This window comes from Streptomyces sp. NPDC059957 (assembly GCF_042730015.1).
Classification (GTDB): Bacteria; Actinomycetota; Actinomycetes; order Streptomycetales; family Streptomycetaceae; genus Streptomyces.
Genome location: NZ_JBHWMB010000015.1, coordinates 75,523 through 130,761, shown reverse-complemented (window position 1 = coordinate 130,761; position 55,239 = coordinate 75,523). Strand labels below are relative to the sequence as shown.

At 71.7% G+C, this 55,239-nt stretch carries 55 protein-coding genes, 1 tRNA gene and 1 riboswitch (1 of these 57 only partly in view); of the genes, 24 read left to right on the top strand and 32 right to left on the bottom strand.

The features are described 5' to 3' along the window. Positions 1-205: the end of a Uma2 family endonuclease gene (locus tag ACFWBW_RS13255; protein WP_385371354.1), read on the top strand. Its footprint begins 293 nt before the window's first position; 205 of the gene's 498 nt are visible here — the last part of the coding sequence; its start codon lies off the left edge, out of view; the stop codon is at positions 203-205. A 115-nt stretch (positions 206-320) separates the two neighbouring features. Here the strand turns inward: ACFWBW_RS13255 and groL are convergent, their stop codons facing one another. The 4 genes from groL to thrC all read right to left on the bottom strand — a co-directional run bounded on the left by groL (position 321) and on the right by thrC (position 4,556). Next, positions 321-1,943, bottom strand: coding sequence for a chaperonin GroEL (gene groL / locus ACFWBW_RS13250; protein WP_385371351.1), 1,623 nt, complete (start codon positions 1,941-1,943; stop codon positions 321-323). Between the two features lie 373 nt (positions 1,944-2,316). Continuing rightward, positions 2,317-2,523, bottom strand: coding sequence for a cold-shock protein (locus ACFWBW_RS13245; RefSeq protein ID WP_008743607.1), 207 nt, complete (start codon positions 2,521-2,523; stop codon positions 2,317-2,319). 393 nt (positions 2,524-2,916) lie between these two features. Beyond that, entirely contained in the window at positions 2,917-3,195 is a 279-nt protein-coding gene (locus ACFWBW_RS13240; protein ID WP_266907411.1) for a MoaD/ThiS family protein, read from the bottom strand. 35 nt (positions 3,196-3,230) lie between these two features. After that, positions 3,231-4,556, bottom strand: coding sequence for a threonine synthase (gene thrC / locus ACFWBW_RS13235; RefSeq protein WP_385371347.1), 1,326 nt, complete (start codon positions 4,554-4,556; stop codon positions 3,231-3,233). Between the two features lie 17 nt (positions 4,557-4,573). Continuing rightward, positions 4,574-4,732: riboswitch (SAM riboswitch) on the bottom strand. A gap of 186 nt (positions 4,733-4,918) precedes the next feature. Between thrC and ACFWBW_RS13230 the strand changes: the two genes are divergently transcribed. From ACFWBW_RS13230 to ACFWBW_RS13220, 3 genes are read left to right on the top strand one after another with little or no spacing between them, the layout of a single operon-like run. Beyond that, the gene (locus tag ACFWBW_RS13230; protein WP_385371345.1) at positions 4,919-5,905 is read left to right on the top strand and encodes a glucosyl-3-phosphoglycerate synthase; all 987 of its coding nucleotides are present in this window, start codon (positions 4,919-4,921) and stop codon (positions 5,903-5,905) included. Between the two features lie 37 nt (positions 5,906-5,942). Continuing rightward, on the top strand, positions 5,943-7,094 hold the full coding sequence (locus tag ACFWBW_RS13225; RefSeq protein WP_385371342.1) for a hypothetical protein: 1,152 nt from the start codon (positions 5,943-5,945) through the stop codon (positions 7,092-7,094). Between the two features lie 36 nt (positions 7,095-7,130). Beyond that, positions 7,131-8,591 (top strand): trehalose-6-phosphate synthase, encoded by a 1,461-nt coding sequence (locus ACFWBW_RS13220; RefSeq protein ID WP_385371339.1) that lies wholly within the window; start codon positions 7,131-7,133, stop codon positions 8,589-8,591. Positions 8,592-9,212: 621 nt separating this feature from the next. On the opposite strand, the gene otsB is transcribed toward ACFWBW_RS13220, so the two are convergent. From otsB to ACFWBW_RS13205, 3 genes are all read right to left on the bottom strand, one after another. Beyond that, positions 9,213-10,061, bottom strand: a complete 849-nt coding sequence (gene otsB / locus ACFWBW_RS13215) for a trehalose-phosphatase (RefSeq protein ID WP_385371337.1) — start codon at positions 10,059-10,061, stop codon at positions 9,213-9,215. Between the two features lie 54 nt (positions 10,062-10,115). Beyond that, entirely contained in the window at positions 10,116-10,367 is a 252-nt protein-coding gene (locus ACFWBW_RS13210) for a DUF3263 domain-containing protein (RefSeq protein WP_243339532.1), read from the bottom strand. A gap of 81 nt (positions 10,368-10,448) precedes the next feature. Continuing rightward, on the bottom strand, positions 10,449-11,765 hold the full coding sequence (locus ACFWBW_RS13205) for an extracellular solute-binding protein (protein WP_385371334.1): 1,317 nt from the start codon (positions 11,763-11,765) through the stop codon (positions 10,449-10,451). Positions 11,766-12,078: 313 nt separating this feature from the next. Here ACFWBW_RS13205 and ACFWBW_RS13200 point away from each other — a divergent pair, with 313 nt between their 5' ends. The 3 genes from ACFWBW_RS13200 (at position 12,079) to ACFWBW_RS13190 (ending at position 15,152) form a co-directional block, all read left to right on the top strand. Beyond that, entirely contained in the window at positions 12,079-12,972 is an 894-nt protein-coding gene (locus ACFWBW_RS13200) for an ROK family protein (RefSeq protein WP_385371368.1), read from the top strand. Then, the gene (nagA, locus tag ACFWBW_RS13195; RefSeq protein WP_385371331.1) at positions 12,972-14,138 is read left to right on the top strand and encodes an N-acetylglucosamine-6-phosphate deacetylase; all 1,167 of its coding nucleotides are present in this window, start codon (positions 12,972-12,974) and stop codon (positions 14,136-14,138) included. Before ACFWBW_RS13200 ends, nagA begins: the two co-directional genes overlap by 1 nt. A gap of 93 nt (positions 14,139-14,231) precedes the next feature. Further along, positions 14,232-15,152 carry a 1-phosphofructokinase family hexose kinase gene (locus ACFWBW_RS13190; protein ID WP_385371328.1) on the top strand — a complete coding sequence of 307 codons (921 nt, stop codon included), beginning with the start codon at positions 14,232-14,234 and terminating at the stop codon, positions 15,150-15,152. Between the two features lie 15 nt (positions 15,153-15,167). Here ACFWBW_RS13190 and ACFWBW_RS13185 read toward each other — a convergent pair whose 3' ends face one another. Continuing rightward, positions 15,168-16,208: a CBM35 domain-containing protein gene (locus tag ACFWBW_RS13185; protein ID WP_385371325.1), complete on the bottom strand. Its 1,041-nt coding sequence runs from the start codon at positions 16,206-16,208 to the stop codon at positions 15,168-15,170. Between the two features lie 68 nt (positions 16,209-16,276). After that, positions 16,277-17,971: a diguanylate cyclase CdgB gene (gene cdgB / locus ACFWBW_RS13180; protein WP_385371322.1), complete on the bottom strand. Its 1,695-nt coding sequence runs from the start codon at positions 17,969-17,971 to the stop codon at positions 16,277-16,279. A gap of 344 nt (positions 17,972-18,315) precedes the next feature. Between cdgB and ACFWBW_RS13175 the strand changes: the two genes are divergently transcribed. Continuing rightward, entirely contained in the window at positions 18,316-18,918 is a 603-nt protein-coding gene (locus ACFWBW_RS13175; protein WP_385371319.1) for a flavin reductase family protein, read from the top strand. A 56-nt stretch (positions 18,919-18,974) separates the two neighbouring features. Here ACFWBW_RS13175 and arfB read toward each other — a convergent pair whose 3' ends face one another. Beyond that, a complete protein-coding gene (arfB, locus tag ACFWBW_RS13170) occupies positions 18,975-19,400 on the bottom strand; it encodes an alternative ribosome rescue aminoacyl-tRNA hydrolase ArfB (RefSeq protein WP_243339524.1) in 426 nt (141 codons plus the stop codon). Positions 19,401-19,625: 225 nt separating this feature from the next. On the opposite strand from arfB, the gene ACFWBW_RS13165 reads away from it, so the two are divergent. Continuing rightward, positions 19,626-20,201, top strand: a complete 576-nt coding sequence (locus ACFWBW_RS13165) for a TerD family protein (protein WP_243339523.1) — start codon at positions 19,626-19,628, stop codon at positions 20,199-20,201. A gap of 86 nt (positions 20,202-20,287) precedes the next feature. Continuing rightward, positions 20,288-20,806 carry a GNAT family N-acetyltransferase gene (locus tag ACFWBW_RS13160; protein ID WP_385371315.1) on the top strand — a complete coding sequence of 173 codons (519 nt, stop codon included), beginning with the start codon at positions 20,288-20,290 and terminating at the stop codon, positions 20,804-20,806. 10 nt (positions 20,807-20,816) lie between these two features. Here the strand turns inward: ACFWBW_RS13160 and ACFWBW_RS13155 are convergent, their stop codons facing one another. Together ACFWBW_RS13155 and ACFWBW_RS13150 are read right to left on the bottom strand one after the other, a co-directional pair. Then, positions 20,817-22,301: a M1 family metallopeptidase gene (locus ACFWBW_RS13155; protein ID WP_385371312.1), complete on the bottom strand. Its 1,485-nt coding sequence runs from the start codon at positions 22,299-22,301 to the stop codon at positions 20,817-20,819. Between the two features lie 36 nt (positions 22,302-22,337). Then, positions 22,338-22,895 (bottom strand): heme-binding protein, encoded by a 558-nt coding sequence (locus ACFWBW_RS13150; protein WP_385371310.1) that lies wholly within the window; start codon positions 22,893-22,895, stop codon positions 22,338-22,340. A gap of 457 nt (positions 22,896-23,352) precedes the next feature. Between ACFWBW_RS13150 and ACFWBW_RS13145 the strand changes: the two genes are divergently transcribed. The 3 genes from ACFWBW_RS13145 to ACFWBW_RS13135 all read left to right on the top strand — a co-directional run bounded on the left by ACFWBW_RS13145 (position 23,353) and on the right by ACFWBW_RS13135 (position 25,996). Then, entirely contained in the window at positions 23,353-24,570 is a 1,218-nt protein-coding gene (locus ACFWBW_RS13145) for a sensor histidine kinase (RefSeq protein WP_385371307.1), read from the top strand. Then, positions 24,567-25,190 (top strand): response regulator, encoded by a 624-nt coding sequence (locus tag ACFWBW_RS13140; RefSeq protein WP_383953186.1) that lies wholly within the window; start codon positions 24,567-24,569, stop codon positions 25,188-25,190. The genes ACFWBW_RS13145 and ACFWBW_RS13140 overlap by 4 nt, the downstream gene beginning before the upstream one ends. 161 nt (positions 25,191-25,351) lie before the next feature. Beyond that, complete coding sequence (locus ACFWBW_RS13135) at positions 25,352-25,996, top strand: nuclear transport factor 2 family protein (protein ID WP_385371304.1); 645 nt, start codon at positions 25,352-25,354, stop codon at positions 25,994-25,996. An 18-nt stretch (positions 25,997-26,014) separates the two neighbouring features. Here ACFWBW_RS13135 and ACFWBW_RS13130 read toward each other — a convergent pair whose 3' ends face one another. Together ACFWBW_RS13130 and ACFWBW_RS13125 are read right to left on the bottom strand one after the other, a co-directional pair. Continuing rightward, positions 26,015-26,647, bottom strand: a complete 633-nt coding sequence (locus ACFWBW_RS13130) for a response regulator (protein ID WP_385371301.1) — start codon at positions 26,645-26,647, stop codon at positions 26,015-26,017. Beyond that, positions 26,644-27,372, bottom strand: a complete 729-nt coding sequence (locus tag ACFWBW_RS13125; protein ID WP_385371298.1) for a sensor histidine kinase — start codon at positions 27,370-27,372, stop codon at positions 26,644-26,646. Before ACFWBW_RS13125 ends, ACFWBW_RS13130 begins: the two co-directional genes overlap by 4 nt. 303 nt (positions 27,373-27,675) lie before the next feature. On the opposite strand from ACFWBW_RS13125, the gene ACFWBW_RS13120 reads away from it, so the two are divergent. Beyond that, positions 27,676-28,179 carry a hypothetical protein gene (locus ACFWBW_RS13120; protein WP_385371296.1) on the top strand — a complete coding sequence of 168 codons (504 nt, stop codon included), beginning with the start codon at positions 27,676-27,678 and terminating at the stop codon, positions 28,177-28,179. Positions 28,180-28,408: 229 nt separating this feature from the next. On the opposite strand, the gene ACFWBW_RS13115 is transcribed toward ACFWBW_RS13120, so the two are convergent. Continuing rightward, positions 28,409-29,089: a pentapeptide repeat-containing protein gene (locus ACFWBW_RS13115; RefSeq protein WP_385371293.1), complete on the bottom strand. Its 681-nt coding sequence runs from the start codon at positions 29,087-29,089 to the stop codon at positions 28,409-28,411. Positions 29,090-29,213: 124 nt separating this feature from the next. Between ACFWBW_RS13115 and ACFWBW_RS13110 the strand changes: the two genes are divergently transcribed. After that, positions 29,214-30,206: a zinc-binding dehydrogenase gene (locus tag ACFWBW_RS13110; protein ID WP_385371365.1), complete on the top strand. Its 993-nt coding sequence runs from the start codon at positions 29,214-29,216 to the stop codon at positions 30,204-30,206. Between the two features lie 72 nt (positions 30,207-30,278). Here ACFWBW_RS13110 and ACFWBW_RS13105 read toward each other — a convergent pair whose 3' ends face one another. Both ACFWBW_RS13105 and ACFWBW_RS13100 read right to left on the bottom strand, forming a co-directional pair. After that, positions 30,279-30,752, bottom strand: a complete 474-nt coding sequence (locus ACFWBW_RS13105; protein WP_385371290.1) for a GNAT family N-acetyltransferase — start codon at positions 30,750-30,752, stop codon at positions 30,279-30,281. Between the two features lie 60 nt (positions 30,753-30,812). Continuing rightward, positions 30,813-31,760, bottom strand: a complete 948-nt coding sequence (locus ACFWBW_RS13100; RefSeq protein ID WP_385371287.1) for an aminoglycoside phosphotransferase family protein — start codon at positions 31,758-31,760, stop codon at positions 30,813-30,815. Between the two features lie 165 nt (positions 31,761-31,925). On the opposite strand from ACFWBW_RS13100, the gene ACFWBW_RS13095 reads away from it, so the two are divergent. Next, positions 31,926-32,366, top strand: coding sequence for a hypothetical protein (locus ACFWBW_RS13095; protein WP_385371285.1), 441 nt, complete (start codon positions 31,926-31,928; stop codon positions 32,364-32,366). A gap of 97 nt (positions 32,367-32,463) precedes the next feature. Here the strand turns inward: ACFWBW_RS13095 and ACFWBW_RS13090 are convergent, their stop codons facing one another. Then, positions 32,464-33,180 carry a DsbA family protein gene (locus tag ACFWBW_RS13090; protein WP_385371282.1) on the bottom strand — a complete coding sequence of 239 codons (717 nt, stop codon included), beginning with the start codon at positions 33,178-33,180 and terminating at the stop codon, positions 32,464-32,466. 186 nt (positions 33,181-33,366) lie between these two features. Between ACFWBW_RS13090 and ACFWBW_RS13085 the strand changes: the two genes are divergently transcribed. Further along, complete coding sequence (locus tag ACFWBW_RS13085) at positions 33,367-34,749, top strand: NAD(P)/FAD-dependent oxidoreductase (protein WP_385371279.1); 1,383 nt, start codon at positions 33,367-33,369, stop codon at positions 34,747-34,749. An 85-nt stretch (positions 34,750-34,834) separates the two neighbouring features. Here the strand turns inward: ACFWBW_RS13085 and ACFWBW_RS13080 are convergent. Then, a tRNA-Thr gene (locus ACFWBW_RS13080) sits at positions 34,835-34,912 on the bottom strand. A gap of 104 nt (positions 34,913-35,016) precedes the next feature. Beyond that, the gene (locus ACFWBW_RS13075) at positions 35,017-35,685 is read right to left on the bottom strand and encodes a hypothetical protein (protein WP_385371277.1); all 669 of its coding nucleotides are present in this window, start codon (positions 35,683-35,685) and stop codon (positions 35,017-35,019) included. Between the two features lie 189 nt (positions 35,686-35,874). On the opposite strand from ACFWBW_RS13075, the gene ACFWBW_RS13070 reads away from it, so the two are divergent. From ACFWBW_RS13070 to ACFWBW_RS13060, 3 genes are all read left to right on the top strand, one after another. After that, positions 35,875-36,963, top strand: coding sequence for an ABC transporter ATP-binding protein (locus ACFWBW_RS13070; protein ID WP_385371274.1), 1,089 nt, complete (start codon positions 35,875-35,877; stop codon positions 36,961-36,963). Between the two features lie 221 nt (positions 36,964-37,184). Next, a complete protein-coding gene (locus tag ACFWBW_RS13065; RefSeq protein WP_250744566.1) occupies positions 37,185-37,598 on the top strand; it encodes a hypothetical protein in 414 nt (137 codons plus the stop codon). A 49-nt stretch (positions 37,599-37,647) separates the two neighbouring features. Next, positions 37,648-38,427: an NDP-sugar synthase gene (locus ACFWBW_RS13060; RefSeq protein WP_385371271.1), complete on the top strand. Its 780-nt coding sequence runs from the start codon at positions 37,648-37,650 to the stop codon at positions 38,425-38,427. A gap of 162 nt (positions 38,428-38,589) precedes the next feature. Here the strand turns inward: ACFWBW_RS13060 and ACFWBW_RS13055 are convergent, their stop codons facing one another. The 6 genes from ACFWBW_RS13055 to ACFWBW_RS13030 all read right to left on the bottom strand — a co-directional run bounded on the left by ACFWBW_RS13055 (position 38,590) and on the right by ACFWBW_RS13030 (position 44,945). After that, positions 38,590-40,134, bottom strand: a complete 1,545-nt coding sequence (locus ACFWBW_RS13055) for a DoxX family membrane protein (protein WP_385371268.1) — start codon at positions 40,132-40,134, stop codon at positions 38,590-38,592. A gap of 200 nt (positions 40,135-40,334) precedes the next feature. Continuing rightward, entirely contained in the window at positions 40,335-41,306 is a 972-nt protein-coding gene (gene rlmB / locus ACFWBW_RS13050; protein ID WP_385371265.1) for a 23S rRNA (guanosine(2251)-2'-O)-methyltransferase RlmB, read from the bottom strand. Positions 41,307-41,414: 108 nt separating this feature from the next. Beyond that, positions 41,415-42,812, bottom strand: coding sequence for a cysteine--tRNA ligase (cysS, locus tag ACFWBW_RS13045; protein WP_385371263.1), 1,398 nt, complete (start codon positions 42,810-42,812; stop codon positions 41,415-41,417). A gap of 105 nt (positions 42,813-42,917) precedes the next feature. Next, positions 42,918-43,457 (bottom strand): 2-C-methyl-D-erythritol 2,4-cyclodiphosphate synthase, encoded by a 540-nt coding sequence (ispF, locus tag ACFWBW_RS13040; RefSeq protein ID WP_385371260.1) that lies wholly within the window; start codon positions 43,455-43,457, stop codon positions 42,918-42,920. Next, entirely contained in the window at positions 43,447-44,193 is a 747-nt protein-coding gene (gene ispD, locus ACFWBW_RS13035) for a 2-C-methyl-D-erythritol 4-phosphate cytidylyltransferase (RefSeq protein WP_385371257.1), read from the bottom strand. Before ispD ends, ispF begins: the two co-directional genes overlap by 11 nt. Positions 44,194-44,462: 269 nt before the next feature. After that, the gene (locus ACFWBW_RS13030; RefSeq protein ID WP_003953493.1) at positions 44,463-44,945 is read right to left on the bottom strand and encodes a CarD family transcriptional regulator; all 483 of its coding nucleotides are present in this window, start codon (positions 44,943-44,945) and stop codon (positions 44,463-44,465) included. A 612-nt stretch (positions 44,946-45,557) separates the two neighbouring features. On the opposite strand from ACFWBW_RS13030, the gene ACFWBW_RS13025 reads away from it, so the two are divergent. Next, complete coding sequence (locus ACFWBW_RS13025) at positions 45,558-46,220, top strand: DUF461 domain-containing protein (protein ID WP_385371254.1); 663 nt, start codon at positions 45,558-45,560, stop codon at positions 46,218-46,220. Between the two features lie 89 nt (positions 46,221-46,309). Here ACFWBW_RS13025 and ACFWBW_RS13020 read toward each other — a convergent pair whose 3' ends face one another. After that, complete coding sequence (locus ACFWBW_RS13020; protein WP_007265514.1) at positions 46,310-46,990, bottom strand: response regulator transcription factor; 681 nt, start codon at positions 46,988-46,990, stop codon at positions 46,310-46,312. Further along, a complete protein-coding gene (locus ACFWBW_RS13015; RefSeq protein WP_385371252.1) occupies positions 46,987-48,231 on the bottom strand; it encodes a sensor histidine kinase in 1,245 nt (414 codons plus the stop codon). Before ACFWBW_RS13015 ends, ACFWBW_RS13020 begins: the two co-directional genes overlap by 4 nt. Positions 48,232-48,453: 222 nt before the next feature. Here ACFWBW_RS13015 and phoU point away from each other — a divergent pair, with 222 nt between their 5' ends. The 3 genes from phoU to ACFWBW_RS13000 all read left to right on the top strand — a co-directional run bounded on the left by phoU (position 48,454) and on the right by ACFWBW_RS13000 (position 49,840). Beyond that, the gene (gene phoU / locus ACFWBW_RS13010; RefSeq protein WP_030858619.1) at positions 48,454-49,131 is read left to right on the top strand and encodes a phosphate signaling complex protein PhoU; all 678 of its coding nucleotides are present in this window, start codon (positions 48,454-48,456) and stop codon (positions 49,129-49,131) included. A gap of 127 nt (positions 49,132-49,258) precedes the next feature. After that, positions 49,259-49,411, top strand: coding sequence for a hypothetical protein (locus ACFWBW_RS13005; protein ID WP_243339483.1), 153 nt, complete (start codon positions 49,259-49,261; stop codon positions 49,409-49,411). 102 nt (positions 49,412-49,513) lie between these two features. After that, entirely contained in the window at positions 49,514-49,840 is a 327-nt protein-coding gene (locus ACFWBW_RS13000) for a hypothetical protein (protein WP_385371249.1), read from the top strand. 9 nt (positions 49,841-49,849) lie between these two features. On the opposite strand, the gene ACFWBW_RS12995 is transcribed toward ACFWBW_RS13000, so the two are convergent. From ACFWBW_RS12995 to ACFWBW_RS12980, 4 genes are all read right to left on the bottom strand, one after another. Then, positions 49,850-50,275: a hypothetical protein gene (locus ACFWBW_RS12995; RefSeq protein WP_385371246.1), complete on the bottom strand. Its 426-nt coding sequence runs from the start codon at positions 50,273-50,275 to the stop codon at positions 49,850-49,852. Next, entirely contained in the window at positions 50,272-50,460 is a 189-nt protein-coding gene (locus ACFWBW_RS12990; protein ID WP_385371244.1) for a hypothetical protein, read from the bottom strand. Before ACFWBW_RS12990 ends, ACFWBW_RS12995 begins: the two co-directional genes overlap by 4 nt. Before the next feature lie 151 nt (positions 50,461-50,611). Beyond that, positions 50,612-52,093: an FG-GAP-like repeat-containing protein gene (locus tag ACFWBW_RS12985; RefSeq protein ID WP_385371241.1), complete on the bottom strand. Its 1,482-nt coding sequence runs from the start codon at positions 52,091-52,093 to the stop codon at positions 50,612-50,614. Between the two features lie 97 nt (positions 52,094-52,190). Then, entirely contained in the window at positions 52,191-53,651 is a 1,461-nt protein-coding gene (locus tag ACFWBW_RS12980) for an FG-GAP-like repeat-containing protein (protein ID WP_385371238.1), read from the bottom strand. Between the last annotated feature and the right edge of the window lie 1,588 nt (positions 53,652-55,239).

Sequence of the window (55,239 nt, the reverse complement as noted above, 5' to 3'; positions counted from 1 at the left end):
CAAGGACGCCGACTGGAACGAGAAGCTGGACGTGTACGGCTCGCTCGTCCCCGTCTACCTGATCGTCGACATGCAGGACTCGGAGATCACCTGCTTCTGGGACCCCTCCCCGCACGGATATCGCTCCCGCAAGACGGTCTCGTTCGGCGAGCCCCTGCACGTCCCGGAACCGTTCGACTTCGACATCGACACCACCGGCTTCTAGGACCCCGCAAACGCCCGAGGGCGGCACCCCCTCCGTCAGGAGAGGGTGCCGCCCTCGGTACGTGATGCGTGGTGCGAACAGCCGATCTACCTTCGGGCCGGAGCCCGGGGGTGGATCAGAAGTCCATGTCGCCGCCCGGCATGCCGCCGCCGGCAGCGGCGCCGGCCTTCTCGGGCTTGTCGGCGATGACGGCCTCGGTGGTGAGGAAGAGAGCCGCGATGGACGCCGCGTTCTGCAGGGCAGAGCGGGTGACCTTCGCCGGGTCGATGATGCCGGCCGCGATCATGTCCACGTACTCGCCGGTCGCGGCGTTCAGGCCCCAACCGATCTGCAGGTTGCGGACCTTCTCCACGACGACGCCACCCTCGAGACCACCGTTGACGGCGATCTGCTTGAGCGGGGCCTCCAGCGCGAGCTTGACGGCGTTGGCGCCGGTCGCCTCGTCGCCGGTGAGCTCGAGCTTCTCGAAGACCGAGGAGGCCTGCAGCAGGGCCACGCCACCACCGGCGACGATGCCCTCTTCGACGGCCGCCTTCGCGTTGCGAACGGCGTCCTCGATGCGGTGCTTGCGCTCCTTGAGCTCGACCTCGGTCGCGGCGCCGGCCTTGATGACCGCGACACCGCCGGCGAGCTTCGCCAGGCGCTCCTGCAGCTTCTCGCGGTCGTAGTCCGAGTCGGAGTTCTCGATCTCGGCGCGGATCTGGTTGACGCGGCCCTGGACCTGGTCGCTGTCACCGGAGCCGTCGACGATGGTCGTCTCGTCCTTGGTGATGACGACCTTGCGGGCGCGGCCGAGCAGGTCGAGACCGGCGTTCTCGAGCTTGAGGCCGACCTCCTCGGAGATGACCGTGCCGCCCGTGAGGATGGCGATGTCGCCGAGCATGGCCTTGCGGCGGTCGCCGAAGCCCGGAGCCTTGACGGCGACGGACTTGAAGGTGCCGCGGATCTTGTTGACGACGAGGGTGGAGAGCGCCTCGCCCTCGACGTCCTCGGCGATGATCAGCAGCGGCTTGCCGGACTGCATGACCTTCTCCAGGAGCGGCAGCAGGTCCTTGACCGAGCCGATCTTGGAGTTGACGATCAGGATGTACGGGTCGTCGAGGGACGACTCCATGCGCTCCATGTCGGTGGCGAAGTACGCCGAGATGTAGCCCTTGTCGAAGCGCATGCCCTCGGTGAGCTCGAGCTCCAGGCCGAAGGTCTGCGACTCCTCGACCGTGATGACGCCTTCCTTGCCGACCTTGTCCATGGCCTCGGCGATGAGCTCGCCGATCTGGGTGTCGGCGGCGGAGATGGAGGCCGTGGAAGCGATCTGCTCCTTGGTCTCGACATCCTTGGCCTGCGCCAGCAGGGCGGCGGAGACGGCCTCGACGGCCTTCTCGATACCGCGCTTGAGGGCCATCGGGTTCGCACCGGCGGCCACGTTGCGCAGGCCCTCGCGGACGAGCGCCTGGGCGAGGACGGTGGCGGTGGTCGTACCGTCGCCGGCGACGTCGTCCGTCTTCTTGGCGACTTCCTTGACCAGCTCGGCGCCGATCTTCTCGTACGGGTCCTCGAGCTCGATCTCCTTGGCGATGGAGACACCATCGTTGGTGATCGTGGGGGCGCCCCACTTCTTCTCAAGGACGACGTTGCGACCCTTGGGGCCAAGGGTGACCTTGACGGCGTCGGCGAGCTGGTTCATGCCTCGCTCGAGACCGCGCCGGGCCTCCTCGTTGAACGCAATGATCTTGGCCATCTGAAGTGGTCCTCCCGGACAGCGGTGGATTGCTCCCGGACCGCGCCCGCGCCCGCGACGGACGGCCTGCGTGCCCGGCGGTTTCTTCCCGCCGGACCCTGCGGGCCTCACTGACCCGGTCCTCGTATAGGTAGCACTCTCACCTGGAGAGTGCTAACGCCAATGATTAGCACTCGACCACCCCGAGTGCAAGCGGCTTCGGGCAACCCGGGATGAACACCCAGGCGCCGCAAGGGCGCCGGAACCGCCACGCACGAGGGGCCCGCATCCCGTGTCCAGGATGTGGGCCCCTCGTACATATGCCGTTGTGCCGTCGTGCGCGGCCGCTGTGCGCGGCCCCGTACGTGTCGGTGGTCGATCGATCGCGTTCGGACTAGCCGGCGGCGAGCTTGACCATGTCCGCCTGCGGACCCTTCTGGCCCTGCGAGATCTCGAACTCGACCCGCTGACCCTCTTCAAGGGTGCGGTACCCGTCCATCTGGATGGCGCTGTAGTGGACGAACACATCCGCACCACCGTCGACCGCGATGAAGCCGTAGCCCTTCTCCGCGTTGAACCACTTGACGGTGCCCTGAGCCATGCCTAACTCCCCTATTACTGGCCCTTGCGCAGGACCGCACTTCGCGGTCCCGGGTCAGAACTTGCGCCGGAACGCCTCGACCGGGGCTGAATGTATCCGCACCGCTGCTGTCTGCAACAGGTCATTCCGACGAGAATTCTGGACACGGCAAAAGATTGAAATAGGGTGAAAACCCGGAATATTCCTGGGCAACTCGGGCCGGGCAAACCAGGCCAACGACCCATAGCGCACTTGCATGTTGACTCAATGTCAACCCTCGCGCGGCCCGCTCATATGCGGCGGGCAAGAACAGCGGAGGGGACTTCCCCAACCCTACCGCGCCCAACCAAGCAGAATTGCCCCCTCCGTTTAGTAACGGAGGGGGCAATTCAGTTTCTACGAGCCGTTGGCTGCTCAGCAGCCGCCCGCGACGGCGGGGATGATCGAGATGCCGGCGCCGTCCGGGGTGGACGTCTGCAGCCCGCCCTCGAAGCGCACGTCGTCGTCGTTGACGTAGACGTTCACGAAGCGGCGCAGCTTGCCCTGGTCGTCCAGGACGCGCGCGGCGATGCCGGGGTGGCTCGCCTCCAGGGACTGGATGACCTCTTCGAGGGTCGCGCCCTCGGCGGGGACCTCGGCCTGACCGCCGGTGTAGGTGCGCAGGATGGTGGGGATGCGGACGTTGACGCTCATGGTGCTACTGCCCTTCCGGTGTGCAGGTAAGAAGATCAGGCCAGGTTGGCGGCGCGGAACGCGTCCAGGCTGGGGCGGATGGTGGCGGTCTGGCCACCACCTTCGGCCACCGCCTCCAGGGTCTTGAGGCCGTCACCGGTGTTCAGGATCACGGTGGTCAGCGTGGGGTCGAGCTGCCCGTTCTCGACGAGCTTCTTCGTCACGCCGACGGTCACGCCGCCCGCGGTCTCGGCGAAGATGCCCTCGGTCTGGGCGAGCAGCTTGATGGCCTCGACGACCTGCTCGTCGTTGACGTCCTCGACGAAGCCGCCGGTGCGCCGCGCGATGTCCAGGACGTACGGGCCGTCCGCCGGGTTGCCGATGGCCAGCGACTTGGCGATGGTGTTCGGCTTCTGCGGGCGGACCACCTCGTGACCGGCCTTGAAGGCGGTCGAGACGGGCGAGCAGCCCTCGGCCTGGGCACCGAAGATCTTGTACGGCTTGTCCTCGACGAGGCCGAGCTTGATCAGCTCCTGCAGGCCCTTGTCGATCTTCGTGAGCTGCGAGCCGGACGCGATCGGGATGACGATCTGGTCGGGCAGCTGCCAGCCGAGCTGCTCGCAGATCTCGTACGCCAGGGTCTTGGAGCCCTCGCCGTAGTACGGGCGCAGGTTGACGTTGACGAAGCCCCAGCCCTCGCCCAGCGGGTCGCCGATGAGCTCGGAGCAGAAGCGGTTGACGTCGTCGTAGTTGCCCTCGATGCCGACGAGGTCGCCACCGTAGACACCGGCCATGACGACCTTGCCCTGCTCCAGGTCGTGCGGGATGAACACGCAGGAGCGGAAACCGGCACGGGCGGCCGCGGCGCCGACGGCGCCGGCCAGGTTGCCGGTGGAGGAGCAGGAGAGGGTGGTGAAGCCGAAGGCGCGGGCGGCCTCGACGGCGATGGCCACGACGCGGTCCTTGAAGGAGTGCGTCGGGTTGCCGGAGTCGTCCTTGACGTACAGCTTGCCGGTGACGCCGAGCTCCTTGGCCAGGTTGGCCGCGTCCACGAGCTTGGTGAAGCCGGGGTTCAGGCTCGGCTTGGAGGCCACGTCCGCCGGGACGGGCAGAAGCGGCGCGTAGCGCCAGATGTTGTTCGGGCCGGCCTCGATGGCGGCGCGCAGGGCTTCCGGGTCGCCCAGCGGCAGGTCGTAGGCGACTTCGAGCGGGCCGAAGCACTCGGCGCAGGCGAAGATCGGGCCGAGCTCGAAGCGGGTACCGCACTCACGACAGGAAAGGCCGGTGGCGGGACCGAGATCGACAGAGGTGCCGGCGGTGCTGGTTTCAACGCCGGTGTTTTCAACGGTTTCGGCAGAGGTTGCGACAGACTGTGCAGCCATGATGGCGAGGCCCTTTCTCCTCATCTTCCCCATGGCGCACTTCGCCATGAGACGGAATTGGCACCTTCCCTAGCCGGGGACCTCGCTGGCGGCGCTGGAATGCGCGATCGCGAGAACCGACTGGAGGGTTGCCGGGGCTTCAACGGGCCGTGTCCCTCTGCCCCTCTGGATGAGCGGTATGGCACCGGCGGACGCGCTCTGTGGCGCGCCGGTGCGTTTGTACGCGGGGACCCCCGGCATGCGGTGGACCTTCGCGTTGTTCAAGACTGTAACCGAAGGCCCGGGTGGTTGAGACAGCCGTCCGAACCGCGAGATGGATCACATATCGGTCCAAACGAGTGAAGAAGCAGGGAGTGCTGAAGGTGCTGGATGAGGTGGAGCGCTGGCTGGCAGACCGCTCCTGGTCAGCCGCCGACCGACCGCTCGGCCAGCTGCTTTCGACCAAGCGGGCAGCGGGCACCACGGTGAGCGTGGTGCTGCCGGCGCTGAACGAGGAGGCGACGGTCGGCCGGATCGTCGAGGTGATCCGGCGCGATCTGATCGAGGGGCTGCCGGTGCCCCTGGTGGACGAGCTCGTCGTGATCGACTCGGGTTCCACGGACCGCACCGCGGAGGTCGCGGCCAAGGCCGGGGCCCGTGTGGTGCACCGCGACGAGGTCCTGCCGCGGATCCCGGCGCTGCCCGGCAAGGGCGAGGTGCTGTGGCGCTCGCTGCTGGTCACCACCGGCGACATCGTCTGCTTCGTGGACGCCGATCTGCGCGATTTCTCGGCCGCCTTCGTATCCGGGATCGTCGGCCCGCTGCTGACCGATCCGGGCGTGCGGTTCGTCAAGGCGATGTACGACCGCCCCTTCGGCCAGGAGTTCAGCGACCCGAACGCCCTGGCCTCCGCCAGGGCCCACGGCCAGGGCGGCCGGGTCACGGAGCTGGTGGCCCGCCCCCTGCTCAACCTCCACTGGCCACAGCTGGCCGGCTTCGTCCAGCCGCTGGGCGGTGAGTACGCCGTGCGCCGCGAGCTGCTGGAGCGGCTGCCGTTCCCCGTGGGCTACGGGGTCGAGCTGGGCCTGCTGGTGGACGCCCTGCACACGGCCGGGCTGGACGCGCTGGCCCAGGTGGACGTGGGCGTACGGCTGCACCGCCACCAGGACGGCCAGGCGCTGGGGCGGATGGCCGCCGCGATCTACCGCACGGCGCAGGTGCGGCTCTCGCGCGGGCACCTCGTACGCCCCGAGCTGACGCAGTTCGAGCGGGGCCCGGACGGGTTCGTGCCGCACACCTACGCCGTGGACACCGAGGAGCGGCCGCCGATGCTCGACATCGAGGAGTACGCGCGCCGTCGCGTGGCGTAACACCCGTATCAATATCTATCGGTCTAATTTCCCTTTCATGGGGTTTATGCGTTTCGGACATATATGGGGATCCGCCCTCGCGGTGGCCGGGGGTGCGGCGTTGCTGCTCGGCTCGCTGAGCGGACCGGCCGTCGCGGAGGTGACCTCCCCCTTCGAGAAGCGCTACGACGAGGCGCTCTACGGGGACTTCGTCACGCTCGGCAACACGGTGACGGGCTGCCCCCAGGCACCGCCCGCCGAGGCCGCCGAATGCGCCGGGGTCCAGCGGGGCGGGGGCACGAAGAACAACAACGACTTCGTCGCCGAGCCGGTCGACGCGGCCGGGCTCCGGACGGACACCGGCACCTCCAGCACCGGCCTGCTCACCGTGTCGCCGGGCGCGGAGGTGGCGTACGCGCGGCTCTTCTGGGGCGGCAACAACGGCGCGTACAGGCTCGGCTCGAACCTCATCCAGCGCTGCGACGTGTCCGGCGAGAACGTGGTCCCCGCCCCCGGTGACCCGCTGACCACCCGCCCGGTCGTCAAGGTCGGCTCGGGCGCGGCCCGGCCGGTGACCCTGTCGGACATGGTCGAGGACCCGGCGGGGACGGGCGGCCCGCACTACTACACGGGCGAGTCCGACGTCACCGCCGCCTTCGCGGACGTGGCCACCGGCTCGCCGGTGACCGTCGCGGTCGGCAACATCCGGGCCCCGCGGGGGCGCGGCTGCGTCGCCGGCTGGTCCCTGACGGTCGTCTACGCGTACCCCGACCCCAACGAGCACGCGCCGGAGCGGCGCAACGTCTACGTCTACGGCGGCCACGTCCTCCAGCGCTCCACCGGCCCGGACACCACGGTCAAGGTCTCCGGCTTCCACCGCACCGGCGACGGCCCGGTCCGGGCGGGCGCGACGGCGTACGAGGGCGACCGGAACACCAAGGGCGACCAGCCGGCCTCCCCTTCACCCACCAGCGCCCCTTCACCCACCACTGCCCCGTCGTCCACGCCGTCCACGCCGTCCACGCCGTCCGCTCCGCCCACGACACAGCAGCCGCGACCGCTGCCGGCGACTCCCGCGGCCCCTGGCGGCAGCCTGGCCACCACCGGCTCCGACAGCCGGGAGCTGTGGCTGATGGGTACGGCGGCCGCCACGCTCACGGCACTCGGCGGTGTGGTCTTCCTCTCGGTCCGGCGCACACGCAGGCACTGACGTTTGACCGGAGGCGAGGCGGGCTAGGTTCGCCGCATGGCTTCCCAGGTGCTCGTCGCCGCGAATCGCGGCCCCCTCTCGTACGCCCTCGCCGCGGACGGCACGCTCAGTGCCCGCCGCGGCGGGGGCGGCCTCGTCTCCGGCCTCTCCGCCGCCCTCGCGGAACAGCCGGGGGCGCTGTGGATCTGCGCGGCCCTGTCCGACGCGGACCGGGAGGCGGTACGGCGCGGGGTCTCCGAGCCGGGCGTACGGATGCTCGACATCGAGCCCGAGGTCTACGACGGGGCGTACAACGGCATCGCGAACTCGGTGCTGTGGTTCCTCCACCACCACTTGTACGAGATCCCGCGCGAGCCGGTCTTCGACGCGGAGTTCCGGCGGCGCTGGGACTCGTACGTCACGTACAACGAGGCCTTCGCGGCGGCGCTGGCGCAGGAGGCGGCCGAGGGCGCGGCGGTCCTGATCCAGGACTACCACCTGACGCTGGCCCCGGGAATGCTCCGGGAGCTCCGCCCGGACCTGCGGATCGGGCACTTCACGCACACGCCGTGGGCCTCGCGGGAGTTCCTGGAGATGCTTCCGGCGGACATCCGGAGCCGGCTGGTGTGGGGGATGCTCGGGGCTGACCGGCTGGGCTTCCACACCTGGGGGTGGGCCCACAACTTCATCACCGGCGCGCACCTCGACGATGCGACCGGCATCGCGGACCCCTTCTTCCCCCGGGACGGACAGGCCGGGGTGTGGCACCGCAAGCTGCTCGCGGACCGCGGGACGTACGAGGAGAAGCGGTTCGCCTCGGTGACCCCGTACCCGCTCGGCGTGGACGGCGACGAGCTGCGCGCGCTCGCGCACCGGCCGGAGGTGGACGACAAGCTGGCGGCGCTGCGGGCGGAGGTCGGCGGGCTGAAGACCATCGTCCGGGTGGACCGCACGGAGCTGTCGAAGAACATCCTGCGGGGGCTGCTGGCGTACCGGGAGCTGCTGGTCACGCACCCCGAGTGGCGGGAGCGGGTGGTCCACCTGGCCTCCGCGTACCCCTCCCGGCAGGACCTGACCGTCTACCGGGAGTACACCGAGTCGGTGCGGGAGCTGGCGGCGGCGATCAACGCGGAGTTCGGCACGGCCGACTGGCAGCCGGTGCTCGTCTCCGTCGAGGACGACTTCGCGCGGTCGCTGGCGGCGTACCGGCTGGCGGACGTGGCGCTGGTCAACCCGGTGCGGGACGGCATGAACCTCGTCGCGAAGGAGATCCCGGTGGTCTCGGAGGCGGGGTGCGTGCTGGTGCTGTCCACCGGGGCGGGGGCGTACGAGGAGCTCGGCGCGGATGCGCTGACGGTGAACCCGTACGACGTCACGGCGACGGCGGAGGCCCTGCACGCCGCGCTCTCCATGCCGGCGGCGGAGCGGGCGGACCGTACGAAGCGCCTGGCCGCGGCGGCGACGGCCCTCCCGCCGGCCCAGTGGCTCACGTCCCAGCTGGACGCCCTGCGCACCTGAGCACCCTTCTTGACGCGCCCCTCGCACCGCTGCGCCGGACTCCGTCCGGCGGTGGCCCGGCGGGGCTGTCGCCACTGCCGGCCCGGCGTGGGGCCGGTGGGCGTGTGCGGGTGGGTCGGCCCTGCGGGGCGGGGGTCCCCTACCCGCCCTTCGCCCGTTCCCCGGGCTCTGCCCGGACCCGGTCCTCAAACGCCGGACGGGCTGGATACATCCAGCCTCGCCGGCGTTTGAGGCGCGGGGTCCGGGGCGCAGCCCCAGGGGGTCCGGGCCCCGGTCGTCAAACGCCGGACGGGCTGGATACCTCCAGCCTCGCCGGCGGTTGAGGCGCGAGGTCCGGGGCGGAGCCCCAGGGGGTCCGGGCCCCGGTCCTCAAACGCCGGACGGGTTGGATACATCCAGCCTCGCCGGCGTTTGAGGCGCGGGGTCTGGGGCGGAGCCCAGGGGGTCCGGGGCGCAGCCCCGGGGAACGGTGGAAGGGCGGGTAGGGGACGGCCCCGCAGGGCACCGAGCCGCACCCGCCCACCGGGCATCGCGCCACGCGGCGGTCGCACCACCCCCGCCGGGCGCAGCGGTGCACCCCGGGTTCGAGGCACGCAGGGCACGCAGGGCACGCGGCAAAAACTAGCCCCGCACCGCCGCCGCCAAGCCCGCCAGGAAGGCGACGACCTCCGACGGCCCGGACAGCGTCAGATCCGCGCGGGAGGCGAGCTCCGGAACCTCCGCGGAGCCACTGCACAGCAGCAGCCCCGGCATCCCTCCGGCCCGCAGCTTCTCCACCGCCGAGTACGCCGCGAGGTCCCCGAGGTCGTCCCCGGCGTAGAGCACGGCTTCCGCCCCCACCTCCGCGAGGTACTCCGTGAGGGCGACGCCCTTGTCCATCCCCGGCGGCCGCAGCTCCAGTACGGCCCGGCCGGGTTCGACCATCAGGCCGTGCCGGGCCGCCAGCCCCGCCAGGGGCTCGCGCAGGGCCGCGAAGGCCGCTTCCGGATCGGCCGCGCGGCGGGTGTGGACGGCCAGCGCCTGGCCCTTCTCCTCGATCCAGGTCCCGCGCCACGCGCCGATCGCGTCCAGGAACCCGGGCAGCTCCGCCCGGACCGCCGCCACCCCCGGATGCTCGGCCGGAGCGTGCACGATGCCGCTCACGGCGTCCCAGCGCTCGGCCCCGTAGTGCCCGAGCACCACCAGGTGTTCGAGTCCCGGGACCCCGGCGAAGCCCCCGTAGCGGACGGCGACCCCGGCCGGCCGGCCGGTGACGACCGCGACGGAGCCGACCTCGGGGGCGAGGGCGGCGAGCGCGGGGACGGCTCCGGGGTGGGCCCGTGCCTGGTCGGGGTCGGGGACGATGTCGGCGAGAGTGCCGTCGAAGTCGAGCGCGACGACGGAGCGGCGCGGTGCGCGGAGGAGGGCTGCGAGTCCCTCGCGTCCGGCGGTGGTGACGGGCATCGGCAGATCGTGCGGATGGCTCCCCATACGCACGACCCTAACGGCCCAACCGGGCCACGGCTACGGCGCGCGGCCCCGCAGCTACCGCCTCGCCCGCTGGGCCTCGCGGATGCGCCGCAGGCGGTTCACGGTGCCCGGTGCGTGCTGGAGCGCCCTCGGGTCGTCCATCAGCGCGTTGAGCAGCTGGTAGTACCGGACCGGGGGCATCCCCAGTCCTTCCCTTATGGCCCGCTCCTTGGCGCCCGGCCCGGGCCAGGTGCGGCCTTCGTAGGCCAGTACGGCCGCCTCGTCGGCGCTCAGCCCGGCCGGCGGCCTCTCGTCCGCGTCCGTCATACGGCCAGATTAGCCCCGCCCTACGACAGCCCCCGCCCGGCGCGGATCAGCGCGCTGATCAGCGCGCTGATCCGGCCCGGATCAGCGGGGCTCCGCCTTGCGCGCCATCTCCGCGAGGTCCGCGAGGGTCTTCTCGGGCTGTCCGCCCGGCTGCACGGCCTTGCCGATGTTCTTCTTGACGTCCTCGCTGACGGCCGCCCAGGACTTCTTGCCCACCGGGTACAGGCGTGCGTTGGGAAGCGCGTGCAGGAAGGTCTTCAGCTCCGCCGAGGAGGCGCCCGTGGAGGCGTCCATCGCCCGGGAGCCGCTGGTGGTGACCGGGAGCAGGTCGTACTTCTCGGTGAAGGCCGTCACGTTGTTCGCCTCGTACAGGAAGTCCAGGAACTTCCCGGACTGCGTCTGGTGGCCGGTCTTGAAGGCCATCACCCAGTCGGCGACGCCCATCGTCGGGTGGGGCACCCCGTCGGAGGTCGGCATGGGCGTCATGCCGTACTCCACGCCCTTCGCTGCGGCCTGCTTGAGCAGGGTCGGGTGCCCGTTGAGCATGCCGACCTCGCCGCGCGAGAAGGAGTCGAAGGCGGCCTGGCGGTCCAGCTTGGCCGGTTCGACCGGGCCGGTCAGGCCCGCGCCGACGAGCTTGTCGCGCAGGAACTGCAGGGTCTTGATGTTGGCCGGGGAGTCGATCGAGTACGCGTCCTCGTTGTCGGCGTAGCCTCCGCCGCCCGCGAGCAGCCACTGCATGGTCTCGGCCTGCGCCTCCTCGCGGCCCAGGGGCAGCGCGAAGGGTGTCGGGACCCCGTCCGCCTTGAGCTTCTTGGCGGCGGACTCCAGATCGGCCCAGCTCTCGGGCTGCCAGGGGGTCTTGCCGTCCTTGGGGATGATTCCGGCGTCGGCGAAGAGCTTCTCGTTGTAGAACATCAGCCGGGTGCTGCCCACGAAGGGCATGCCGTACTGGACGCGCCGGACCTTGCCCGCCTCGGCGAGCGGTTCGAGGAAGTCGGCCTGGGTGTTCACGGAGAGCAGCTCGTCGGCGGAGTACAGCTTGCCCTCGGCCGCGTAGTCGGCGTAGGCGCCGATCTGGGCGATGTCGGGGGCCTCGCCGGCCTTGACCATCTCGGCGACCTTGGCGTCGACCTCGGACCAGGAGTAGACGTCGACCTGGACCTTGATGCCGGGGTTGCGCTTCTCGAAGGACGCGGCGAGGTCCTTCCAGTAGGGCTTGGAGGAGTTTTCCGGTTTGTCCCCGTAGTCGGCCGCCACGACCTTCAGGGTGACGTCGTTGTCTCCGGTGAGGCCCGACACGGCGCCGCAGCCGGTCAGCGTCACGGTCGTCAGGCACAGTGCGAGGCCGGACGCGGCGAGGTTCAGCTTTCTGGCCTGGACAGTTCGCGCCTTCAAAGTTCTCGTTCCACCCCAGGTTGTTCCGTACGATTCGCGTAAAGGTCTACACCACTTTTGAGCCTCGTCAACATCCGGGCCCAAACGTCCACACAGCCTGCACGCGCACACGCGTACGGACCCGCGCACGGACCCGCGCACGGACCCGTGTGCGGACCCGCGTACCGGCCCGCCGGCCGGCGAAGGTCCTTAATTTGTATGGCTACTCAACAATCCCTCTCAGTGGACTAGACCTTTGCCCTCCGATCACGCGAGACTGTCACCCGTGAAACCCGTGAAACACGTCATCGCCCTCGATGTGGGCGGCACTGGGATGAAGGCCGCCCTCGTCGCCGCCGACGGCACCCTGCTCCACGAAGCGCGCCGCGCCACCGGCCGCGAGCGGGGCGCCGAAGCCGTCGTCGAGACGATCCAGGACTTCGCCGCCGAGCTCCTCGACCTCGGCCGGGAACGCTTCGCCACCACCGCCTCCGCGGCCGGCGTGGCCGTCCCCGGCATCGTCGACGCCGAAAACGGGATCGCCGTCTACGCGGCGAACCTGGGCTGGCGCGACGTCCCCATGCGCGAACTGCTCGGCAGACGCCTCGGCGGGATCCCGGTCGCGCTGGGCCACGACGTCCGCACGGGCGGACTCGCCGAAGGCCGCATCGGCGCGGGCCGCGGCGCCGACCGCTTCCTGTTCGTCCCCCTCGGCACCGGCATCGCCGGAGCCATCGGCATCGCCGGCCGCATCGAGGCCGGCGCGCACGGGTACGCGGGCGAGATCGGGCACATCGTGGTCCGCCCCGGCGGCCCCGCCTGCGGCTGCGGCCAGCGCGGCTGCCTGGAGACCCTCGCCTCCGCCTCCGCCGTCAGCCGCGCCTGGGCGGCCGCCTCCGGCGACCCCGACGCGGACGCCGCGGACTGCGCCAAGGCCGTCGAATCCGGCGACGAGCGCGCCCGGGAGGTCTGGCTCGCCGCGATCGGCGCCCTGGCCGACGGGCTGGTCACCGCGATCACCCTGCTGGACCCGAGCACGCTGATCATCGGTGGCGGGCTGGCCGAGGCCGGGGAAACCTTGTTCACACCACTACGGACGGCCGTCGAGGAACGCGTGACGTTCCAGCGGCTGCCCCACATCGTTCCGGCGGCCCTCGGGGACACCGCCGGATGCCTGGGCGCAGGGCTGCTCGCCTGGGATCTACTCGCCACGGAGGTACCTGCCTGATGTCCGGAAGCGCACATGTGGGCCGCAGCACCGTTCTCACCGGCGCCGACGTGGTGCTGCCCACGGGCATCGTCAAGGGTGGGCGCCTCATCGTCGACGGCGAGCGCATCGCCGGCGCCGCCGACGAGAACGCGGCCGTCATCGACCTGACCGGGCACTGGATCGTCCCCGGCTTCGTCGACATGCACAACCACGGCGGCGGCGGTGCCTCCTTCACCTCCGGCACCGCCGAGGAGGTGCTCAAGGGCGTACGGACCCACCGCGAGCACGGCACCACCACCCTGGTCGCCTCCACCGTCACCGGCGACCTGGACGAGCTGGCCCGCCGCGCCGGACTGCTCGCCGAGCTGACCCAGCAGGGCGACATCGCGGGCATCCACTTCGAGGGCCCGTTCATCAACCCCTGCCGCAAGGGCGCGCACAAGGAAGACCTCCTGCGCGACCCCGACCCGGCCGAGGTCCGCAAGCTGATCGACGCCTCGCACGGCGCCGCCCGCATGTTCACCCTCGCCACCGAACTCCCCGGCGGCCTGGACTCCGTACGGCTGCTCGCCGAGCACGGGGTCATCGCCGCGATCGGCCACACGGACTCGACGTACGAGCAGACGCTGGAGGCCATCGACGCCGGCGCGACCGTGGCCACCCACCTCTACAACGCGATGCCGGGCCTGGAGCACCGCGCGCCCGGCCCCATCGCGGCCCTGCTGGAGGACGAGCGGGTCACCGTCGAGCTGATCAACGACGGCGTGCACCTGCACCCCGCCATGCTGGAGCTGGCCTTCCACCACGCGGGCGCGAACCGGGTGGCGCTGATCACCGACGCGATGGACGCGGCCGGCTTCGGCGACGGGACCTACCACCTCGGCCCGCTGGAGGTCGAGGTCAAGGAGGGCGTCGCCCGCCTCGTCGAGGGCGGCTCCATCGCGGGCTCCACCCTCACCCTGGACACCGCCTTCAAGCGGTCGGTCACCCTCGACAAGCTCCCCGTCGAGTCCGTGGTCCAGGCGATCTCCGCCAACCCGGCCAAGCTGATCGGCGTCTACGACCAGGTCGGCTCGCTGGAGCCCGGCAAGTACGCGGACCTCGTCGTCCTCGACTCCGCCTTCGACGTCCGCGGCGTCATGCGGCGCGGCGAATGGATCGTGAACCCGCTCGCGGGCAACTGAGACGAGCCGGGAAAGCGGTCGGCCCGGGGTACTGGGCCGACCGCTCGTTTGTTTGGCATGATCCCGGCACCACCGAGGAACCCGGGGCCCTCCATGATCCTGACCGTGACGCTCAACACCGCGCTCGACGTCACCTACCGCGTACCGCGCCTGCTCGCGCACGCCTCCCACCGCGTCACCGAGGTCACCGAACGCCCCGGCGGCAAGGGCCTCAACGTGGCCCGCGTGCTCGCCGCGATCGGCCACGAGGTCACCGCGACCGGCTTCGCGGGCGGCCCCACCGGAGCCCTCGTACGCGAGCTGCTCGCCGGCTCCCCCGGCGTCCGCGACGAGCTGGTCCCCTGCGCGGGCACCACCCGCCGCACCCTGGCCGTCGTCGACGAGGCCTCCGGGGACACCACGCAGTTCAACGAACCGGGCCCGCTGATCACCGCCGCCGAGTGGTCCGGTTTCCTCGCCCGCTACGAGGCCCTGCTGGCGGGCGGCGCCCGCGCGGTGGCCCTGTGCGGCAGCCTGCCCCCGGGCGTACCCGTGGGGGCCTACGCCACCCTCGTACGGGCGGCCCGCGCGGCCGGCGTGCCCGTCCTCCTCGACACCAGCGGCGAAGCCCTGCGCCGCGGGGTCGCCGCCCGCCCCGACGTGATCAAACCGAACGCCGCCGAGCTCGCCGAGCTGACCGGATCGCGAGACCCGCTGCCCGCCACCCGGGACGCCCGCCGCCGCGGGGCCCACGCGGTGGTCACCTCGCTCGGCCCGGAGGGACTGCTCGCCGCCACCGCCCTGGGCAGCTGGCGGGCCGCCCCGCCGCGCACCCTTTCGGGCAACCCCACCGGCGCCGGCGACTCCGCGGTCGCGGGCCTGCTCTCGGCCCTCACCGAAGGCCTGGACTGGCCGGACCGCCTGACCCGCGCGGTGGCCCTCTCGGCAGCCACGGTCGCCGCCCCCACGGCGGGAGAATTCGACCCCCGCACCTACGAGGAGGTACGGGGGTCGGTGAAGGTCACGGCGGGCTGAGCCGCCGGCTGTAAGTCAGCGCTTCTCGAGGACGAACCGGTCGATGACCGCCTCGCAGGAGTTGCCCGCCTCGCAGGAGATCTTGATGGTGTTCGTGCCCGACTTGAGGTTCACGTAGGAGTACGTGTTGGTCCAGCCCTTGGCCCAGTCACCCTCGCCGGCCTTCGCGAAGTTCTTCATGTTGATCGGCCGGGTCTGCACCTTGTCGTTGATCGCCAGCGTCATCTTGGCGTCCTTGCCCGGCACGCCGTAGTACATCCGGAAGGTGTACTCGCCGGTCTTGGGGACCTCGAGCGTCCAGGTCACGGCAGCACCCTGCTGGTTGAAGCCGCCGACGTACTTGCCGCCCTCGCTCTTGGCGCCCGGCACCGCGCTCTCCAGCGCTGCGCCACCGCTGATCACCATGCCGGAACCGCCCGCGTCGCCCTTGGGCAGCGGGGCGTCCGGGGTCGCGGAGCCGCTCGGCTGGTTCGAGGGGGTGTTCTGGGCGGGCGCCGACGGGCTCTGGCCCGTGTTCGCGTTGTTCTTGTTCTTGTCGGCGTCGTCGTCCTTGCCGAAGATCACGGCCGCGCCGATGCCGATCGCCACCGCGGCGACCACCGCGACGGCCGCGATGAGCATGCCCCTGCGGCTGGACCCGCCGCCGCCGTGGCCGCCACCGCGCCCGCCGCCGGAGCCCGGCAGCGGAACGGACTGGGTGTACTGCGGGGGCTGCTGCTGCGGCGGAACGCCGTAGCCGCCCGCCTGGAGCGCCTCGGGTGCCTGGTACTGCGCCTGGTAGGCCGAGGGCTGCTGCTGCGGGCCGCCCTGCTGGTAGGGAACGGGCCCGCGCGGGCCGCCGTAGGGCCGGTCACCGACCGTGCGGACCTGGTTGTACGAGGTACGGGGCACGCCCGGCTGAGCGCCGCCCGCCGGTCCCGGGTAGCCGTATCCGCCGCCCTGCCCGGGCGGGGTGGCACCCGCGGCCTGGCCGTCCTCGTAGAGGTAGCCGAACGGGTCGTCATCCTCGGGCTTGCTCGCCCCGTTGTTCGGGCCGTGGTTCGCGGGCGTCGTCATCGCAGGTCACTCCTTTCGACCCCGGGGAGCCTACCCCGAACAGGTGCGCCCACGGGCGGCCCGAGAGTTTACCCGGCCCTGCGGTGCGCCTTCGAACGGGAACGCTTCTCGATGTACATGCGCTGGTCGGCGGAGCGCAACACCTCGTCCGCCGACATCCCGCAGCTCGCCCAGCCGATCCCGAAACTCGCTCCCACGCGGACCGCGCGGCCGTCCACCCGGATCGGCGGGATGATGGCGTTCCGCAGCCGCACGGCGAGGTCGGCGGCGTCGGCGGCGCCCAGTCCGTCGGCGAGGACGACGAACTCGTCACCACCCAGCCGGGCGACCGTGTCCCCGTCCCGGACGCCGGTCGTCAGCCGGCGGGCCACCTCGATCAGGACCGCGTCGCCGGTGTGGTGCCCGAACCGGTCGTTGATCGACTTGAACCCGTCGAGGTCGCAGAAGAGCACCGCGAGCCCCTTCGTACCGTCGTCGATGTCGGTCGCCGGCGCGACCGTGTGCACGTGGTGGTCGTACGGGCCGCCCGCGGCCGAACCGCCGGGGCCGACCATGCCGCCGGGGAACTCGAAGGGCTCGGGGAACCCGTCGGGCCGGAACCCGTGCTCCCCCGGTGCCCCTTCCACCGAGGGCCGGGTCTCGAAGGCGGCGTCCAGCGCCTCCACGGCGGTGGCGCGCACCGACTGCGGGCGGCGGCAGAGCCGGGCCCCGAGCCGGGAGCGCAGCTCGGCGCTGTTGGGCAGGCCGGTCAGCGAGTCGTGGCTGGCCCGGTGGGCGAGCTGCAGCTCGTGCCGCTTGCGCTCCTCGATGTCCTCGACGTGCGTGAGCAGGAAGCGCGGCCCGTCGGCGGCGTCGGCGACGACGGAGTTGCGCAGCGAGACCCAGACGTACGTACCGTCGCGCCGGCCCAGTCTGAGCTCGGCGCGGCCGCCCTCGGCGGAGGTGCGCAGCAGGGTGCCGATGTCCTCCGGGTGCACGAGGTCGGAGAAGGAGTACCGGCGCAGCACGGAGGCGGGACGCCCCAGCAGCCGGCACAGCGCGTCGTTGGTGCGCAGCAGACGGCCGTGCTGGTCGCCGCCCATCTCGGCGATGGCCATGCCGCTCGGCGCGTACTCGAAGGCCTGGCGGAACGACTCTTCACTGGCGCGCAGGGCCTGCTGCTCGCGCTCGAGGCGGACCAGGGCCCGCTGCATGTTCGCGCGGAGCCGGGCGTTGCTGATGGCAATCGCGGCCTGGAAGGCATACATCTGGAGCGCTTCGCGGCCCCAGGCGCCGGGCCGGCGGCCGTTGCGCGGGCGGTCCACGGAGACCACGCCGAGCAGTTCGCCGCCGGAGGCGTACATGGGTGCGTAGAGCCGGTCCTCGGGGTGCCACTCGTCCTCGAACCGCGGGTCGGGGCCCTCCGTGTGCCACTGCGGGACGTCGTCCTCGACGAGGACCCAGCCCTCGGTGTGCGGGATGAAGCGCAGTCCGTCCCAGTTCTCGCCCATCGTCAGGCGGCGTTCCCAGGAGGCGCGCGAGCCGACGCGGCCGGTGATCAGGGCTTCGGCGGCGGGGTCTCCCGCGAAGGCGGCGACGACCAGATCACCGTCGGGGCGAACGAGGTTGACGCAGGCGAGTTCGTAGCCGAGGCCGAGGACGATGCCGTCGACGACGGTCTGCAGGGTGTCCGCCAGGCTCCGGGCCGTATTGAGCTCGGCCACCACCCGGTGCAGCTGCCGCAGGGTCGCAAGACGGACGTACGGCTCCGACTCGGTCTCCATTGCTCGCTCTCCCCGAGACCTCGACAGCAACTCCAGGTTTGTCATCGGCGCTTCGTTGCGGTGTCCCGTCCACTGAATCACAGTGAGCTGTGCGGCAGGTACACAGGGTCAACAAATCTTGCTCTCTGTGACTCAAGTCACATGAGATGAATAAGAGTGACCGCCGTGCCGCCCCACTCGGATCCATTCCGGCCGGTTCGCCCGACTTGTTCCCGGGAGCAAACGATACGCCCGGACCCCGGAGACCAGCGGGACCCGGGGCGGCCCGGATCGGCCGAGAACGGCCCGGTCGGCCCGGGGCGGCTTAGGGCAAGGGGCGGGGGCGCACCTCGGACCTCCGCCCGATGCGCCGCGCGAGGGGTGACAGTAGCGTCCCGACCGTGCCCCCAACGACCCCCGTGACACCACTTTCCGTACCCGCACCCCATGCTGAGGGGGTGAGCAACGACGAGTTCCGGGCCGCGATGTCCCGACTGGCGGCGGGCGTGTGCCTGATCACCGCGCAGGAACCCCCCCTGTCGGCCGGCGGCCGCGGCGAGGACGTCGGCATGACGGCGACCGCCTTCATGTCCGTGTCCCTGGAACCGCCCCTGGTCCTCGTCAGCGTGCGCGAGGGCTCGCGGATGGACGACCTGCTGGCCGAGCAGCCCCTGTGGGCGGTGTCGGTGCTCGCCGACCACCAGGTCCAGATCGCGAGCCGGTTCTCGATGAAGAACCGCATCAGCGACCGGCTGCTCTTCGCCGACCTGCCCTACACCCGCGGCGGCGTCTGCGGCGCCCCGCTGCTCTCGGGGGCACTGGCCACCCTGGAGTGCCGTACGGAGAACCGCGTCGAGGCGGGCGACCACACCCTGGTCATCGGCCACGTCCTCACCGCCACCCAGCCGGCGCCGGACTCCCCGCCGCTGACGTACTTCCGGGGGCGCTACCGGCACCTGGCGCCCTGAGCGCCGACGGGCACCGGGACCGCCGGCCACCGGGCCGGGGCCACCGGACCCGGTGGCTACCAGTCCCGCGCGTTGCGGCCGCGCTTGGTCTCGCCGCGGGCCTTCTTCTCGCGCAGCCGCCGCTCGTTGATGCCCCGGGGGATCTTCGTCGCCCGCCGCGCCTTCGGCGGCGGCGCCGTGGCCTCGGCCAGCAGCGCGGTCAGCCGGACCAGTGCCATCTCCCGGTTGCGGAACTGCGAGCGGTGCTCGGAGGCCCGTACGGTCACCACCCCGTCGACCAGCCGGGACGCGAGGCGCTCCAGCGCCCGCTCCTTCCACACGTCGGGCAGCGACTTCGTCGCCGCGACGTCGAAGAGGAGCTCCACGCGCGAGTCCGAGGTGTTCACGTGCTGGCCGCCCGGCCCCGAGGACCGCGAAAAACGCCAGGCGAGCTCGCCCTCGGGGAGCACGACCGAACCGCGGATGACATAGGGACCAGGCATGCCCCCTATGATCCGTGCCCGCCGGGGCCCCGTCACCCGCATTTCCGACCGGATCGCGGAGATTCGCCGTGGACGCCCTTCGCGGACATTCGTCACGAACAATTCCCGGACAGCGGAACCTGGCGCCCCTCTCCCCGCGTTATGGAGGGCAGCGGTAACTTGGGCACTCTCACGGTCGATACGACAAGTGAGACCAAGTGAGACTAGGAAGGGACACCAGTCACCATGGCAGTAAGCCTCTCCAAGGGCGGAAACGTCTCGCTCAGCAAGGAGGCCCCGGGCCTCGCGGCCGTCACCGTCGGCCTCGGCTGGGACACCCGGACGACCACCGGTGTCGACTTCGACCTGGACGCCTCCGCGATCGCGGTCAACGCACAGGGCAAGGTCGTCTCCGACGGCCACTTCGTCTTCTTCAACAACAAGTCCACCCCGGACCAGACCATCGTCCACACCGGTGACAACCGCACCGGCGAGGGCGCGGGCGACGACGAGGCCATCAACGTCAACCTCGCGGGCCTGCCCGCCGACGTCGACAAGATCGTCTTCCCGGTCTCCATCTACGACGCCGAGACCCGCAGCCAGAACTTCGGCCAGGTCCGCAACGCGTACATCCGCGTGGTGAACCAGGCCGGCGGCGTCGAGATCGCCCGCTACGACCTCTCCGAGGACGCGGCGACCGAGACCGCCATGGTCTTCGGCGAGCTGTACCGCAACGGCGCCGAGTGGAAGTTCCGCGCCGTGGGCCAGGGTTACGCCTCCGGCCTGACCGGCATCGCCCAGGACTTCGGCGTCAACGTCTGACCCTGAGCGCCCGCGTCCGAGGACGCGTCTGAAGCTGAAGCCCCCTCCCGGCCGTCCGGGGAGGGGGCTTCGCTACCGTTCGGTACGTGATCCTCCTGCCGCTCGCTCCCCTCGAGGACGGCGCCCTGCCGGGCCCGGTCCTCAGCGAAATCGCCACGCTCTACGCGACGAACCACGCGTTCTTCGAGATCAGCGGCGATTTCCCCGACCCCGGCCGCATCACGGTCGAGCAGGTCGCCGCCGCGCTCGCCGACGAGCTCGCCCATGAAGGCGCCGAGGTCCTCCTCGCCCGCTCCGCCGGACGCCTCGTAGGCCTGGCCGCCACTCTGGCCCATCACCCTGATCCGGCGTCCGAGGACCCCGATCCGTGGATCGGCCTCCTGCTCATCGACGCCACCGCGCACCGCGAGGGGTACGGCCGCGCCGTGGTCGCCCTGGTCGAGGACCGCTTCCGCGCCGCCGGACGCTCGGGCGTACGGCTCGCAGTGCTCGACGGCAACGAGAAGGGCCTCGCCTTCTGGCAGTCCCAGGGCTACGTCACCCTGCGCCAGGGCGCCGACCGCGAGGCGGGCCGCCCCTGCACGGTCCTGCGCAAGGCCCTGTAGGCGGGGCCGCCTACGGCGCCTTGGATGCCTTGGGTGCCTTGGACGCCTCGGGTGCCTTGGGTGCCTTGGGTGCCTTGGGGCGGTCCTTCCCGTACAGCCACACGTCCCAGACCTCCGTCAGGTCACGGCCGGTCTTCTCCTCCGCGTAGGCGGTGAAATCGGCCGTGCTCGCGTTCCCGTGCCGGTGGTCGGCGGCCCAGCCCCGCACGAGGGCGAAGAACTTCTCGTCGCCGACCTCCTGCCGGATCCGTTGCAGGACCATCGCCCCGCGCCCGTACACCGGGGACGCGGAGATCTCCTTCGGGCTCGGCGGGGCGGCCGGCGGGAAGGCGCCCCAGTCCGAGCCCGCCTCCCCGTCGACGCGGGTGTCCCCGGCGAGGTAGGCGTCGAAGTGCTGCTGTGCGCTCGGCCCGCCGTGGTCCTCGGACCACAGCCACTCGGCGTAGGTCGCGAAACCCTCGTTGAGCCACATGTCCTTCCAGGACTTCGGCGACACCGAATTCCCGAACCACTGGTGCGCCAGCTCGTGCAGCACCAGCTCCTGGCTGCCGGGCGCCCCCGGGAACACCGGCCGGGTCTGCGTCTCCAGCGCGTAGCCGAGGCTGTGCGCGGGCAGCACGATCGCGCCGGTCGCGGAGAAGGGGTACGGGCCGAACCGCCCGACGCCCCACTCCACCATCTCGGGCAGCCGCGACAGCGGGGCCCTGCTCGCCGCCGCCTCGCCGGGCGCCACCGCCGTGTAGACGGGGATCCCGGAGGCGGTCCGCCCGGTCGTCACCTCGAACTTCCCGACGGCCACCGTCGCCAGGTAGCTCGCCATCGGCTCCGCGGAGTGCCAGGCGAAGACAGTCCGCTCGTCCCCGTCCTCCGTCTCCTGCGTACGGGAACGCAGCACGCCGTTGGACACGGCCTCGTACCCCCGGGGGACACTCACCCTGATGTCGTACGTGGCCTTGTCGCTCGGGTGGTGGTTCCCCGGGAACCAGGCCATCGACCCGACGGGCTCGCCGACGGCGACCGCGCCCTTGCCGTCCGGGGTGACGATCCACCCCTCCTCGGACCCGTCGGGGTCCGTCACGGTCTTGGGCCGGCCGGAGTAGTCGACCTCCGTACGGAAGACCTCCCCCCGCTCCAGATCCTCGGCGGGGCGCACCGTCAGCTCGTTGCCGGAGCGGTTGAAGCGGGCCCCGACGCCCTGCACGCTCACCCCCTCCACCTCGAGTCCGCTGAGGTCGAGGTTGAAGGAGCTGAGCCCGTGCTCGGCGCGGGCGGTGATGACGGCGGTGGCGTGCAGCCGCCCGTCGGCCGGGTCGTAATCGAGGTCCAGGGAGTAGTGCTCGACCTGGTATCCGCCGTTGCCGGCCTTGGGGAAGAACGGGTCGCGCACCCCCGACGCACCCGGCCGCCCCTGCACGGTCTCCGCCGTGCAGCCCGTGAGGGCGAGCAGGGTGGCGACGGCGGGGGCGGCCAGGCGTGCGAGAAAGCGGTGATCCACGCCTCCGAGACTACGTCCCGTGACGCTCGTCCCCGTTTACTTGGCGAGGGCGTCCACGCCCGCCTTGGCGAACTTCTCGTCCAGGTCACCGCTCGGGGCGCCGGCCACGCCGATGCCCGCGACCGGGGCGCCCTCGGCCTGGACCGGGGTGCCGCCGCCGAGGAAGAGGGTGCCGGGGATGTCCTTCAGGTTCGGGGTCTGGGCGAGGCGGCCGGCGAGCACCGAGGTCGGAGCGTTCCAGGACACGGCGGTGAAGGCCTTGCGCTGCGCGGACTCGTAGGACTGCGGGCCGGCGCCGTCACCGCGCAGCGTGACGATGGTGTTGCCGTTGCGGTCCACCACCGCGACGGTCACCTTCTGGTTCTCCTGCTCGGCGGCGTCCAGCGCGGCCTGGGCGGCGCGGGTGGCGGCGTCGATGGTGAGGTGCGTGGAGGTGGTGAAGTTCTTCTTGTCGCCGTCCTTCTTCGCGACGGCGGCGGTGGCGGCGGCCGGAGCGGAGGACGGGGCGGCGCTGGCGCTGACCGCGCCGAAGGCTCCGGCGCCGAGGGCGACGGCGACGGCGGTACCGGTGAGAACGCGGGTGCGGGTCTTCATGTCTGCTGCTCCTGTGAACGTCGGCACGGCGGGCGGTCCTGCCGTTGCTCCAAGCCTCTCCCCGCCACCCCCTCCACCCCGTCCCCGTACCGGCTCCGAAGCCGCCCCCCACCGGCTGACCCAAGGGTCAACCGATCGGCTGATGCGACCTGCCCCCGCGGGGCGCTTACCTGACCTTCCGGACCGCTCCCACCCAGCCGTCCGGCGTTCGAGGACCGGGGTCCGGCCAAATCCAGCCTCGCCGGCGTTTGAGGCGCGGGGTCTGGGGCGGAGCCCCAGGGGTCCGGGCGCAGCCCGGGGTCCTGTTCTCCAGCCCGTCCGGCGCTTGAGGACCGGGTCAGGGCCGGCCCTGGGAACGGTGGAAGGGCGGGTCGGGGACAGCCACGCGCAGCGCCACCCACCCGCACGGCCGGACACCCGGCACCATGGACATACGCACCACCCCAGGAGCACCCCCGTGACCACCGCACACCAACCCGGCCCGCCGAGCCGCCCGGCAACCACCCCACCCCCACAAGACACCCGCGCCCTGGCCACGGTCATGCACACCGCGTTCTTCCTCCTCCTGGGCGCCTCCGTGGCCCGCTTCCTCCTCCGCCACCCCGACGAACCCCGCACCCCGTGGATCATCGCCCTCGGCATCACCCTGGCCCTGCTCTACGTACTCGGCCCCGCCCTCGGCGCCGCCCCCACCCTGCGCCGCCTCCTCTGGCTCGGCCTGGTCGTCGCCGTCTGGGTGGTCCTCGTCGTCCTCGCGCCGAGCTTCGCCTGGTGCGCCGTACCGCTCTTCTACACGGCCCTGCGCACCCTCCCGCCCCGCGCGGCCGTCGTCCTCGTGGCCCTGCTCACCGTGTTCGTCGTAGCGGCCCAGCTCCGCCTCGCCCAGACCTCCGACCCGGGCGAGCCCTTCGACCCCAACCTCCTCCTCGCCCCGCCCGCGGTCGCCGCGCTCGCCACCGCCGTGTTCGTCCACATGGAGCGCCAGGCGACAGCCCAGCGCACCCTGATCGACGACCTGATCCGCACCCGCCGGGAACTGGCCGCCACCGAACGCCGCGCAGGCACCCTCGCCGAACGCCAGCGCCTCTCGATGGAAATCCACGACACCCTGGCCCAGCACCTGTCCAGCCAGCAGATGCTCCTCCAGGCAGCCGACCGCACCTGGGACACCGACCCGGGCACCGCCCGCGCACACGTCCGTACCGCCACCGACATCACCGCCCGCGGCCTCGCCGAGGCCCGCCGCCTGGTGCACGACCTGGCGCCGCGCGAACTCTCCGACGGCGCCGGCCTCCCGGACGCCCTGCGCGCGCTGGACGCGGGACCGGACATCGAAGTCCGCTTCCACCTGGAGGGCGCGCCGGTCCCCCTCCCCGACCGCGCGGAGCAGGCGCTGCTGCGCATCGGGCAGGGCGCGCTGGCGAACGTACGGGAGCACTCGGGGGCCCGTACCGCGGCCCTCACGCTGAGCTTCCTGGGCGACCAGGTCGTCCTGGACGTCGCCGACGACGGCCACGGCTTCACCCAACTCCGCTCCGCCGCCGCCGAACGCGGCCACGGACTCCCCGCCATGCGCGCCCGCGTCCGCCAGCTCGGCGGCACCCTGACCATCGAATCCACCGCGGGCGAGGGCACGGTCCTGTCGGCGTCGATCCCCCTGGAGCCCACCCCATGACCACGATCCTCCTCTGCGACGACCACGTGGTGGTCCGCGCCGGCCTGCTGGCCCTGCTCGGCAGCGAGCCGGACATCGAGGTGCTCGGCGAGGCGGGCAGCGGCGAGGAGGCGGTCGCGCTGGCGGCCAAACTCCGCCCCGACGTGGTCCTGATGGACCTCCAGCTCGGCGAGGGCATCGACGGCGTGGAGGCCACCCGCCGCATCACCGCCGCCCCGAACCCCCCGCACGTCCTGGTCCTGACCACGTACGACACGGACGCGGACATCACCCGGGCCATCGGCGCGGGCGCCACCGGCTACCTCCTGAAGGCGGAACGCCCGGAGGAGCTGTTCGCCGCGATCCACTCCGCCGCCCAGGGCCGCACCACGCTCTCCGCCCCCGTGGCCAGCCGCGTCATGGCCCACATGCGGGGCGGCAACCGGCCTACCCTGACCGACCGTGAGCTCGACATCCTCGGCCAGCTCGCCCGCGGCCTCGGCAACCGCGACATCGCCCGCGCCCTGTTCATCAGCGAGGCCACGGTCAAGACCCACCTGGGCCGCATCTACGACAAGCTCGGCGTCGACACCCGCGCGGGCGCGGTCTCGGTGGCCAAGGAGCAGCGCCTCCTTCCCTGAAGCCGTCCCCGAGGCGGGGGCCGCCGGCATCGTCCATCCGTACGAGATCGCGCTCGTACGCCGCGCCGATCCCCCGCGGGCGGCCACACGACAGGCTCGTCAGTGCCCGGACCATCCCGAGCCGGCCCGGGCGCAACCAGCCGTGTCGAGAGGAACCCGCCATGCCGACCACCGATTTCGCCCCGGAACGCCGCCGCATGCTCACCATGCTGGGCACCGGCGCCGCCGTAGCCGGGCTCGGCGCACTCGCCTCCGCGACGCCCGCCTCTGCGACGCCCGCTGCCGCGATGCCCGGTGCCGTCGCGGCCGAGGAGCCGGCCGCCGCCTCCTACGGCCCCGGCCCGGCGGGTTCGGCGCAGGACGAGCAGGCGATCAACCGGCTGCTGGAGACCTACCTCTTCGCCGTGGACACCAAGGACAAGACGGTCTTCCGGACCCTCTTCACCGACGACGCCACCCTCACGGTGATGGCCCACCCCGACGGCACCGCCGGCATCGTCAAGTCCGGCATCGAGGCGGTCGTCGCCAACCTCGACGGCGCGTCGGCCTGGGGCTACTCCACCCACGTCACGGCCAACGCCCTCATCCGCGTCACCGGCCGCTACACCGCGACCGGCGACAGCCACGCCACCGCCCAGCTCGTGTACCCGGCGACCGCCACCGCCCCGGAAACCGTCGTCGTACGCGGCATCCGCTACCGCGACGAGTACGTGAAATCCGCGGGCGTCTGGAAGATCCGGAGGCGCGTCTTCTCCCCGCTCTGGCAGTACAACGCCCCCGCGGTCCAGATCAACTACCCGAACTGACGCGACCCGCCCCGGGGTTCACCCCAGCCCGATGAGCCCCCGGTCGACGGCCGCGCGCACGGCCGCCGTACGGTTCTCCACCCCGAGCTTCTCGTAGACGTGCACGAGGTGGGTCTTGACCGTGGTCCCGCTGATGAAGAGCGCCGACCCGATCTCCCGGTTGGAGCGGCCCGTCGCGATCAGCTCCAGGATCTCGGTCTCCCGAGCCGTCAGCGCCGCACTCGGCGCCCGGTACCGGCTCATCAGCCGCGAGACCACCGAGGGCGACAGCGCCGACTCCCCCGCGGCGACCGTCCGCAGCGCCTGGAACAGCAGGTCGGGCGGGGAGCCCTTCAGCAGGTACCCCGCCACTCCCGCCTCGACGGCCCGGACGACGTACGCGTCGGACTCGTAGCTGCTGAGCACGACCACCCGGGGCGGCGCGGGCAGCCGCCCGATCCGCCGCGTGGTCTCCACCCCGCACATCCCCGGGCCCATCCGGATGTCCATCAGCACCAGCTCGGGCCGCAGCTCGCGCACCAGCCGCAGGGCGGCACCCCCGTCGGCGGCCTCCCCGCACACCTGGAACTCGGGGCACCCGCCCAACAACGCGCGCAGCCCGGCCCGCACGACGGGATGATCGTCCACCAGCAGGATCCGGACGGGCGTCATCCCGACCCCGGGCCCGGCCCCGGCGCGTGCCCCGACACCGCCACCGGAGGGGGCACCGGCAGGCAGACCGACACCACCGTCCCTCCCCCACCCGTCCCTCCCCCACCCGTCCCTCCCCCTCCCGGGCTGCTCTCCACCGTGGCCGTGCCGCCCAGGTACGCGATGCGGCGGCGCAGCAGCCGCAGCCCGTCCCCGCCCGGATGCCCCTGCCCGGTGGCGGCGGCCGGGTCGAACCCGACGCCGTCGTCCCACACGTCCAGGGCGAGTACGTACGGCTGGTAGGTCAGGGTCACCACGACGACGGAGGCCCGCGCGTGCCGGCGTACGTTGGCCAGGGCCCCCTGGGCCGCCCGCAGCACCGCGCCCTCGACCCTGCCCGGCAGCGGCCGGGGTTCCCCTTCCAGCCGGAACCGGGCCCCGTCCACCCCGGCGCACAGTTCGCGCAGCACCTCGGCCAGGGCACCGCGCTCCAGCTCCACCGGAGCCAGGTCATGGATGATCCGCCGGGCCTCGGCGAGGTTCTCGCGCGCGGCGGCGGCCGCCTGCCGGACCAGCAGCCGGGCCTGCCCCGGCTCCCGGGTCCACTCCCGGTCGGCCGCGTCGAGCAACAGGTGCATGCTGGTCAGCCCCTGGGCCACGGTGTCGTGCAACTCGGCAGCGAGCCGGTTGCGCTCACGCAGCACCCCGGCCACCACGGCCTCCGCCTGCCCCCCGGCTCCCCCCACGCCCGTCCCCTCTCGCCACGACCCCCCGGACGCGCCGAGCTTAATCCGGCCGGCCCGACACCCCCGGGGGGCATCAGGAACTCTGATCCCCCTGCCCGCACCGCCCACGGGATGGCGTACGGGCCCCCGCGGGCGGTGCGGTACGGGACTCCGGCGGGCGGTCCGCTCCGGGGCCCCCGCGGGCGGTGCGGTACGGGACTCCGGCCGGCGGTGCGGTACGGGACTCCGGCCGGCGGTCCGCTCCGGGACCCCCGCCAGGACGCGCGGGAGACCCCCCGCCCCGCACGTGACACCATCGGATACGTGCTCGACATCGGCTACTCCCTCTCCCGGCGCTTCCCCGACCCCCCGCAGACCGACTACCGCTCGGCGGACGTCCGCTCGCTGCGCCACGACCTGTTCTGCGGGGACGTCTACCTCGCCGACACCAACGCGGACCGGGAAGTGTCCACAGCCTGGGGATGGGTGCCCGTACTGGACTTCGCCTGGGCGCTGTGCGACATCGTCGAGCAGCTCGACCAGGACCCGCGCGGCAGCCGCGCCGCCAACCGGCAGTACGCCGAGATCGACTTCACCGAGTCCTCGGACCGCATGCTCTTCGAGCGCCGCTTCGGGTGGGTCGACGTCGAGGCCGACTGGATGCCGTCGGAGGAAGCCCCCCTCACCTTCAGCCACCGCCTGCTGCGCCGCGAAGCACGGGACTTCCTCCACGACGTGATCGCGGACCTCGTCGACATGCACGACGGCCTCGGCGACAACCCGGTCATCTGGACCCTCCAGTCCCGCTTCCCCCGAGTCCCGGCCTGACCCCCTGCCCCTACGCCCGGCCGAGCAACAGGGCCACCGGCCTGGCCGCCGGGCCACCGGCCTGCCAAGCTGCGGGGCTCCGGCGCCCCCGAAGAGTCCCTCCGCACCGTGCGACTGCTCGGCCTCGAGGGTGCCGACCGCTGGAACGCCCCGCACTGGCCGTACCCACCTGACGGGACCCACCTGACGGGACCCACCCGACGGACGGCCCCCGCCCGACGGCCCCCGGCTACGGCACCACCCGCAGCCCCAGCTGCGCGGCCAGCGCCGGCGCCAGGTCGAACAGCTGCGCCGGGCTGATCACCGCCCCCGCCAACGCGTCCACCCCCCGCGCGATCCCCAGCTCCGCGACCCCCCTCAGGTCCACGTCCGTCATCCGCGCCCCCGTGAAGTCCACCCCTCGCACCACACAGTCCCGGAACTCCACCCGCTCCAGCACGGCGCCCCCGAAGTCCGGCTCCACCAGCACGCACCCCTCGAAGACCACGTCCTTGAGCCGCGCCATACGCAGGTTCAGGTAGTCGATCTTGCCCCCGCGCACGAGCACCCGCTCCAGCACCGACCCGTGCAGCTGCACCCCGCCCAACCGGGCGTCCAGCAGTTCCACGTCGCGCAGCGAAGCCCCCGAGAGGTCCGCCCCCACCCCGCGGACGCCGTCCAGCACCGAGTCCAGGATCCGCGCCTTGGCCAGCCCGGTCTCGTCCAGCACGCAGCGCCGTAGCGCGCAGTCCATGAACCGCGCCCCGCGCCCGTCCCCGCCCGCGAGGTCCACCTCGACGAGCTCCAGCCCGTCGTAGTCCCCGTCCGGCTCCAGCTCCAGCTCCGCGTCCTCCCACGCGTTCAGCCCCGGCAGCCGCACCTCCGGCCGCCGCGCCGCCTTCACCGTCTGCCGCTGCCCGTTTCGCACCATCTCCCCATCCTGACCGACCCCACCGACAAAGCCTTGACCTCAACTCCGCTTGAGGTCGGATCCTGTCCCCATGACCACCACCGCGGCCACCACCCCGGCCCACGCCCCGACCGCCCCCGGCGACATGCGCGCCATCCGCCTCCACGCCTTCGGCCCCGCCGAGAACCTCACCTACGAGTCCGTCCCCCGCCCCGTCCCCGCCCCCGGCCAAGTCCGCATCGCCGTCACCGCCGCCGGCGTCCACCTCCTCGACACCGCCCTCCGCCGCGGCGTCCAGGGCCCGCCCGCGCCCCTGCCCGAACTGCCGACCGTCCCGGGCCGTGAAGTCGCCGGCACCGTCGACGCGCTCGGCCCCGACACGGACACCGGATGGCTCGGGCAGACCGTCGTCGCCCACCTCGGATTCACCCCCGGCGGCTACGCCGAGTACGCCGTCACCGACGCCGCCCGGCTGCACGCCGTCCCGCCCGGCCTCGACCCCGCCACCGCCGTCGCCATGATCGGCACCGGCCGCACCACCCTCGGCATCCTCCAGTTCGCCGAGCTCGGCCCCGGCTCGGTCGCCCTGATCCCCGCCGCCGCGGGCGGCATCGGCACCCTGCTGGTCCAGTACGCCAAGCACGCCGGAGCCACCGTCGTCGCCCTCGCCGGCGGCCCCGCCAAAACCGCCCGCGCCGCCGCCAACGGCGCCGACCTCGCCCTCGACTACACCGCCCCGGACTGGGCCGACACCCTGCGCGCCCACCACCCCGACGGCGCCACCGTCCTCTTCGACTCCGTCGGCGGCACGGTCGCCCGCACCGCCCTCGGACTGCTCCGGGACGGCGCCCTCCACCTCGTCTTCGGCTGGTCCGGCGGTCCGCTCGCCCTCACCGACACCGAGCAGGCCGATCTGGACGCCCGCGGCATCACCACGCAGCACGTCCTGGGACCCGCCATGCTCCAACGCGCCGGCGGCGAAGACCCCCTGCGCCTCCTGGAAACCCGCGCCCTCGCCGAAGCCGCCACCGGCCGCCTGCGCCCCGCCCTCCAGCGCTACCCCCTCGCCGAAGCCGCCGCCGCCCACCACGACCTGGAAACCCGGGCCACCACCGGCAAGGTCGTCCTGGAACCCTGAGGACGGGCCGGCGCCCGGCCGGACGCCCGCTCGCCCCTCGCCCCCTCGCCCGCTCGCCCCTCGCCTGCTCGCCTACCAGCCCCCGAGCTCCGCCAGCGCCCCGTCGGTCAGCCGGTACACCGACCACTCGTCCTGCGGCCGCGCACCCAGGGCCTCGTAGAAGGCGATCGTGGGCTCGTTCCACTTCAGGACCGACCACTCCAGCCGCTCGTACCCGCGCTCCACACAGAGCCGCGCCAACTCCCGCAGCAGCGCCTTCCCGTGGCCGCCGCCGCGCACGCCCGGACGGACGTACAGGTCCTCCAGGTAGATCCCGTGCACCCCGCGCCACGTCGAGAAGCTGAGGAACCACAACGAGAACCCGACCGCCTCGCCCTCCTCCGTCACCGCCAGGTGCGCGAACGCCGCCGGCCGCTCCCCGAAGAGCGCCTCCCGCAACTGCTCCTTGGTGGCGCGCGCCTCGTGCGGCACCTTCTCGTACTCCGCGAGCTCGCGGATCATGGCGTGGATGACGGGTACGTCGCTGACGACGGCGCTACGGATCATGCCTGCACCCTACGAGCCACCGCGCCCGCCGCTCCTACCGCGCCCGCCCCTCCTACCGCGTCACCCCCTCCCGCTGCGCCCACCCCGCCCCAGCAGCGACTCCGCGATCCTCAGCTGCACCCCCGCCGGCCGGTCCCCGTCCTCCACGTCCCACAGGCAGTTCTGCAGCACCCGCCCCAGCGTCCAGGCACGCGCCCGCTCCCGGTCCGCCCCCACCGCCTCCGCGAGCGACTCGAAGCGCCACCGCACCTCCCGCGCACGGAAGTTGTTGACCAGCGCCGGCAGCAGCTCGAACCCCGGATCGCCGGCGAGCGGCTTCGGATCGATGGCCAGCCACGGCTCGCGCCCGCCCGCCAGAACGTTGTCGTAGTGCAGGTCCCAGTGCAGCAGCCGGTCCCCCGGCTCCCCGGCCACCTCTGCGAGCGCCGCCGCACAGTCCGCGACGAGCCCCCGCTCCCGGCCGTCCCCCAGCTGCGCCAACGCCCCCGGCACCGCCTCCAGCATCCCCGCCGCCAGGTCCCCGAGCCGCCGCAGCCCGGCCGGCGCCGGGACCGCCGTCAGCCGGGCCAGCAACCCGCCGACGACCTCCACCGCCCGCCCGGAGTCCCGTACGGCCGACGCCGACAGCGGGCGGCCCTCGTCCAGGCGCTCCAGCAGCAGCGTGCCGGTCTCCGCGTCGTCCGCCAGCAGCCGTACGCAGCCCTCCCCCGCCCACGCGCGCAGCGCGAGCGCCTCCCCCGCGTTCTCCTCGTCCAGCGCCGGCAGCTTCAGCGCCGCCGCCGTCCCGTCGGCCCGCACCACCGGCAGGACCAGGGCCGTCACCCCGTACATCCCGGGCCCGGTCACCCGTAGCTCCCACCGCTCGAGGAACGCGGCCACCCGCCCGGGCAACGCGTCGACGAACTCCCGTCCGGCCGCGCCGTTGTCCCGCACCTGCGCCCGCGCGAACGACGCCGGAACCCCGCCGAACCCACTCCCACCCGAGCCACCAGCCGCCGCAAAGTCCATGAGCCAACCCTAAGCACGCTGGTTCGACGCCGGGCGCCGGTCACCGGCGAGAAGCCGGCAGAAGACCGAAGAACCAGCAGGTGAGGCGAGTTGAGACCGGTCAGGCACGATCAAGTTCGAGCCAGAGTAGGCGTTCTCAGCCAACACGCCTTCCCTGGGGGACCCTTGCGCCTGAAGAACAGCCTCGTCGCTGGCGGCGCGGCACTGGCCACCGTCATCACCACGCTCATCGCGACCCCCGCGGCCGCCGCGCCCGCCGGCACCCTGACAGACGTTTCGTCCTCCGCCTACTACGGCAAGGTGGGCATCGGCTGGCGGATCAACCCCTTCCGCCTCGACCCGATCAACATCGTCGCCAAGGACCTCCGGACCGACGGCTACACCATCGGCATCCGCCTCGTCACCTGGGGCGAGCTCGGCAAGAAGACCTGGAAGATGCGGACCGTACCCAGCGGCCAGACGCAAGCCCAGTGGAGCACGTACCTGGATGCCGGCTGGATCGACCAGGCCCTCTTCCAGATCTGCAAGATCAACTCCTACGGCGACATCGTGAGCTGCGAGGAGTCGAGCGTGATGCACAACCCGCTCGACGACTCTTCCGTCTAAGGCGCACGACGAAGGGGGTGTCACCGACATACGGGTGACACCCCCTTCGCGTTCGAACCGACGAGGCTTCCCGCAGCCGAATGCCGGTGAGATCCTCCTAGAGCAAAGCCCCGATCCCGACGCCCTCCAACGCCCGCGCGAACGCCCCCGCGTCGAACAGCGACCCGTCCTTCGACCCGACCGGCTTCCCCTCCACCAGCACCATCGGCGTCCCCTGCGCACCCGTCGCCTCGAAGCCCTGCTCCGCCTCGGCGACCCACCCCTCGTACTTCCGCTCCTTCACCGCCGCGTCGAACTCCGCCCCGCGCAGCCCCGGCACCCGGTCCGCGATCCGCAGGAGCAGCTCGTCGGTGAACCTCCCCTTCGGCTGACTGGCGAAGACCGCCGCGTGGTACTCCGCGAACTTCCCCGAATCCACCGACGCACGCAACGCGTTCACCGCATCGACCGAGCCGCTCACCCCGCCCCGATCCAGGAAAGACGCCAGCAGATACTCGATCTTCACCTGCCCGGCCACCGCCAACTTCAGCAGCGACTCCCCGCCCGCCTCCTCGAACCGCGCGCAGTAGCCGCACTTGGGATCCACCAGCACCTGCGCGGTACGCGGCGCTTCCGGCTTCCCCACGACGATCTTCGCCCCGTCCACCGCCGCGGGCAGCCCCGCGAGCTGCGCGGCGATCGGGCTGGTCCGCACCGGCACCTCGGAGGCGGCCACGGCCTGCCCCTCACCCGGCCCGGAACCGCACCCGACGACCGCCCCGCCCAACAGGGCCACGGACGCGACCGCCGCGACCAGCCGTCCTGCCCTCGCCACCCGCGCCACCCGCGCCACCCGCGCCATACGAACCAGTACCTCTCACACAAAAAGCTGACAAAATCCCCGCCCCACCCTAAGAAGGATCCACACCGCCCACATCAGCCATTCGGCCACCTCTCGGCACCCAAAACCCGACGTCACGCCCCTGGACACCCCTCCGCAACGCCGTGTACCAAATCCCCCATGACGATCAACGGCGGAATTTCCTTCTGGTACGCGACGGACGAGACCGCCCCCGCCCACCCACCCCGCGCCCCGCTCACCGGCAACGCCACGGCCGACGTCGTCATCGTCGGCGGCGGCTACACCGGCCTGTGGACCGCGTACTACCTCAAGACCGCCGCCCCCGACCTGCGCGTCACCGTCCTGGAGCAGAAGTTCTGCGGCTACGGGGCCTCCGGCCGCAACGGCGGCTGGCTCTACAACGGCATCGCCGGCCGCGACCGCTACGCCGCCCTCCACGGCCACCAGGCCGCACAACGCCTCCAGCACGCCATGAACGACACCGTCACCGAGGTCATCGACACCGCCGCCAAGGAGGGCATCGACGCCGACATCCACCGCGGCGGAGTCCTCGAAGTCGCCCGCACCCCCGCCCAGCTCTCCCGCCTCAAGGCCTTCCACACCGCCGAACTCGCCTTCGGCGAAACGGACCGCGAGCTCTACGACGCCACCGACACCCGCGCCCGTATCAACATTGCGGACGCCGTGGGCTCCTCCTGGACCCCGCACGGAGCCCGCATCCACCCCCTGAAGCTGGTCAAGGGCCTGGCGGCCGCCTGCGAACGCCTCGGCGTCGTCATCCACGAGTCCACCCCCGTCACGGAGATCGCCCCGCGCCGCGCCCTCACCCCGTACGGCACGGTCCGCGCCCCGTACGTCCTGCGCTGTACGGAGGGCTTCACCGCCGCCCTCAAGGGCCAGAAGCGCTCCTGGCTCCCGATGAACTCCTCGATGATCGCCACGGCCCCCCTCCCCCCGGAGACCTGGTCCCAACTCAACTGGTCCGACGCCTCCACCCTCGGCGACATGGCCCACGCCTACATGTACGCCCAGCGCACGGCCGACGGCCGCATCGCCATCGGCGGCCGCGGCGTCCCCTACCGCTACGGCTCCCGCACCGACAATGACGGCCGCACCCAGCCCGCCACGATCACCGCCCTCACGAACCTCCTGGAGTCCTTCTTCCCGGTCCTCACCGGCGTGGAGATCACCCACGCCTGGTCGGGCGTCCTGGGCGTCCCCCGCGACTGGTGCGCCACGGTCACCCTGGACGCGACGACGGGCCTCGGCTGGGCCGGCGGCTACGTGGGCTCCGGCGTGGCCACGGCCAACCTCGCGGCACGCACCCTCCGCGACCTGGTCCTGGGTGACAAGACGGACCTCACCACCCTCCCCTGGGTCAACCACCGGGTCCGCCGCTGGGAACCGGAACCCTTCCGCTGGCTGGGCGTCCAGGCCCTCTACGCCGCCTACCGCGAGGCCGACCGCCGGGAATCCACCACCCACACCCCGACGACAACCCCCCTGGCCCGCCTGGCAGACCGCATCTCGGGCCGCCACTGACGGACACGCAAAAGGCCCCGGGCGATCACCCGGGGCCTTCCACTTCTGTACGAATTCCCTTGGTCGGCAAACACCCGGCCTGGGATGGGGCCCCCTGTCGGATTCGAACCGACGACCTACGCATTACAAGTGCGTTGCTCTGGCCGGACTGAGCTAAGGGGGCGTGGTGACTCTGTGCAAGGCACGGAATCACGTTCACTCTACACATCGCCCCGACCCCGCAGCGAAGAACTTTCCGGTGTCCGGGGCCGCCGTCGGCGGCCCCCCTCACACCCCCGGATACCCCGCCCGCGCCAGCCGCGGTCCCACCGCCGCCAGGGGCAGACCCGGGTTGAGGGCGTCCACGACGGCCTGGGTGAGCGGGCGCAGCTCCCAGACGTGCCGGACCGCTTCCAGGGGGAGGTCCGTCTCGTAGTAGTCCTCGGCGAAGTCGCGGTAGGCCTCCGGGGTGCCCGCCACGAGCAGCTCGAAGAGGTAGTCCGCGCCGTCCGGGTCGGACCTGCCCTCCGGGAATTCCACCTTGCCCGCGCGCCACTGCGTATCGCCGGTCTCGCGCCAGAACACGGCGGTCGCGTTGAGCACGCCGTCCACGCAGAACGCCGGCTCCGCCAGGTACGGCCGGAAGACCTCAGGTATGCCGTCGGTCAGGCCCGGCCACCCGTCCTCGTGGTCGGTGTCCGCCCACGGGCTCATCGCCGACTCGTGGTCGAAGCCGTGCCCGAAGACCCCGGCCGCCGTGAAGACGATCGCGTAGTCGTCGCCGGAGCCGTTGTCCATCAGCGCGGCTTCCTCCCCCGGGCCCCACTTCGGGTCGTAGGCGAAGTAGCCGTCGTCCTCCTCGCCGCTGATCACCAGTTCCAGCGCCGCCATCGCCCGGCAGCGGTCGCGCAGCGTCTCGATGTCGGGGAGCCCGCGGGTCACGTCGTAGATGGTCATGGGCGCGATCAAAGCAGCCGCCTCTGACAGTCGCCCCGGGGCCGTCGGGGACGTCGGGGAAGTCACCCCCGCCCAGGTGCTGACAGGAGCCGCGCGGGCGGGTAGCGTCGGGCCGAGTCCAGTCCACTGGACTAGACCTTCCACTCGGATCGTCCGGCACGTTCCTGCCGGTAGAAGGGATTCATCACCATGGCTTCTGTCACTTTCGACAAGGCGACCCGTCTGTACCCCGGCGGCGACAAGCCCGCCGTCGACCAGCTGGAGCTGGAGATCGCGGACGGCGAGTTCCTCGTCCTCGTCGGCCCCTCCGGCTGCGGCAAGTCCACCTCGCTGCGCATGCTGGCCGGCCTGGAGGACGTCAACGGCGGTGCCATCCGCATCGGTGACCGCGACGTCACGCACCTGCCGCCCAAGGACCGGGACATCGCGATGGTGTTCCAGAACTACGCGCTCTACCCGCACATGTCCGTCGCCGACAACATGGGCTTCGCGCTCAAGATCGCCGGCGAGGACAAGGCCACCATCCGCCGGAAGGTGGAGGACGCGGCGAAGATGCTGGACCTGACCCAGTACCTCGACCGCAAGCCGAAGGCGCTCTCCGGCGGCCAGCGCCAGCGCGTCGCGATGGGCCGCGCGATCGTGCGCAAGCCGCAGGTGTTCCTCATGGACGAGCCGCTGTCGAACCTCGACGCCAAGCTCCGCGTGTCCACCCGTACGCAGATCGCGGCCCTCCAGCGCGACCTGGGCATCACCACCGTCTACGTCACCCACGACCAGGTCGAGGCCATGACGATGGGCGACCGCGTGGCCGTGCTGAAGGACGGTCTGCTCCAGCAGGTCGACACCCCGCGCAACATGTACGACCGCCCGGCGAACCTCTTCGTCGCCGGCTTCATCGGCTCGCCGGCCATGAACCTCGTCGAGGTCCCGATCACCGACGGCGGCGTGAAGTTCGGCGACAGCGTCGTCCCGGTGTCGCGCGAGGCGCTCTCCGCCGCCGCCGACGCGGGCGACCGCACGGTCACCGTGGGCGTGCGCCCCGAGCACTTCGACATCGGCGAGACGGGCGGCCTGGAAATCACCGTGAACGTCGTCGAGGAGCTGGGCGCCGACGGGTACGTCTACGGCTCGACCTCGCACTCCGAGGGCTCGCAGGACATCGTGGTGCGCGTGAACGGCCGCCAGGTGCCCGAGAAGGGCTCCACGCTGCACGTGGTGCCGCGCGGCAACGAGATCCACGTCTTCTCGACCTCCTCGGGCGCCCGCCTCTCCGGCTGACCCGCAGGCCGCACACAGTCATTGGAGGGGCGTCCCGTCAAGGGGCGCCCCTTCGGCGTGAGTTCCCGCGTGACGTCCGGCGCGAGGTCCGGCGCGAGGTCCGGCAGATCGGGCCATTCGGCCCCAAGCGTCAACCCTTAATTCGAAAAGCCACGTCGAACCATCCCCCGACCGGGTGACTAAATGTCGCCATATCTTCACCGAGCGCTACTCTCGCCCTCGTGACCCACACTGCCCGCCGTATCGGCCGATCCCTCGCCCTGGTCCTGCCCGTCGTCCTGGTCCTGTCCGGGACCCTCGCGGTCACCATGGTCCCCTGGGCGGACAACACCCCCTCCCAGATCCTGACCGCGTCCGCCGAGGACGTCTCCGTCCCCGCGAAGCCGCGCGCCGCCCAGGACGTGCTGCGCGACAAGCTGTTGAGCGAGATCCAGCAGGGCGAGCAGCCGGGTGACGTCCTCACCCACCTCCAGCAGGAGGTCGACCGGCGGCCGTCCCTCGCCGAGCACTGCGTGGGCATCGCGCGCGCCCTCGGGCGGGCCGCGGTGGACGCCTACGGGCCCACGAAGGCCCAGTCGTTCGCGCGGCCGGTGTGTGACACCTCGTACGCGTCCGGCGTCGCCTCCATGGGCTGACGGCCGCCGCCGTACGCCCTTCTGCACCCGGACACGAAGACACGACGACATGACCGATTCCGAGCGTTCCGAAGGCTCCGAGCGTTCCGACCGACCCCACGCGGCCGCGTTCCCGGCCTCCCCGACCCAGGCGGTTGTCCTGGCGGGGGGCCAGGGTTCGCGGCTGCGGCCTTATACGGACGACCGCCCCAAGCCGATGGTGGAGATCCCCGGAACGGGGATGCCGATCATCGGGCACCAGCTCGCGTGGCTGGCCTCCGAGGGGGTGACGGACGCCGTGGTCTCCTGCGGCCACCTCGCCGAGGTGCTCCAGAAGTGGCTGGCCGAGGCTCCGTTGCCGCTACGGGTGACCACCGTCGTGGAGGAAGAGCCGCTGGGCCGGGGCGGCGGCCTGAAGTACGCCGCCCGGCACCTCCCGCACCCCGACCAGTCCTGGTACGCGACCAACGGCGATGTGTGGACCCGGTTCTCGCTGCGCGAGATGGCCGCCTTCCACGCCGAGCGCGGCGCCACGGCCACCCTCGCGCTGGCCCGGCCGCGGATTCCGTGGGGGGTGGTGGAGATCAACGAGTACGGGCACGTGCTGGACTTCATCGAGGCGCCGCAGTCCCCGTACCCGGTCAATGCGGGCGTGTACGTCTTCGGTCCCGAATTCGCGGCCCTGCTGCCGGATTTGGGCGACCACGAGCGGACCACGTTCCCGCGCCTGGCCCGCGAGCGGCGCCTCGCGGGCTTCCCGCTGCCCCAGGGGGCCTACTGGCGGGCGATCGACACGGCGAAGGACCTCACCGAGGCGGCACGGGAGTTGGCCGCGCAGAACGCCCCGTAGCGCCTCCTGGTGCCTGTACGGGCCCACACGCGCCCGTACAGGCCCGTACAGGCCCTCGCAGCCCCGCCCACGAAGAAGACCCTGCGAAGAAACCCGGCACACGAAGAAGGCCCGGCACGCTCTCGCGTACCGGGCCCTTCGCCTTCGCGGGTGCTGCGGCCGTCAGCCGCCGAGGAGTCCGCCCAGCAGGTCGGGCTGCGACGGTGCGGAGCTGCCCGTCCCGCCGGTGGAGCCGCCGCCGCCCGTTCCCGTGGAGCTGGCCGGGGGCTTCTGCGGGGTGGACTGGCGGGGGGTGCTGCGCGGGGGCTTGGTGCCGCTGGTGGTGCCGCGGGTCGCGGAGGGCGATCCGGAGCCGGCCGTCGGGGAGCTCGAACCGGCGGCCCCGCGCCCGGTCTTGGCGGCCGGGGAGGAGGCCCCGGCCGAGGGCTTCGCGGCCTGCTTCGGGGAGGTGGGGCGCGCGGGCTGCTGCTGCTTGGAGGTGCTCGGCAGCGGCCGCCCGGGCAGGTAGTTGCTCGGGGCCTCGCCCGGTCCGGGCACGGTGACCACGGTGGTGGAGCGGACGGCGCCGCCGAGGAGGGAGCCGATGAGCAGGGTGAGTCCGCAGATGACGCCGGCCATGATGGCTCCGCGGCGCAGGACCCGGCGGCGCAGCCGCCAGACCTCGGAACGCGGGCCCAGCGTGCGCCAGGCCTCGCTCGCGAGGCGGCCGTCCAGGGAGTAGACGGGGGCGCCGGCGATGATCAGCGGGCTCCAGGCGGCGAGGTAGATGATGTCGGGGGCGTCGTAGGCGGGGACGGTCTTCCAGCTCACCGTCATCAGCAGCGCGGCGGACAGCAGGGCGCCGAAGCAGGCGGCGAACCGCTGCCACAGGCCGAAGACCGTCAGCACGCCCACGATGACCTGGAGGAAGGCCACGCTGAGTCCGGCGCCGACCGGGTGGGCCAGGGCGAAGTCGCGCAGCGGTTCGGCGAGCGCCCAGGGCTGCAGGGTCTGCAGCCAGGTGACCATGGAGCCGCGCTCGCCCCCGTCGAAGTAGACGGGGTCGCACAGCTTGCCCATGCCGGCGTAGATGGAGATGAAGCCGAGGAAGACGCGCAGCGGGAGCAGCACGACGCCGAGGTTCATGCGGCGGCCGGGGTAGTACGAGGCCTGCGCGCGGGCGTCGCCGGCCCGGCGGGAGTCCGCGGATCCGGCGCCGGCGTGGGTGTCGTCGTAGGCGTCGTGGGGGTGGGAGAGACCCCCCACGACGGGCTGCGCGCGCGTGTCCTCGGCGTCGGCGTAGCTGCGCTGGCCGATGACGGTCGGGGTGGCGAGGGTGTCGTCCGCGAGGTCGTGGGCGAGGTCGATGCGCGGGATGACCTGGGTGGCCCCGCCGTCGTACTCGTCGTGGCCGCGCCCGTGCTCGCGTACGGCCTGGAGCAGGCCGCCCATGGCGGCGCTGGCGGCGGCGTCGCCGGGGGCGGACTTGCCGCTCCAGACGACGGGGCGGCGGCGCGCTGCGCCGGCTCCGGCGGCCGCGAGGGCTCCGCCGAGTGCCGGGGCGAGCCCGGGGGCGCCCGAGGGCCTGGGACGCGCGCTGGGGCTCGGTGCGAGCCGCACGCGGAAGCTGGCGTGGTTGACGATGACCTGTGCGGGGTCGCACGGCACCTTGACCATGCTCAGCGCGGGCTGGTCGTCGAACCCTGGCGTTCTGGTGTCCACACTCATCTAACCGAGTGATGAGTGTTTAGGACACTGCCTTGACATCAGCGATGTGTCCGAGACCCGTCAAATCAAGCCACCCCGCCCGTAGGGGGCGGGGTGACACGCTCACGGGTCACGTCCGATGAGCCAAGTGGATCAAGCGGCGGCCGAGGTGGTGCTCAGGCGGCTGCCGCCGGTGGTGCTGCCGGGCGCGCCGGTGGTGCTCAGGCGCGGCCGCGGGTGGCGCGGCGGCGGGAGGCCTCGTAGAGGACGACGCCCGCGGCGACACCGGCGTTGAGCGACTCGGCGCCGCCCGGCATCGGGATGCGCACGAGGTAGTCGCAGTTCTCGCCGACGAGGCGGCCGAGGCCCTTGCCCTCGGAGCCGACGACGATGACGACGGGGCCGCCGAGCGCTTCGAGCTCGTGGACCTCGTGGGTGCCCTCGGCGGCGAGGCCGACGACGGTGATGCCGGCCTTCTTGTACTCCTGGATGGCGCGGGTCAGGTTGGTGACGCGCGAGACCGGGGTACGGGCGGCGGTGCCGGCCGAGGACTTCCAGGCGCCGGCGGTCATGCCGGCGGCGCGGCGCTCGGGGATGACCACGCCGTGGCCGCCGAAGGCGGAGACGGAGCGGACGATCGCGCCGAGGTTGCGCGGGTCGGTGACGCCGTCGAGGGCGACGATGAGCGGGTCCTCGTGGTTCTCGTACGCGGCGGCGGTGAGGTCGTCCGGGTGCGCGTACTCGTAGGGCGGGACCTGGAGGACCAGGCCCTGGTGGTTGAGCCCGTTGGTGAGGCGGTCGAGCTCGGGGCGCGGGGCTTCCATCAGGTTGATGTTGCCGCGCTCGGCCGCGAGCTGGAGGGCCTCGCGGACGCGCTCGTCGTTGTCGATGAACTGCTGTACGTACAGGGTGACGGCCGGTACGCCGTCGCGCAGCGCCTCGAAGACCGGGTTGCGGCCGACGACCATCTCGCTGGTGCCCTTGGGGCCGCCGCGGCGCGGGGCGGGGCGGCGCTTGGCCGCCTGCCTGGCCATGGCGTTGCTGATGCGGTTGGCCTTGTGCTTCTTGCGGTCCTCGGCCTTGGGCGTGGGGCCCTTGCCTTCCAGGGCCTTGCGCCGCTGGCCACCGCTGCCGACCGTCGCGCCCTTCTTGTTGGACGTGCGGCGGTTCCTGCGCTGGCTGTTCCCGGCCATGACCTCTACCTGATTTCGTTGGTTCTGCGATATGTACGTATGAAGAGTGTGCCGCCCGGGACGCCGGGCAGCCCAATCCGAGTGCTCCAGTGGGACTGCGCCGGTGGCTCAGCGGGGGCCGAGCGTCCATCGGGGTCCGGTGGGGCTGTCCTCGATGACCAGGCCCGACTGCTGGAGCTGGTCGCGGATGGCGTCGGCGGTGGCCCAGTCCTTGCGGGCGCGCGCCGATTCGCGCTGCTCCAGGACCAGGCGCACGAGGGTGTCCACGGCTCCGTGGAGGTCCTCCCCGCGGTCCGCCTCGCCGGCCCAGTGCGGGTCGAGGGGGTCGAGTCCGAGGACGCCCAGCATGGCCCGTACCTCCGACAGGCGCGCGATGGCCGCGTCCTTGTCGTCGGCGGCGAGCGCGCTGTTGCCCTGGCGGACGGTGGTGTGGATGATCGCGAGCGCCTGCGGGACGCCCAGGTCGTCGTCCATGGCCTCCGCGAAGGCGGGCGGGACCTCGGCGGCGGGCTCGACGGAGCCGCCGGCCTTCTCGATGACGCGCTGGATGAAGCCCTCGATGCGCGCGAAGCCGGACTCGGCCTCGCGCAGGGACTCCACGCTGTACTCGATCATCGAGCGGTAGTGCGGGGTGCCGAGGTAGTAGCGCAGCACGATCGGGCGCCAGACCTTGAGCATCTCGGAGACGAGGACGGAGTTGCCCAGCGACTTGGACATCTTCTCGCCGGAGAGGGTGACCCAGGCGTTGTGCATCCAGTACTTCGCGAACTCGTCGCCGTAGGCCTTGGCCTGGACGATCTCGTTCTCGTGGTGCGGGAAGATCAGGTCGAGGCCGCCGCCGTGGATGTCGAAGGCGCTGCCGAGGTACTTGTGCGCCATCGCTGAGCACTCCAGGTGCCAGCCGGGACGGCCGCGGCCCCACGGGGTCTCCCAGTCGGGCTCGCCCGGCTTGGTGGCCTTCCACATGGCGAAGTCGCGCGGGTCGCGCTTGCCGGAGACGCCCTCGTCGGGCTGGCGCAGATCGTCGATCTTCTGGTTCGACAGCTCCAGGTAGCCGGGGAAGGAGCGCACGTCGAAGTAGACGCTGCCGTCGGCGACGTAGGCGTGGCCGCGCTCGATGAGCCCGCGCATCATCTCGATCATCTCGGGCACGTGGCCCGTGGCGCGCGGCTCGTAGGTGGGCGGGAGGCAGCCCAGCTCGTTGTAGCCGTCGTTGAAGGCGCGCTCGTTCTCGTACCCGATGGACCACCAGGGGCGGCCCTGGTCCTCGCCCTTCGCGATGATCTTGTCGTCGATGTCGGTGACGTTGCGGATGAAGGTGACGTCGAGCCCGCGGTAGGTGAACCAGCGGCGCGCGATGTCGAAGTTCAGGTACGAGCGGACGTGCCCGATGTGCGGAGCCGCCTGCACGGTGGCGCCACAGAGGTAGATCGAGACGCAGCCCGGGACGAGCGGGGTGAAGTCACGGATCTGCCGGGCGCTGGTGTCGTACAGGCGAATAGTCACGGCATCCAGGGTAGTGCGCCTGTAGCAGTGCCCCGCGACCCTTTCGGCACGCGGGGCCCGCTTTGTTGGCGGAGAGGCAGGGGTGGGGTGTATCCGTACGGGGTACTAGGCCCGGTTCGTCCGGTAGACGAGGGCCGTGGCGATGGCGGCGAGACCTTCGGCGCGGCCGGTGAGGCCCAGTCCGTCGGTGGTGGTGCCGGAGACGGAGACGGGGGCGCCCGCCGCGGCGGCGAGCGCCTTCTGTGCCTCTTCGCGCCGCTTGCCGATCTTCGGGCGTACGCCGATCACCTGGATGGCGATGTTGCCGATCTCGAAGCCCTCGGCGCGGACGATGCGGGCGGCTTCCGCCAGAAGGGTGACTCCGGCGGCGCCGGACCACTCGGGGCGGGAGGTGCCGAAGTGCGCGCCGAGGTCGCCGACGCCGGCTGCGGAGAAGAGGGCGTCGCAGGCGGCGTGCGCGGCGACGTCCCCGTCGGAGTGCCCGGCGAGGCCGTCCTCGCCCTCCCAGAGCAGGCCGGCGCACCACAGTTCGCGGCCGGTCTCGAAGGCGTGCACGTCGGTGCCGATGCCGACGAGCGGGATCAGCGGAGCAACGGGGGCGGCAGCACCGGCGGACTCCTCGAAACTTGCGGAGCTAGTACGCATCGGTGGCCCTCCGGCGGGCGAGTACGGCCTCGGCGAGGACCAGGTCGAGCGGGCGGGTGACCTTGAAGGCCTCTTCGTGGCCGGGGATCACGACGACGGTGACGCCCAGCTGTTCCACCAGGCCGGCGTCGTCAGTGGCTCCCTCGCCGCTGACGGCGACCTTCTCGTGCGCGAGGCGGAGCGTGGCGAGGTCGAAGCCCTGCGGGGTCTGCACGGCGCGCAGCCGGGCCCGTACGGGGGTGGCGACGACCGGCTCGGGCTCGCCGGGCCGGCCGGGCTCGACCTCCTTGACGGTGTCGGCCAGCGGCAGGGCGGGGACGACGGCGGGTGCGCCGTCGCGGACGGCCTCGACGACGGAGTCGACGGTGTCGACGGGGACCAGGGGGCGGGCCGCGTCGTGGATGAGGACGGCGGTGATGTCGGCCGGGAGCGCGTCCAGGCCGGCGCGTACGGATTCCTGCCGGGTCTCCCCGCCGGGGACGACCAGGATCTCGGTGCGCTCGGGCAGCGCGTGCTCGTCGAGCAGCCGGCGCACCTCGGCGGTGCCGTCGGCCGGCGCCACGACGACGACGAGGGCGACCGCGCGGGAGCGCGCCATGGCGCGTACGGCGTGGATGAGCATGGGGGTGCCGCCCAGGGTCCGCAGGGCCTTGGGGGCTCCGGGACCGAGACGGACTCCGCGGCCGGCGGCCGGGATCACCGCGGCGGTGCGGTGCGGGCGCGATTCGTCAGACATCAGTAGCTCCGAGCCAGGTTTGTGACTTCGGCCGACATGGGTATGGCCTGAAGGGTGCCGGGTGCGACGCCCTCGCCCCTTCCGTGACGACCGGTCGAGTCGGCTGCCCGGACCCGGCACGCCAGTGAGTAAGGCTTGAGCAGCTGAGCACAGGCGGCTTCAGCGAGCGCGGGTATGGGTCCAGACATGCCGCAGCGCCCGGCAACAAGTCTCCTTGTCATCGGGCACCGCGGCACAACTGTGTACGACAAAGCGTACGAATGATCGCGTCAGGACGCGAGCACTTCGTCGAGGAGGGCCTCGGCCTTGTCCTCGTTGGTGTTCTCGGCGAGCGCGAGCTCGCTCACCAGAATCTGGCGCGCCTTTGCGAGCATGCGCTTCTCACCTGCGGAAAGTCCGCGCTCACGCTCACGACGCCACAGGTCACGCACAACTTCGGCGACCTTGATGACATCGCCAGAAGCGAGCTTTTCCAGATTTGCCTTGTAGCGCCGGGACCAGTTCGTCGGCTCTTCTGCGTACGGTGCGCGGAGCACCTCGAAGACCCGGTCCAGCCCGTCCTGGCCGACTACGTCGCGAACGCCTACGAACTCCGCATTGTCCGCGGGGACGCGAACGGTCAGGTCACCCTGCGCGACCTTGAGCACCAAGTAGGTCTTGTCCACGCCTTTGATCTGGCGAGTTTCGATAGCCTCGATCAGCGCGGCCCCGTGATGGGGATAGACCACGGTGTCGCCAACCTTGAACGTCATGTGACAGGTACCCCTTCCGTGGCTATCCAGGGTAACACGAGAATCGACCGTTATGAATGGCGTTTTCGCAGGTCAGGGCCCATCTCAGGGCTTGACAACAGCGACAGGAACGTGCTGCGAGAGGCTTCCGGAAGGGGGTATTCGCAGGTCGGAGGCGCTGTGCGGACCGGGCGAAACGGCTACGTTACACCCGCCCGGGAGCCCCGACGATGTGGCGTACGTCCCGTTTTGACGGTTTCCAGGACGGGAAACCGAAGTACTCCGTTCGACTGGCGGCCACCCGTACGGCGTCCGTTCCGGCCCAATCCGGAATTGATCACCCGGCGGTGTTCGAGGAAATCCGGAAATTGATCACCGGGCGCGCGCCGGCCTTTGCGGGCGGGCCTTTTGCGAATGGAAGATCACCCGGACCCGGCGTGGCCGTGATCGAACCCGCCGGTGCGGGGGCGGGACCCCGTACAGGGCCCGGCCCCACGCTGCGGAGGGTCGGGTGCGGGGGCGGGGCAGCGGCTCGGTAACCTAAGCGCGCTGACACATCCTTAGAGCGGCTTTACTTCGCCGCTCCGAGGCGTCCATCCTTCCGTTCCGTACGTCCAAGGAGTTGCCTCCCCCGTGAGCCGCAGCCTTCGACGCGGCGCCCTCGCCGCCACCGCCGTCGTGTTCTCGATCGTCTCGCTGGGCGCCTGCGCCGCGGGCCACGACGCTCCGACTCTCCAGGTCAAGCCGGACAATGCCGCCGTCACCAAGGGCGACATCAAGGTCCAGAACGCTCTGGTGATCACCCAGGAGAAGGACAAGAAGGGCCCGGCCGCGGTCTCCGCGACGGTGTTCAACACCGGCACCAAGGAGCAGACGCTCGAGGGCATCACCCTTCCGGGTGGCAAGGCCGTCGTGACGCTGAAGCCCGCGGGCAGCGGCTCCAAGGTGGTCATCCCGGCCGGCGGCTCCGTCGTCCTCGGCGGCAAGGGCAACGCCTCCGCCCTGATCGCGGGCGGCACCGACGTCGTGGACGGCAACGTCCAGAAGATCGTCTTCAAGCTGAGCACCACGGGCGACGTCGAGCTCGAGGGCTTCGTCGTCCCGGCCACCGGCATGTACGCGGGCTTCGGCCCGACCGCCGCCGCGGCCGTCCCGGGCGCCACCCCGTCGGGCAGCCCCTCCGGCAGCCCGTCGGGCTCCCCCTCGCCGTCCGGCTCGTCCTCGGCCTCGGCCCCGGTCTCGGGCAGCCCGTCCGGGTCCCCCTCCGGGTCCGCGTCCGCGTCCGCCGGTCACTGAGGCGCGAAGCACCGTACTCAACGGGAACGGCCCCCGTCCGCTCGATGCGGACGGGGGCCGTTCCCGTGTGTGCGCTCAAGAATTACGGTTTACGGCTCGAACTTGTAGCCGAGGCCGCGGACCGTGACCAGGTAGCGCGGGGCACCCGGGTCGGGCTCGATCTTGGCGCGCAGGCGCTTGACGTGGACGTCGAGGGTCTTGGTGTCGCCGACGTAGTCGGCGCCCCAGACCCGGTCGATGAGCTGCATGCGGGTCAGTACGCGGCCCGCGTTGCGCAGCAGCATCTCCAGCAGGTCGAACTCCTTCAGCGGGAGGTCGACCTTGGCGCCGGCGACGGTGACCACGTGGCGGTCGACGTCCATCCGGACGGGGCCCGCTTCCAGGGCCGCCGGGGTGACCTCTTCCGGCTCGCCGCGGCGGCGCAGGACCGCGCGGATGCGGGCGACCAGCTCCCGCGAGGAGAAGGGCTTCGTCACGTAGTCGTCGGCTCCTATCTCCAGCCCGACGACCTTGTCGATCTCGCTGTCCTTGGCGGTCACCATGATCACGGGCACGTTGGAGCGGCCGCGGAGCTGCCGGCAGACCTCCGTGCCGGGCAGGCCGGGGAGCATCAGGTCGAGGAGGACGAGGTCGGCGCCGTTGCGCTCGAACTCGTCGAGCCCGTCGGGCCCGGTCGCGGCGATCGCGACCTCGAAGCCCTCCTTGCGGAGCATGTAGGACAGGGCGTCGCTGAAGGATTCCTCATCCTCGACGACTAGCACTCGGGTCACGGAAGGACCTCCGGGGCAGGGATGGCTGGAGCGGTGTGAGGTTCGAGCAGGGTGTTGGCGGGTGCGGAGGCCGTCGCCGGGGCCGGCGCGGCCGCTTCGGGGAGTCGCAGGGTGAACGTGGAACCCTGACCCTCCGAGCTCCAAACCGACACCTCCCCGCCGTGCGAAGCCGCTACGTGCTTCACGATCGCAAGGCCCAGGCCGGTTCCTCCCGTGGCGCGGGAGCGGGCCGGGTCCACACGGTAGAAGCGTTCGAAGATGCGCTCGCGGTCCTTTTCCGGGATGCCGATGCCCTGGTCGGTCACGGCTATCTCGATCAAGTCTCCACCCGGCGCGGTGACCCGGCGCGCGGCGATGCCGACGCGGGTACGGGCGGGGCTGTAGTTGACGGCGTTCTCGACCAGGTTTCCGAGGGCGGCCGCGAGCTGCCCCCGGTTGCCCCATACCCGCAGGTCGGCGGTGCCGCCGGCGGCCATGGTGATCTGTTTCGCGGAGGCCGTGTGGCGGCAGCGGTCTATGGCCTCGGCCACGAGCGTGTCCACGCGGACGGGCTCCGCGTCCTCCAGCGGGTCATCGTTCTGTACCCGGGAGAGGTCGATGAGTTCTTGTACGAGGTTGATCAGGCGGGTGGCCTCGATCTGCATGCGGCCGGCGAAGCGGTGCACCGCCTCGGGGTCGTCCGAGGCGTCCATGACGGCCTCGGAGAGCAGGGAGATCGCGCCGACCGGGGTCTTGAGCTCGTGCGACACGTTCGCGACGAAGTCACGGCGCACGGCCTCGATGCGGCGGGCCTCGGTGAGGTCCTCCACGAGGAGGAGCACCAGGCGGGAGCCGAGCGGGGCGACGCGTGCCGAGACGGCGAGCGCCTCGCCGCGGCCGGTGCCGCGCCGGGGCAGGTCGAGCTCGACCTGGCGTATCTCCCCGTCGCGCCGGGTGTCGCGGGCCATGTGGAGCATGGGCTCCACGGCCAGCTTGCCCCCGCGGACCAGGCCGAGGGCATATGCCGCCGAGCTGGCCTTGACCACCGCGTCCCCCTCGTCGAGCACGACGGCGGAGGAGCGGAGTACGGAGAGGACGGTGTCCACTCCCGGTGGGAGCACCGCGTTGATGTCGGGGCGCATGGAGCTCCGGGTGGGGCGGGCTTGGTCGCGCTCGCTCCAGCGGAACGCCAGCATCGCGATCACACCGGTGCAAAGACCGGCAATCGCTGCAGCTGCGGCGACCGCCGCGTTCACGTCCATGACTCCAGGTTAAGCAGGCCAGGGGACACTTCCACAGCCGTTCGGGTGGCACCTCGAACAGTCGTCGCCCAGAGTTCACCCTGACGACCGTGCTGATTCACTTGGGATGCCGGAGTCGGTCGCGTTCGAGGTTCACCGTGGCAACGTGGGGCCGATGGCCGCACCGGCCCGCCCCGGGCAGCAGTACGGCAGTAGTAGTAGGTCGAGAGAGGGACACGAGACATGCGTGACGCGTACCACGAGGAACTGGACTCGATCGGTGAAGGCCTGGTCGAAATGGCCCGGCTGGTCGGCTCCGCCATCGGGCGGGCCACGACCTCCATGCTCGACGCCGACCTGAAGCTCGCCGAGAGCGTCATCGCCGCCGACCAGAAGGTCGACGACCTCCAGCACGACCTGGAGGCCCGTGCCATCGCGCTGCTCGCGCGCCAGCAGCCGGTCGCCACCGACCTGCGCATCGTCGTCACCTCGCTGCGCATGAGCGCCGACCTGGAGCGCTCCGGCGACCTGGCGCAGCACGTGGCCAAGCTCGCGCGGCTGCGCTTCCCGGACACCGCGGTCCCGCGCGACCTGCACGCGACCATCCTGGAGATGGGGCAGCTCGCGCAGCGCCTGATGGCGAAGGCCGCCGAGGTCATCATCACGAAGGACGTCGACCTGGCGCTCCAGCTGGAGCAGGACGACGACGAGATGGACCAGCTGCACCGCACGCTGTTCCAGCACCTGATGGACGACCGCTGGAAGCACGGCATCGAGACGGCGGTCGACGTGACCCTGCTGGGCCGCTACTACGAGCGCTTCGCGGACCACGCGGTGTCGGTCGCCAAGCGCGTGGTCTACCTGGTGACGGGTGAGCACGCGGACGAGCTCCAGGCGCCCACGCAGGTCGAGGGCGTCTGAGCCGCAGGGCCGGCGGGGGCCGGATCAGCGGCGCCCCGATCAACAACGAGCCCCCAATGCGCCGTTGACGCGGGGGCCGGGCTGGGCATGAATGAGGGCGAAGGCACAACGCCTACGAGGAGGATCCATGCCCGATTCCCCCGTCCCCATCACCCCGGAGCAGGAAGCGCAGCCCCCGGAGGGCCTGCGCCTGCGCTTGCCCCTGCTCGCGGCCTGCGGCTGCGGCTCGGGCTGCGGCTGCGGCTGCCAGTCCGGCGCCCCCTGCCAGTGCGGCGGCTGAGGCCGCCCGCCTGGTCACCCGTACGCGAAGGGCCCCGTCCGGCAGTCGTCGGCCGGGGCCCTTCGCATCGGTCCCATCGAGGAGACGGAGACGGAGACGGTCATGCGCCACGGCCACCCCAGCCAGGAGCAGGTGCGGCGCAACTTCGAGGGCGTCCTGACGGACGTCCTGTCGGGGCGCGGCGTCCGCACCGGGACGGGGCTGGACACCCAGACGGAAAACGCCCTGTGGGCCATCGCGCGCGCCCGCCCGAACGCTCCGGACGCGCTCGTGGCCGCGGCGTACCGCGCCTTCGCGGGCCAGATCGACGGCAGCAACGCGGCCGCGCGGCGCGCCGAGACGGACCGCAGGATCGCCGAGCGCGCATCGCGCCCCCGCCCGTCGGGCCCGCCGACGGACCGGGGGCACGTCCCCCGGCCCGGGCCGTAGCGGGCTCGGTCAGTACTCCTCGATACGGGGCGGCGGCGACCAGTGGGCCGGCAGCACCTGGCCCTCGCCGCGGAAGCAGCGCACGGGGAAGCGGCGGCTCCACCACCGGCCGTCGCGCTCGCCGTTACCCGCGTCGGGCAGCACCATGGGGCGGGTGGCCGCGAAGAACCGGTCGTCCCACCGGTCCAGATCGGGCTGCCGAATCTCCCGCACCCGCGCGGTGAGCAGGGGCCACGCCCGTTGGAGCGTGTCGCGGCAGGCCAGGTCGTTCCCGTACTCGTACACGAACTCGAGGTCGAAGCCCTCCTCGATGTCGAGCACGACCAGTCGCCACCGCGCGAGCGCCGCGTTGAGGCTTCCGTACCGGCCGAGCACCTCACCGGCCGAACGCACGGACGCGTAGTCCTCGGCTTCCAGCCCGGGCCCGTGTGTCATCGCTTCAGAGCCCGGTAGCGCCTGAGGAGCGCCGTGATCTTCGCGTGGTCGGCCGCGCCGTTGAGTTCGGTGAGCAGGTCGTCCGGGCACAGTTCGTAGTGGTCGCCCCACCAGCGGTGCCCCTTGGTGTCCCAGATCCGGTAGCCGCCCGGCACCCCCCGGGCCACGTAGCGCCGCCTGCTCACGTCCGTGCTCCCATGTCTCCCCCTGGAGTTCGGCGGTGGTCCCACACCATCCTCGCTCCGCAGGCCCGCGACCGGGCGGGGATTTCGGCAACGAGAAGCCCCCCGCCCTCCGGGGACCGGCGGGCGGGGGGCTTCGGCCCGGAGGACCCTGTCAGCGGGGCAGGATGCCGAACTCCGTGCCGGTGGTGACCTGGGAGTCGGTGGGCGGGTTGACGACGCGGGTGGGGGCGGTCCCGGCGACCTTGCCGTCCTTCGTGCCGACGGACCAGACCTGCGGGACGGTGGCCGCGACCGCGAAGGTGAGCTCGGGCTGCTTGTCGTTGTTCAGGTCGGTGGTCTTGAGCAGCGAGGGGATGCGGAACGTGCCGGCGGGGGCGGGCAGGCCGGCCGCGTTGTGCGCGTACCAGGTGGCGCCGGTGCCGGTGACTCCCTTGGCCGTGCCCTTGAGCACGTAGAGGCCACCGCCGGTGATGTCGCAGCCCCAGCCACAGTTGGCCTTCCGCTCACCCGGGGCACCGATGATCAGCTCGGGGTAGCCGTCCAGGTTGAGGTCGGCCGCCGCCAGGGACTGGCCGAAGCGGTCGGCCGTTCCGACGCCGCCCGGGATGCCGGGGGTGTCCTCGGTGAACGTCTGGAAGCCGCGGGCTTCGTTCACGCCGGTGGCGGAGCCGAAGCTGACCCGGACCAGTCCCGCCGAGCGGATGGTGTCGATCTGGATCTCCGGGTCGCCCACCGCGATGTCGCCGTAGCCGTCCTTGTCGAAGTCCGCGACGGCGACGCTGCTGCCGCCCCGGATGGTGACCGGGGTGAAGCGCAGCCCGGACGACCCCCCGAGGAGCACTCGGCCGCGCGTCGCTTCGCCCTTGCCGAAGTCCGTCCGCTCGCCGAGGACGACGAGGTCGTCGATGGCTCCCTTGTTGATCCGGCCCACCGCGATCCGGTTCTGCGCTTCCTGCTCCCCGAAGACGGGGTACTGACGGCCGAGGTCCAGCCGCTGCGACGAGACGGGCGTCCCGTCCGCCTTGAAGGGGCCGCGGAACAGGTAGAGCGCGGTGGAGTAGCCGACGACGAGGTCGGCCCGCCCGTCACCGGTGAAGTCACCGGACTTCAGGACGACTCCGAAGCCGGGCGCGTTCCTCGGATCGGCCACCGCGGTGGCGCCGTTCAGCCCCGTGGCACTGCCCCAGACCAGGGTGACCGACTTGTTCCGTCCGCCCACGGCGAGGTCCGCGTAGCCGTCGCCGTTGAAGTCGCCGTGGGTGAGGACCTCTCCGAAGCGCCGGTCCTTCGTCGCGTCGCCCGGGATTCCGGGGCTGTTCTGGGTGATGACCTTCAGGCCGGTCTTCTGGGCGCCGTACTTGCTGCCGTAGGAGACGGTCACGTAACCCGCGTTGGCCACCGCGGTGACGGCCCCGTCGGTGCCCTTGACGTTCACGACGGAGTTCGGGGCGCCGATGGCCAGGTCGTGGTAGCCGTCGCCGTTGAAGTCGTCGGCGTAACGGGTGGCCGCGGGCCCGGTCACGGCCGTGGCCGTGGCCGCTTCGGCCCCGGTGCCCGCGGCGGCCAGCAGGCCTCCCGTGAGTGTGGTGAGCGCCGCGACGATCGCGACGGAGTGACGGATGTGGCGTCTCACGGCCGGTTCCCCCAAGAAACTCGATCGAATGTCCGTACCCAAGACCACTGTTGGGCCGGAACGGTTGTACGGGCTCGGCGTCGTCGTCCGTGACCCGTCAGCGGACGAGTACGCCGAACTGGTAGCCGATGGTGACCTGGGAGTCGGTCGGCGGGTTGACGACGCGGGTGGGTGCGGTCCCGGCGACCTTGCCGTCCTTCGTGCCGACGGACCAGACCTGCGGGACGCCCGCCTCGACCGCGAAGGTGAGCTCGGGCTGCTTGTCGTTGTTCAGGTCGGTGGCCTTGAGCAGCGTGGGGATGCGGAACGTGCCGGCGGGCGTGGGCAGGCCCGGCGCGTTGTGCGCGTACCAGGAGGCCCCGATGCCGGTGACGCCCTTCGAGGTGCCCTTCAGCACGTAGAAGCCACCGCCGGTGATGTAGCAGTGCTCGCAGGTGGCCTTCCGCTCGCCCAGGGCGCCGATGATCAGCTCGGGGTAGCCGTCCAGGTCGAGGTCGGCCGCGGCGACGGAGTTGCCGAAGCGGTCGTACTTCTCCACGGTGCCCGGGAGGCCGTCGCTGTCCTCGGTGAACGTCCGGACGCCACGGGTGTCGTCCACACCGTTGGCGGAGCCGTAGTTGACCCGGACCACACCCGCGCCGTAGTCGGTGTCGATCTGGACCGCGGAGTCGCCCACCGCGATGTCGCCGTAGCCGTCCTTGTCGAAGTCCGCGATCGCGACGCTGCCGCCACCGCGGATGGTGACCGGGGTGAAGCGCAGTCCGGACGTCCCGCCGAGGAGCACCCGGCCGCGCATCGCCTCGTCGTAGTTCCTGCGCTCGCCGAGGACGACGAGGTCGTCGATGGCGCCCTTGTTGATCCGGCCCACCGCGATCCGGTTCTGCGCGTCCTCCGCCCCGAAGACGGGGTAGTCGCGGCCGAGGTCCACCGACTGCGTCGAGAGGGGCGTCCCGTCCGCCTTGAAGGGCCCGCGGAAGAGCCGAAGCGAGGTGGAGTAGCCGACGACGAGGTCGGTCTTCCCGTCACCGGTGAAGTCACCGGCCTTCAGGACGACGCCGTAGCCGGGCTTCTTCTGCGGGTCGGCCATCGCGGTGGCGGACTTCAGCCCCGTGGCGCTGCCCCAGATCAGGGTGACCTGTTCGGCCCGCGTGCCCACGGCGAGGTCCGCGTAGCCGTCGCCGTTGAAGTCGCCGTTGGCGAGGACCGCCCCGAAGGCCCGGTTCGCCGTCGGGTCGCCCGGGATTCCGGGGCTGTTCTGGGTGATGACCTTCAGGCCGGTCTTCTGTGCGCCGTACTTGCCGCCGTAGGAGACGGTCACGTAACCCGCGGAGTACACGGAGGTGGTGACCCCGTCCGTGCCGGTGACGTTCACGGCGGAGTTCGGGGCGCCGATCGCCAGGTCGTGGTAGCCGTCGCCGTTGAAGTCGTCGGCGTAGCGGGTGGCCGCGGGCCCGGTGGTGGCCGCTTCGGCCTCGGTGCCCGCGGCACCCAGCAGGCCTCCGGTGAGTGTGGTGAGCGCCGCGATGACTGCGACGGAGTGATGGATGTGGCGCCTCACGGCCGGTTCCCCCAAGAACTCGATCCAATGTCCGCCCCTATGACTCCCGTTGGGCCGGAACGGTTGTACGAGTGGTGAGGACAGACGAATGCCCCCGATCTGCGCCGTGTGCGCAGGTCGGGGGCAGGGTCGCTGCTGCTGCTTCTGCTGCTTCGGCTACTTCTTCTTGCCCTGGGTCTGGCGGGCCCGTTTTCCTGCCCAGGTCAGAGGCCCGCGCACTCCGCCTGACCTGCTGCCGACCGGTCATCGTTGGTCGTTGTCCGTCGCCCCCGGTCACCCTCTCAGGGCCCAGAGAGGGCCCGGGACACGAGTATCCCTGCGCTGTCGCACTAGGACTCGGGCGGTGCATATGGGTCATGCACGATGTCCGGCCCCGTCCACAGCCCGAGAGTCCGAACAGGAGCATCCTGCGGCGCACCCGGGCCCCACCCACCAATCACCTGCACCCCCCGGACCGGGTTCACCGGCCCTGGCGCTGGTCTGGACTGAAGGCCGACGTACAAGGGTGTGGGCATGACTTCCCGCCTCATCCTCAGCCAGAGAGGAAATCCCTGCATGGCGCGCTCATCGGCACTCGCGTGTAGGGAGACCTTCATCTGTGACGTGCCGTCTCCAGGTGCCTTCGCAACCACGTCTATCTGCGGTCCGATCTGGCTCGGAGGCCGACCGAGCAGAGGAAGGCCACCCAGGTCGAAGCAGTTGATGCTTGCAATGTGACCGCCAGCCCGGTCGTTCAAAGGAGACCCGAAGACAGGTGGAGTCCGATTCGGCTTGCCTTTGCCGTAGTACACGTGGCACTGACCCGAGTAGTGCAGAGACAACTTGGCCTCGCCAGGGTCCACCTCGCACTCATACTGCTGCGTCACGGTAGTAGAGGTGTTCGGAGGGGCATCGAATATGACTGCCCTGGCCCTCCAGCCCTGCTGAAAGTACGGCCGGATGTACAGACTCGGGTCTCCCTTCGACCACGAGACGTGCGCAACAAGCGCGTAGTCACCGGCGTACGGCGAGACTATTCGGATGCTCTCTACGGACTGCTCTCGGCGAGCCTGTGACACCTTGCCACCACCTGGTTGAGGAAGATGAACAGACCAGTATGCGCAAGACGTGACCCTAAGTCAGCTGGTTTCCAAGGGCAGCACGATGGCGTGCGGCGAGCCTGGCAGCGAGGAAGGCTCTTCAACGAAGGTGGCCCCCGCCGGCCGAAGAGCCGCCGTCACCACAGGAGAGGGGCGGCTGCCCTCCTAGAGAGTTGATAAGAGACAGTGTCCGAAGCGTCCACAGCACCTTCCTCGCACCTTCTGACCTGCACAGATGATGTGGACACTAGGCAAATTGCCTAGTGTCCGACAGTGGCCACAGCGTCCACGGCCTATACCCCAAGCTAAGCGCATCGTTGCAGGTCAAAGCGTCGTCGGGGGCAAAGGCCGTGTGGACGCTACGCCCCCGCTCGGTCGCCCATGAGATGAAGAGGCCACCTCGCCGGGCCGGGGTGGTCTCTTCCCCCTCAGCCGTCCCGGGGTTTTGGGGAGAAAAAAAAGGGAAAAACACCACGAGGGTGGCCCCTTTTTTTTTTTCCGGCCGCGGA

Coding starts and splice junctions, on each gene's coding strand:
- groL (WP_385371351.1), bottom strand. CDS start 1,943: ATGGCCAAGATCATTGCGTTCAACGAGGAGGCCCGGCGCGGTCTCGAG.
- ACFWBW_RS13245 (WP_008743607.1), bottom strand. CDS start 2,523: ATGGCTCAGGGCACCGTCAAGTGGTTCAACGCGGAGAAGGGCTACGGC.
- ACFWBW_RS13240 (WP_266907411.1), bottom strand. CDS start 3,195: ATGAGCGTCAACGTCCGCATCCCCACCATCCTGCGCACCTACACCGGC.
- thrC (WP_385371347.1), bottom strand. CDS start 4,556: ATGGCTGCACAGTCTGTCGCAACCTCTGCCGAAACCGTTGAAAACACC.
- ACFWBW_RS13225 (WP_385371342.1), top strand. CDS start 5,943: ATGGGGTTTATGCGTTTCGGACATATATGGGGATCCGCCCTCGCGGTG.
- ACFWBW_RS13220 (WP_385371339.1), top strand. CDS start 7,131: ATGGCTTCCCAGGTGCTCGTCGCCGCGAATCGCGGCCCCCTCTCGTAC.
- otsB (WP_385371337.1), bottom strand. CDS start 10,061: ATGGGGAGCCATCCGCACGATCTGCCGATGCCCGTCACCACCGCCGGA.
- ACFWBW_RS13210 (WP_243339532.1), bottom strand. CDS start 10,367: ATGACGGACGCGGACGAGAGGCCGCCGGCCGGGCTGAGCGCCGACGAG.
- ACFWBW_RS13200 (WP_385371368.1), top strand. CDS start 12,079: ATGAAGGCCGCCCTCGTCGCCGCCGACGGCACCCTGCTCCACGAAGCG.
- nagA (WP_385371331.1), top strand. CDS start 12,972: ATGTCCGGAAGCGCACATGTGGGCCGCAGCACCGTTCTCACCGGCGCC.
- ACFWBW_RS13190 (WP_385371328.1), top strand. CDS start 14,232: ATGATCCTGACCGTGACGCTCAACACCGCGCTCGACGTCACCTACCGC.
- ACFWBW_RS13185 (WP_385371325.1), bottom strand. CDS start 16,208: ATGACGACGCCCGCGAACCACGGCCCGAACAACGGGGCGAGCAAGCCC.
- cdgB (WP_385371322.1), bottom strand. CDS start 17,971: ATGGAGACCGAGTCGGAGCCGTACGTCCGTCTTGCGACCCTGCGGCAG.
- ACFWBW_RS13175 (WP_385371319.1), top strand. CDS start 18,316: ATGCGCCGCGCGAGGGGTGACAGTAGCGTCCCGACCGTGCCCCCAACG.
- arfB (WP_243339524.1), bottom strand. CDS start 19,400: ATGCCTGGTCCCTATGTCATCCGCGGTTCGGTCGTGCTCCCCGAGGGC.
- ACFWBW_RS13165 (WP_243339523.1), top strand. CDS start 19,626: ATGGCAGTAAGCCTCTCCAAGGGCGGAAACGTCTCGCTCAGCAAGGAG.
- ACFWBW_RS13150 (WP_385371310.1), bottom strand. CDS start 22,895: ATGAAGACCCGCACCCGCGTTCTCACCGGTACCGCCGTCGCCGTCGCC.
- ACFWBW_RS13140 (WP_383953186.1), top strand. CDS start 24,567: ATGACCACGATCCTCCTCTGCGACGACCACGTGGTGGTCCGCGCCGGC.
- ACFWBW_RS13135 (WP_385371304.1), top strand. CDS start 25,352: ATGCCGACCACCGATTTCGCCCCGGAACGCCGCCGCATGCTCACCATG.
- ACFWBW_RS13130 (WP_385371301.1), bottom strand. CDS start 26,647: ATGACGCCCGTCCGGATCCTGCTGGTGGACGATCATCCCGTCGTGCGG.
- ACFWBW_RS13115 (WP_385371293.1), bottom strand. CDS start 29,089: ATGGTGCGAAACGGGCAGCGGCAGACGGTGAAGGCGGCGCGGCGGCCG.
- ACFWBW_RS13110 (WP_385371365.1), top strand. CDS start 29,214: ATGCGCGCCATCCGCCTCCACGCCTTCGGCCCCGCCGAGAACCTCACC.
- ACFWBW_RS13105 (WP_385371290.1), bottom strand. CDS start 30,752: ATGATCCGTAGCGCCGTCGTCAGCGACGTACCCGTCATCCACGCCATG.
- ACFWBW_RS13100 (WP_385371287.1), bottom strand. CDS start 31,760: ATGGACTTTGCGGCGGCTGGTGGCTCGGGTGGGAGTGGGTTCGGCGGG.
- ACFWBW_RS13085 (WP_385371279.1), top strand. CDS start 33,367: ATGACGATCAACGGCGGAATTTCCTTCTGGTACGCGACGGACGAGACC.
- ACFWBW_RS13075 (WP_385371277.1), bottom strand. CDS start 35,685: ATGACCATCTACGACGTGACCCGCGGGCTCCCCGACATCGAGACGCTG.
- ACFWBW_RS13070 (WP_385371274.1), top strand. CDS start 35,875: ATGGCTTCTGTCACTTTCGACAAGGCGACCCGTCTGTACCCCGGCGGC.
- ACFWBW_RS13060 (WP_385371271.1), top strand. CDS start 37,648: ATGACCGATTCCGAGCGTTCCGAAGGCTCCGAGCGTTCCGACCGACCC.
- ACFWBW_RS13055 (WP_385371268.1), bottom strand. CDS start 40,134: ATGAGTGTGGACACCAGAACGCCAGGGTTCGACGACCAGCCCGCGCTG.
- rlmB (WP_385371265.1), bottom strand. CDS start 41,306: ATGGCCGGGAACAGCCAGCGCAGGAACCGCCGCACGTCCAACAAGAAG.
- ispF (WP_385371260.1), bottom strand. CDS start 43,457: ATGCGTACTAGCTCCGCAAGTTTCGAGGAGTCCGCCGGTGCTGCCGCC.
- ispD (WP_385371257.1), bottom strand. CDS start 44,193: ATGTCTGACGAATCGCGCCCGCACCGCACCGCCGCGGTGATCCCGGCC.
- ACFWBW_RS13030 (WP_003953493.1), bottom strand. CDS start 44,945: ATGACGTTCAAGGTTGGCGACACCGTGGTCTATCCCCATCACGGGGCC.
- ACFWBW_RS13015 (WP_385371252.1), bottom strand. CDS start 48,231: ATGGACGTGAACGCGGCGGTCGCCGCAGCTGCAGCGATTGCCGGTCTT.
- phoU (WP_030858619.1), top strand. CDS start 48,454: ATGCGTGACGCGTACCACGAGGAACTGGACTCGATCGGTGAAGGCCTG.
- ACFWBW_RS13005 (WP_243339483.1), top strand. CDS start 49,259: ATGCCCGATTCCCCCGTCCCCATCACCCCGGAGCAGGAAGCGCAGCCC.
- ACFWBW_RS13000 (WP_385371249.1), top strand. CDS start 49,514: ATGCGCCACGGCCACCCCAGCCAGGAGCAGGTGCGGCGCAACTTCGAG.
- ACFWBW_RS12995 (WP_385371246.1), bottom strand. CDS start 50,275: ATGACACACGGGCCCGGGCTGGAAGCCGAGGACTACGCGTCCGTGCGT.